This window comes from Mammaliicoccus sp. A-M4 (genome assembly GCF_022386955.1).
GTDB classification, from domain to species: Bacteria; Bacillota; Bacilli; order Staphylococcales; family Staphylococcaceae; genus Mammaliicoccus; species Mammaliicoccus lentus.
The window spans coordinates 1-57,671 of record NZ_JAJNHH010000009.1 but is presented as its reverse complement, the minus strand read 5'-3'; the positions used below and the strand labels follow the sequence as shown (position 1 = coordinate 57,671).

At 32.3% G+C, this 57,671-nt stretch carries 57 protein-coding genes and 1 other RNA gene (1 of these 58 running past the window's edge); 46 read left to right on the top strand and 12 right to left on the bottom strand.

From position 1 onward, the window contains the following. Together murB and LQ682_RS08905 are read right to left on the bottom strand one after the other, a co-directional pair. A protein-coding gene (murB, locus tag LQ682_RS08910; protein ID WP_239724120.1) for a UDP-N-acetylmuramate dehydrogenase crosses the window boundary here: on the bottom strand, positions 1-755 show its 5' portion. It extends 175 nt beyond the left edge of the window; the window shows 755 of its 930 coding nt (coding positions 1-755); its start codon is at positions 753-755; its stop codon lies off the left edge, out of view. A 70-nt stretch (positions 756-825) separates the two neighbouring features. Continuing rightward, the gene (locus LQ682_RS08905; RefSeq protein WP_064210890.1) at positions 826-1,347 is read right to left on the bottom strand and encodes a GrpB family protein; all 522 of its coding nucleotides are present in this window, start codon (positions 1,345-1,347) and stop codon (positions 826-828) included. 96 nt (positions 1,348-1,443) lie between these two features. Between LQ682_RS08905 and LQ682_RS08900 the strand changes: the two genes are divergently transcribed. After that, positions 1,444-2,331: an EMYY motif lipoprotein gene (locus LQ682_RS08900; RefSeq protein WP_135021469.1), complete on the top strand. Its 888-nt coding sequence runs from the start codon at positions 1,444-1,446 to the stop codon at positions 2,329-2,331. 50 nt (positions 2,332-2,381) lie between these two features. Here LQ682_RS08900 and LQ682_RS08895 read toward each other — a convergent pair whose 3' ends face one another. Beyond that, positions 2,382-2,621: a hypothetical protein gene (locus LQ682_RS08895; protein ID WP_369964813.1), complete on the bottom strand. Its 240-nt coding sequence runs from the start codon at positions 2,619-2,621 to the stop codon at positions 2,382-2,384. A 157-nt stretch (positions 2,622-2,778) separates the two neighbouring features. Here LQ682_RS08895 and ytxJ point away from each other — a divergent pair, with 157 nt between their 5' ends. Then, on the top strand, positions 2,779-3,099 hold the full coding sequence (ytxJ, locus tag LQ682_RS08890) for a bacillithiol system redox-active protein YtxJ (protein WP_017000356.1): 321 nt from the start codon (positions 2,779-2,781) through the stop codon (positions 3,097-3,099). A gap of 101 nt (positions 3,100-3,200) precedes the next feature. After that, positions 3,201-4,322 (top strand): glycerate kinase, encoded by a 1,122-nt coding sequence (locus tag LQ682_RS08885; RefSeq protein ID WP_135021467.1) that lies wholly within the window; start codon positions 3,201-3,203, stop codon positions 4,320-4,322. A gap of 349 nt (positions 4,323-4,671) precedes the next feature. Here LQ682_RS08885 and pepT read toward each other — a convergent pair whose 3' ends face one another. The 4 genes from pepT to gdpS all read right to left on the bottom strand — a co-directional run bounded on the left by pepT (position 4,672) and on the right by gdpS (position 8,349). Beyond that, positions 4,672-5,898 carry a peptidase T gene (pepT, locus tag LQ682_RS08880; RefSeq protein WP_070045683.1) on the bottom strand — a complete coding sequence of 409 codons (1,227 nt, stop codon included), beginning with the start codon at positions 5,896-5,898 and terminating at the stop codon, positions 4,672-4,674. Positions 5,899-5,935: 37 nt separating this feature from the next. Continuing rightward, entirely contained in the window at positions 5,936-6,400 is a 465-nt protein-coding gene (locus LQ682_RS08875; protein ID WP_135021463.1) for a threonine/serine exporter family protein, read from the bottom strand. A gap of 14 nt (positions 6,401-6,414) precedes the next feature. Further along, entirely contained in the window at positions 6,415-7,182 is a 768-nt protein-coding gene (locus LQ682_RS08870; protein WP_016998599.1) for a threonine/serine exporter family protein, read from the bottom strand. Positions 7,183-7,278: 96 nt separating this feature from the next. Next, positions 7,279-8,349 (bottom strand): GGDEF domain-containing protein GdpS, encoded by a 1,071-nt coding sequence (gene gdpS / locus LQ682_RS08865; RefSeq protein WP_239724118.1) that lies wholly within the window; start codon positions 8,347-8,349, stop codon positions 7,279-7,281. A 258-nt stretch (positions 8,350-8,607) separates the two neighbouring features. Between gdpS and LQ682_RS08860 the strand changes: the two genes are divergently transcribed. Then, a complete protein-coding gene (locus LQ682_RS08860) occupies positions 8,608-9,663 on the top strand; it encodes a glycosyltransferase family 4 protein (RefSeq protein ID WP_016998597.1) in 1,056 nt (351 codons plus the stop codon). Positions 9,664-9,665: 2 nt separating this feature from the next. On the opposite strand, the gene LQ682_RS08855 is transcribed toward LQ682_RS08860, so the two are convergent. Further along, positions 9,666-10,316, bottom strand: coding sequence for a YigZ family protein (locus LQ682_RS08855; protein WP_064210873.1), 651 nt, complete (start codon positions 10,314-10,316; stop codon positions 9,666-9,668). A gap of 81 nt (positions 10,317-10,397) precedes the next feature. Here LQ682_RS08855 and LQ682_RS08850 point away from each other — a divergent pair, with 81 nt between their 5' ends. The 23 genes from LQ682_RS08850 (at position 10,398) to whiA (ending at position 35,531) form a co-directional block, all read left to right on the top strand. Continuing rightward, positions 10,398-10,916 carry a hypothetical protein gene (locus LQ682_RS08850; RefSeq protein ID WP_103268616.1) on the top strand — a complete coding sequence of 173 codons (519 nt, stop codon included), beginning with the start codon at positions 10,398-10,400 and terminating at the stop codon, positions 10,914-10,916. Positions 10,917-10,990: 74 nt separating this feature from the next. After that, positions 10,991-11,854, top strand: coding sequence for a fatty acid kinase binding subunit FakB1 (gene fakB1, locus LQ682_RS08845; protein WP_016998594.1), 864 nt, complete (start codon positions 10,991-10,993; stop codon positions 11,852-11,854). 54 nt (positions 11,855-11,908) lie between these two features. Then, the gene (locus LQ682_RS08840; RefSeq protein WP_147641235.1) at positions 11,909-13,195 is read left to right on the top strand and encodes a DEAD/DEAH box helicase family protein; all 1,287 of its coding nucleotides are present in this window, start codon (positions 11,909-11,911) and stop codon (positions 13,193-13,195) included. A gap of 137 nt (positions 13,196-13,332) precedes the next feature. Next, positions 13,333-13,857 (top strand): ComF family protein, encoded by a 525-nt coding sequence (locus LQ682_RS08835; protein ID WP_218688215.1) that lies wholly within the window; start codon positions 13,333-13,335, stop codon positions 13,855-13,857. 66 nt (positions 13,858-13,923) lie between these two features. Then, positions 13,924-14,487 carry a ribosome hibernation-promoting factor, HPF/YfiA family gene (gene hpf, locus LQ682_RS08830; RefSeq protein ID WP_017000801.1) on the top strand — a complete coding sequence of 188 codons (564 nt, stop codon included), beginning with the start codon at positions 13,924-13,926 and terminating at the stop codon, positions 14,485-14,487. A 167-nt stretch (positions 14,488-14,654) separates the two neighbouring features. Next, positions 14,655-17,186 carry a preprotein translocase subunit SecA gene (gene secA, locus LQ682_RS08825; RefSeq protein ID WP_239706053.1) on the top strand — a complete coding sequence of 844 codons (2,532 nt, stop codon included), beginning with the start codon at positions 14,655-14,657 and terminating at the stop codon, positions 17,184-17,186. A gap of 12 nt (positions 17,187-17,198) precedes the next feature. Next, positions 17,199-18,312, top strand: a protein-coding gene (gene prfB / locus LQ682_RS08820) for a peptide chain release factor 2 (RefSeq protein WP_103268613.1) whose coding sequence is annotated in 2 segments (ribosomal slippage) — positions 17,199-17,270 and positions 17,272-18,312 — 1,113 coding nt in all. Because the reading frame shifts where the segments join, the coding sequence is not laid out codon by codon here. A 171-nt stretch (positions 18,313-18,483) separates the two neighbouring features. Continuing rightward, positions 18,484-18,807, top strand: coding sequence for a cytochrome c551 (gene cccB / locus LQ682_RS08815; RefSeq protein ID WP_070044915.1), 324 nt, complete (start codon positions 18,484-18,486; stop codon positions 18,805-18,807). Positions 18,808-19,174: 367 nt separating this feature from the next. Continuing rightward, positions 19,175-20,062, top strand: a complete 888-nt coding sequence (locus LQ682_RS08810) for a LysM peptidoglycan-binding domain-containing protein (protein WP_239724116.1) — start codon at positions 19,175-19,177, stop codon at positions 20,060-20,062. A gap of 121 nt (positions 20,063-20,183) precedes the next feature. Further along, a complete protein-coding gene (locus LQ682_RS08805) occupies positions 20,184-20,759 on the top strand; it encodes a TlpA family protein disulfide reductase (protein ID WP_064204493.1) in 576 nt (191 codons plus the stop codon). Between the two features lies 1 nt (position 20,760). Next, on the top strand, positions 20,761-21,411 hold the full coding sequence (locus tag LQ682_RS08800) for a YfbR-like 5'-deoxynucleotidase (protein WP_017000795.1): 651 nt from the start codon (positions 20,761-20,763) through the stop codon (positions 21,409-21,411). Between the two features lie 8 nt (positions 21,412-21,419). Further along, the gene (locus LQ682_RS08795; RefSeq protein WP_017000794.1) at positions 21,420-21,650 is read left to right on the top strand and encodes a CsbA family protein; all 231 of its coding nucleotides are present in this window, start codon (positions 21,420-21,422) and stop codon (positions 21,648-21,650) included. A 132-nt stretch (positions 21,651-21,782) separates the two neighbouring features. Beyond that, entirely contained in the window at positions 21,783-23,765 is a 1,983-nt protein-coding gene (gene uvrB, locus LQ682_RS08790) for an excinuclease ABC subunit UvrB (RefSeq protein ID WP_017000793.1), read from the top strand. Positions 23,766-23,770: 5 nt separating this feature from the next. After that, on the top strand, positions 23,771-26,605 hold the full coding sequence (uvrA, locus tag LQ682_RS08785; RefSeq protein WP_017000792.1) for an excinuclease ABC subunit UvrA: 2,835 nt from the start codon (positions 23,771-23,773) through the stop codon (positions 26,603-26,605). A gap of 16 nt (positions 26,606-26,621) precedes the next feature. Then, positions 26,622-26,975: a hypothetical protein gene (locus tag LQ682_RS08780; protein ID WP_064204491.1), complete on the top strand. Its 354-nt coding sequence runs from the start codon at positions 26,622-26,624 to the stop codon at positions 26,973-26,975. A gap of 357 nt (positions 26,976-27,332) precedes the next feature. Continuing rightward, positions 27,333-28,265 carry an HPr(Ser) kinase/phosphatase gene (gene hprK / locus LQ682_RS08775; RefSeq protein ID WP_017000790.1) on the top strand — a complete coding sequence of 311 codons (933 nt, stop codon included), beginning with the start codon at positions 27,333-27,335 and terminating at the stop codon, positions 28,263-28,265. Beyond that, positions 28,262-29,089, top strand: a complete 828-nt coding sequence (gene lgt, locus LQ682_RS08770; RefSeq protein WP_103268609.1) for a prolipoprotein diacylglyceryl transferase — start codon at positions 28,262-28,264, stop codon at positions 29,087-29,089. The genes hprK and lgt overlap by 4 nt, the downstream gene beginning before the upstream one ends. Positions 29,090-29,103: 14 nt before the next feature. Next, entirely contained in the window at positions 29,104-29,586 is a 483-nt protein-coding gene (locus tag LQ682_RS08765) for an acyltransferase (RefSeq protein ID WP_017000788.1), read from the top strand. 8 nt (positions 29,587-29,594) lie between these two features. Continuing rightward, positions 29,595-31,031 carry a tetratricopeptide repeat protein gene (locus tag LQ682_RS08760; protein WP_064204488.1) on the top strand — a complete coding sequence of 479 codons (1,437 nt, stop codon included), beginning with the start codon at positions 29,595-29,597 and terminating at the stop codon, positions 31,029-31,031. 63 nt (positions 31,032-31,094) lie between these two features. Then, on the top strand, positions 31,095-32,042 hold the full coding sequence (trxB, locus tag LQ682_RS08755; protein ID WP_064204487.1) for a thioredoxin-disulfide reductase: 948 nt from the start codon (positions 31,095-31,097) through the stop codon (positions 32,040-32,042). 261 nt (positions 32,043-32,303) lie between these two features. Next, positions 32,304-33,218, top strand: coding sequence for an RNase adapter RapZ (gene rapZ, locus LQ682_RS08750; protein WP_103268608.1), 915 nt, complete (start codon positions 32,304-32,306; stop codon positions 33,216-33,218). After that, complete coding sequence (locus tag LQ682_RS08745) at positions 33,205-34,191, top strand: gluconeogenesis factor YvcK family protein (protein ID WP_064204485.1); 987 nt, start codon at positions 33,205-33,207, stop codon at positions 34,189-34,191. Before rapZ ends, LQ682_RS08745 begins: the two co-directional genes overlap by 14 nt. 398 nt (positions 34,192-34,589) lie before the next feature. After that, entirely contained in the window at positions 34,590-35,531 is a 942-nt protein-coding gene (gene whiA, locus LQ682_RS08740) for a DNA-binding protein WhiA (protein ID WP_017000782.1), read from the top strand. 58 nt (positions 35,532-35,589) lie between these two features. Here the strand turns inward: whiA and clpP are convergent, their stop codons facing one another. Beyond that, the gene (clpP, locus tag LQ682_RS08735; protein ID WP_017000781.1) at positions 35,590-36,180 is read right to left on the bottom strand and encodes an ATP-dependent Clp endopeptidase proteolytic subunit ClpP; all 591 of its coding nucleotides are present in this window, start codon (positions 36,178-36,180) and stop codon (positions 35,590-35,592) included. A gap of 440 nt (positions 36,181-36,620) precedes the next feature. Here clpP and LQ682_RS08730 point away from each other — a divergent pair, with 440 nt between their 5' ends. The 13 genes from LQ682_RS08730 to ssrA all read left to right on the top strand — a co-directional run bounded on the left by LQ682_RS08730 (position 36,621) and on the right by ssrA (position 50,045). Then, a complete protein-coding gene (locus tag LQ682_RS08730) occupies positions 36,621-36,866 on the top strand; it encodes a glutaredoxin family protein (protein ID WP_064204484.1) in 246 nt (81 codons plus the stop codon). Positions 36,867-37,015: 149 nt separating this feature from the next. Beyond that, a complete protein-coding gene (locus tag LQ682_RS08725; RefSeq protein WP_017000779.1) occupies positions 37,016-38,032 on the top strand; it encodes a sugar-binding transcriptional regulator in 1,017 nt (338 codons plus the stop codon). A 48-nt stretch (positions 38,033-38,080) separates the two neighbouring features. After that, positions 38,081-39,091 carry a type I glyceraldehyde-3-phosphate dehydrogenase gene (gene gap / locus LQ682_RS08720; RefSeq protein WP_064204483.1) on the top strand — a complete coding sequence of 337 codons (1,011 nt, stop codon included), beginning with the start codon at positions 38,081-38,083 and terminating at the stop codon, positions 39,089-39,091. Between the two features lie 114 nt (positions 39,092-39,205). Then, positions 39,206-40,396, top strand: coding sequence for a phosphoglycerate kinase (locus LQ682_RS08715; RefSeq protein WP_064204482.1), 1,191 nt, complete (start codon positions 39,206-39,208; stop codon positions 40,394-40,396). Positions 40,397-40,418: 22 nt separating this feature from the next. Further along, positions 40,419-41,180, top strand: coding sequence for a triose-phosphate isomerase (gene tpiA / locus LQ682_RS08710; RefSeq protein ID WP_017000776.1), 762 nt, complete (start codon positions 40,419-40,421; stop codon positions 41,178-41,180). Continuing rightward, entirely contained in the window at positions 41,180-42,715 is a 1,536-nt protein-coding gene (gene gpmI / locus LQ682_RS08705) for a 2,3-bisphosphoglycerate-independent phosphoglycerate mutase (protein WP_064204481.1), read from the top strand. Before tpiA ends, gpmI begins: the two co-directional genes overlap by 1 nt. 29 nt (positions 42,716-42,744) lie before the next feature. Continuing rightward, the gene (gene eno / locus LQ682_RS08700) at positions 42,745-44,049 is read left to right on the top strand and encodes a phosphopyruvate hydratase (protein ID WP_017000774.1); all 1,305 of its coding nucleotides are present in this window, start codon (positions 42,745-42,747) and stop codon (positions 44,047-44,049) included. A 244-nt stretch (positions 44,050-44,293) separates the two neighbouring features. Continuing rightward, positions 44,294-45,637, top strand: a complete 1,344-nt coding sequence (gene aroA, locus LQ682_RS08695) for a 3-phosphoshikimate 1-carboxyvinyltransferase (RefSeq protein ID WP_103268604.1) — start codon at positions 44,294-44,296, stop codon at positions 45,635-45,637. Between the two features lie 69 nt (positions 45,638-45,706). Next, positions 45,707-45,940 (top strand): preprotein translocase subunit SecG, encoded by a 234-nt coding sequence (gene secG / locus LQ682_RS08690; protein ID WP_017000772.1) that lies wholly within the window; start codon positions 45,707-45,709, stop codon positions 45,938-45,940. A 90-nt stretch (positions 45,941-46,030) separates the two neighbouring features. Further along, complete coding sequence (locus LQ682_RS08685; RefSeq protein WP_017000771.1) at positions 46,031-46,771, top strand: alpha/beta hydrolase; 741 nt, start codon at positions 46,031-46,033, stop codon at positions 46,769-46,771. A gap of 33 nt (positions 46,772-46,804) precedes the next feature. Then, a complete protein-coding gene (gene rnr, locus LQ682_RS08680) occupies positions 46,805-49,132 on the top strand; it encodes a ribonuclease R (protein WP_064204479.1) in 2,328 nt (775 codons plus the stop codon). 16 nt (positions 49,133-49,148) lie between these two features. After that, a complete protein-coding gene (smpB, locus tag LQ682_RS08675) occupies positions 49,149-49,610 on the top strand; it encodes an SsrA-binding protein SmpB (protein ID WP_017000769.1) in 462 nt (153 codons plus the stop codon). Positions 49,611-49,688: 78 nt separating this feature from the next. Further along, positions 49,689-50,045: a transfer-messenger RNA gene (ssrA, locus tag LQ682_RS08670) on the top strand. An 800-nt stretch (positions 50,046-50,845) separates the two neighbouring features. Here the strand turns inward: ssrA and LQ682_RS08665 are convergent. Further along, on the bottom strand, positions 50,846-51,439 hold the full coding sequence (locus tag LQ682_RS08665) for an NUDIX hydrolase (protein ID WP_218729710.1): 594 nt from the start codon (positions 51,437-51,439) through the stop codon (positions 50,846-50,848). 219 nt (positions 51,440-51,658) lie between these two features. Between LQ682_RS08665 and LQ682_RS08660 the strand changes: the two genes are divergently transcribed. Both LQ682_RS08660 and LQ682_RS08655 read left to right on the top strand, forming a co-directional pair. After that, complete coding sequence (locus LQ682_RS08660) at positions 51,659-52,402, top strand: hypothetical protein (RefSeq protein WP_135021428.1); 744 nt, start codon at positions 51,659-51,661, stop codon at positions 52,400-52,402. A gap of 114 nt (positions 52,403-52,516) precedes the next feature. After that, the gene (locus LQ682_RS08655) at positions 52,517-52,717 is read left to right on the top strand and encodes a hypothetical protein (RefSeq protein ID WP_017000761.1); all 201 of its coding nucleotides are present in this window, start codon (positions 52,517-52,519) and stop codon (positions 52,715-52,717) included. Positions 52,718-52,773: 56 nt separating this feature from the next. On the opposite strand, the gene LQ682_RS08650 is transcribed toward LQ682_RS08655, so the two are convergent. Together LQ682_RS08650 and LQ682_RS08645 are read right to left on the bottom strand one after the other, a co-directional pair. After that, positions 52,774-54,114: an APC family permease gene (locus tag LQ682_RS08650; protein ID WP_239724114.1), complete on the bottom strand. Its 1,341-nt coding sequence runs from the start codon at positions 54,112-54,114 to the stop codon at positions 52,774-52,776. 155 nt (positions 54,115-54,269) lie between these two features. Beyond that, a complete protein-coding gene (locus tag LQ682_RS08645) occupies positions 54,270-54,890 on the bottom strand; it encodes a LysE family translocator (protein WP_017000759.1) in 621 nt (206 codons plus the stop codon). 183 nt (positions 54,891-55,073) lie between these two features. On the opposite strand from LQ682_RS08645, the gene LQ682_RS08640 reads away from it, so the two are divergent. The 4 genes from LQ682_RS08640 (at position 55,074) to LQ682_RS08625 (ending at position 57,631) form a co-directional block, all read left to right on the top strand. After that, entirely contained in the window at positions 55,074-55,226 is a 153-nt protein-coding gene (locus LQ682_RS08640; RefSeq protein WP_017000758.1) for a hypothetical protein, read from the top strand. A gap of 315 nt (positions 55,227-55,541) precedes the next feature. Then, positions 55,542-56,036 (top strand): MepB family protein, encoded by a 495-nt coding sequence (locus tag LQ682_RS08635; RefSeq protein WP_064204475.1) that lies wholly within the window; start codon positions 55,542-55,544, stop codon positions 56,034-56,036. Between the two features lie 29 nt (positions 56,037-56,065). Beyond that, positions 56,066-56,464: a VOC family protein gene (locus LQ682_RS08630; protein ID WP_064211741.1), complete on the top strand. Its 399-nt coding sequence runs from the start codon at positions 56,066-56,068 to the stop codon at positions 56,462-56,464. A gap of 210 nt (positions 56,465-56,674) precedes the next feature. Next, positions 56,675-57,631 carry a thermonuclease family protein gene (locus LQ682_RS08625; protein ID WP_103268599.1) on the top strand — a complete coding sequence of 319 codons (957 nt, stop codon included), beginning with the start codon at positions 56,675-56,677 and terminating at the stop codon, positions 57,629-57,631. Positions 57,632-57,671 lie beyond the last annotated feature (40 nt).

Genomic DNA, 57,671 nt, shown 5'->3' with positions numbered 1-57,671 from the left:
CCGCCTATTCTATGGCCTTGTAGGTCAGCATCTTGTATCAATTTACCTGCAAAGTGGTTAGGAGGTCTTTGGAAAACACTGCCACACGATGGATACTCTAAAGGCTGTTTATCTTGTCTTCTTTGCGTCAAATCATCCATTGTAGCTTGTATTGTCTTTATATCTCCCGGCTGTAATTTGAAAGTTGCTTCAAGTACAACTAAATGTTGACGTTGAACAATACTTGTTCTGTAACCAAGTTCGAGTTCATCGCTTTGTATTGTATATAGCTTGCCTGTATCATCTATAGCTTTAATGTAATCAATGCAATCTTTAACTTCGCCACCATAAGCTCCTGCGTTCATATAGACTGCACCACCGACAGAACCGGGGATGCCACATGCAAATTCCAATCCTGTTAAATGATGGTCTCTTGCACGTCTTGATACATCTATAATCGCTGCGCCGCTTCCGCATGTTATACAACCGTCACGAACGTGAATTTGATTGAATTGTAATAAACTGATTACAATACCACGTATACCCCCGTCTCTAATGATGATATTAGAACCATTCCCTAAAAACGTTAAAGGAATTTGATTAAGGTATGCATATTCTACTATTTTTTGAACTTCTGTATATGAAGTAGGGGATAAGTAAAAGTCTGCTTTTCCACCTGTTTTTGTGAAAGTATATTTTTTTAAAGGTTCATTCACCTTAATTAATGATTTAGGGAGAAATTTTGATAAATCCTCCAAAATTGTAGGGTTATTCACCGTTCGACGTCCTTTCTTTACTGTGTTCTTAAAAATATTATATCAAGATTTTCCAGTTTAAGCGAATAGCTTATGAGCAATGTTTTTCAATAAGTTGTTGAAACCATTGTTGCTTATTGTTCTCATATTCTCTTACACTTTTATTGTTATTTATAGTGTTTGTTTTAAAACTTTGAAATGAGTCTATAACTGAGTTGTCGTGATTTAAAAGTTCATCTACAGTTAAATAATCATATAACATTTGACTGTTTTGTTCAACAATATGTATACGCACAATTTGCCTTAATGTAATCATATCTTTAAATTGAGCCATCATAATTTTCTTCTTATAAGAGTGGTGTAATCTATATATGTTGTGATAGTTTAATCTCTTCTCATCTAAGCTAGTAATATCATGTAATGAACGCACGGTAACAAGTACATCTAAGATAGGTTCAGTTGTATAAAGGGTTTGTTTCGTGCCACCTATATGATAAACATCTTGTATAGGTGTATTTAATAGGCTAAACAATAGTTGTTGAATTTTTATATATTTTGCTTTAAAATTTTTTGTTGATTGTAATTGAATGAACGGTTGAGGTCTTTTTAACATAATAACACTTCCATTAATCAATAATAAGAATATAATATATAACATTTTAATTATCCATGATATTATGTATAATACAAGTGAAACAGAGGTGCAATGATGAAAATTAAATTACTCTACTTAATGTTATTTGTACTTGTATTAATTATTGCAGCTTGTAGTAATGAGGTAAATTCAGATCTTAAAAAATATAAAAGAGATATGAAACCTATTTATAAAAAAGAAGACACAATTCTTGATAATATTAATCAATTAAATTTAGATAAATTAGATCAACTAGTAGGCACTGAAGTAACAGCTGAAAAACATAAAGAATTGAATAAGCTTCATAAAGAACTTGATAAAGAAGTCTTACCTGAAGTTAAGAGTCTTAAAAAACAAGCTGAGAATATCGAGCCGAGTACACAAGAAGTAAAAGATGCACATAATATTTACGTTAGCAATGTTAAAAAGAGAGAAGACTCTATTTCAGAGCTAAATGAATATATATCGCTATTCGAAAAATCTATCAGATCTAATGAGAAAATATTAGAATATACAGAGGTATTTGAGAAAAATAAAGCAGTAGCTGAAAAAAATGCTAGTAAAGCTAAAGATAGCTCTGAAGATAAAGATGATTATGAAGCGTTAGTATCAGTAATAGATAAAAATAGTGACGATTTAAATAATAAAGCTAAGTATTTAAATGAAGCGCATAGTGTGAAAGAGAAATCACAGTATATCCATGATAAAATCATTCCGAGTATATCTAAGTATGTAAAAGCTCTTAATCAAACAAATATTAAATCCAATAGAGTGAATCAAATGAGGCAATCTCAGATTGAAATGTATTACACTTTAAGTGATTATTATAAGGAACGAAAAAAAGGTAGTATTATTGAAGAAAAACTTCAAAAAATAAAAGCCCCTGATGACTTTAACAGTAAAGTTGCGTACTTAGGAAAAGATGAGAAGTATGATAAAGCTATTGATAGATTAGAAAAATAAAACACACCGTATATTAGAATAAAAGTTTATTCTGTATCGGTGTGTTTCTTTTATTCTTCTTTTTTAACGGTGGATTCTTTCTTCTTAGTTTGTGATAAGTATATATTTTTACCTACTAAAGAGATAACCCAAATCGAAAATGCGATAATTAAGATATATGATAATGCAGGTTGGTTTTTAAAATCGAATAAAAACAGAATAGAAATAATAAGTAAACATGCATTAATCGTATCAATCATTCCCCATCTCTTAATGAGGGTAGGTGTTACATTTTTGGTCAAATAAAGCACCTCCTTATTGTAATTATAGTATATCAAAATTAACTAATGGTTAATATCAAAGAATGCGGGTAAACATAATTAAGATAAAAATAGAATTTGCCATATAAAACGAATGATGTTATAGTGTTCAATTGTATTGGTTAAATTATGATAGAGGTGAATTAAAATGGTCGTGAAATTAACTTCCATCGATCAATTTGAAAAAGTACTCAATGATAACCCAAACGTATTTGTAATGAAACACAGCAGTACTTGTCCTATTTCGGCAAGTGCGTATGATCAATTTAATAAATTCTTATATGAAAGAGACATGGACGGTTATTATTTAATTGTTCAAGAAGAAAGAGAATTATCTGATTATATAGCTGACAAAACTGGCGTCAAACATGAATCACCACAGGCTTTTTATTTTATAAACGGGAATGCCGAGTGGGATGCAAGTCATGATAATATCACAGTAGCAAGTTTATCGAAAGCAGAAGAGTAATAATGATATAAGACAAACAGTCATATTGACTGTTTGTTTTTTTGTTAAATAGAGAAAAAAACAGTATAATGAATTATGATAAAAAGCATGAGGTGAAAAATATGAGAGTATTAGTTGCGATGGATGAATTTGATGGTATTTTATCAAGTTATCATGCAAATAGATTTGTAGAAGAAGCGATAAAGTCTCAATTTAATGAAGCGGATATAGTGCAAGTACCTTTATTTAATGGTCAAAGAGAAGTTATTGATTCAATATTATTATGGCAATCAGGCACGAAATATTCGGTAGATCATCATGATGCATATATGAACCCTAAGACATCAGTTTATGCAGTTACTGGTAATAACATAACGGTTATAGAAGCGGGTGAAGTGTTAACTTCAAATGAAGAAACAATTAGACCAAGTGAAACCACTTCTTACGGTTTAGGTGAAATGCTTAATGAAGCGCTTAAAGAAAATACTAATGAAATGATTATATCAGTAGGTAACGTTGCAAGTTATGATGGTGGTCTAGGCATGATTCAAGCACTTGGTGCAAAGTTTTATGACGCTGAAGGTGCTTTAGTAGATTTAAGCAAGGGCGCTAAATGGATTAAATATATTAGAACAATAGACTTATATGATTTAGATAAACGTTTGAAAGATAAAAAAATTAAAGTCATTACAGATTTTGAATCTAAATATTATGGTAAAAGTAGTCGAGTTATGAAAGAACGTGAATTAAATCATATCTCGTTAGAAGAGGCTACAGATATAGATAATGCTTTATGGTATATAAGTGAACTGTTTAAGAGTCAGCATAAAACATTATTAGGTAAAGAAGAAAGAGGCGGATCTGGTAGCGGTATAGCTGCTATGTTAAATTGTCTATGGGATGGCGAACTTGTAACTGGTGGAGATGTTGTTAACGAACTGACATACTTAGACCAATTAATTGAGCAAGCTGATTTTGTTGTGTTTGGGGAAGGTTTAAAACCGAACCAACAATTACTCGAGACGACTTCAGTAAGAATTGCAGAATTATGTTATAAACACAATAAAGTTAATATCGCAGTTTGTGCAACAGATGAAAAATTCGATAAATATATTGAACAAGAAGTTACAGCAATGTTTAAAGTACTAAACAAAGATCAATATACGATGACCGAATTAGAAATGGGCATAGCCTTAAGACATTTAACGACACAAGCATTAAGATTATTGAAAAGCAATTTATAATTAAGAGTTCGGAACATAACAAATGTTTCGGATTTTTGTTATGTAAGCGCGAGTACCTCATTATTTATAATGAATAATAAGAGAGTGGGGCCTCTAACGTGCAAGAAATTTGAGACAAGCTCGTTACATTTTCTAACGAGTTAGTGCGTGTAAACAAGCCCGTTAGCGCAATATTTTCTACGATTTTGTAAAGTGCTGACGCCTGAGGGAATCGTATGAGTGAGAGACTACAGGCTCGAACTATAACCTAGGAAACCTTGCACGAACAAAATCGTAGATCTTATAAAAAATAAGCATATCACTTTCAAACTGAAATAATCAGTTAAGTGATATGCTTATTTATTTTGAATTAAGATTGTTTTTCAAATTCAGATAGGATACCTACAATTGTTTGCACTGCTTTTTCCATAACATCAATAGACGCATATTCAAATGGTCCATGGAAATTAGCGCCACCAGTAAATAAATTTGGTGTAGGTAAGCCCATATAAGAAAGTTGAGAACCATCAGTACCACCACGAATCGGCTCTATTACAGGTGTAATACCTAAAGATTTAATCACTTTCTCAGGTATATCGATTAGCTCAGGATGAGGTTTGATTTTTTCACCCATATTATAATATTGATCATCGATTTGAACTTTAATCAGTTCTTCATCATAATGGTGGTTTAAATTTTTGGCGATATCTAACAAATGGTTTTTTCTACGCTCAAATTGTGCTTTGTCATGGTCACGAATAATATATTGTAATGTTGCTTTTTCAACGTTACCTTCCATTTGCATTAAATGGTAAAAGCCTTCATATCCTTCAGTATGTTCAGGTACTTCATCAGCTGGTAACTGTTCATTAAAAGTCATTGCTAACGTGTTAGCATTGACCATAACATCTTTAGCTGAACCAGGATGAACATTGACACCATTAACTTCTACAACAGCCATAGCTGCATTAAAACTTTCGTATTGTAGTTCGCCTTCTAAACTGCCATCCATTGTATAAGCAAAGTCAGCATTGAAACGTTCTACATCAAAGTTGTGTGGCCCTTTACCAATTTCTTCGTCAGGCGTAAAGCTAAATCGAATGTCACCGTGTTTGATTTCTGGATGATCAATTAAGTAAATAATAGCTTCCATAATTTCTACGACACCAGCTTTATCGTCTGCACCTAGCAATGATGTGCCATCAGTTGTCATTAGTGTATGCCCGATAACATCTTTTAATTGTGGGAAAGTATTTGGGCTAAGCACTTTTTCTGTCTGACCTAACTGAATATCTTCCCCGTTATAATTTTCTACAATTACTGGATTAACGTTTGTAGCATTATAATCAGGTGATGTATCAATATGTGCTAATAAACCAACAGTAGGAACCTTTTTATCGGTATTAGATGGTAATGTAGCCATTAAATACCCTTTGTCATCTACTGTTACTTCAAGGTTAAGTGCTTTAATTTCTTCTTCAAGAAGTTTAATTAAATCCCATTGCTTTTCAGTAGAAGGTGTTGTTGTACTATTTGGATCCGCTTGTGTGTCTATCTTTACATATCTTTCTAATCGATCAATTAGACGTTGTTTCACATTATTCTCTCCCTTTTACTTCTATTTACTTTACTTATTATACGCTTTTTTGTTTCTTAGAAGCAAAAAATTGCTTAGTACGAATGTAAATTTGGAAGACAATTTCAGAACTTAAAATACCAAACGCAATAGATCCAGATATTAGTGTAGCTTGTAATGACGTATTGATAGCTACATCATAATTATTAATAACTAAGTTTTTAGTGGCATCATAAGCTAAACCACCGGGAACTAAAGGAATAATACCAGCTACTATAAAAATAATCATAGGACGTTTATAGTAGCGGCTCATGATATGACTCATGATAGCTAAAGTGAAACTCCCGTAGAACGAAGCTTGAACTTTATCAATACCGAAGTCTAAAGAAACAGTATAAATCATCCAAGCTATGGCTCCAACAACACCACAAGCAATTAGAAGTCTTCTAGGTGCATTAAAAATGACAGAGAAGAATAATGTTGCAGTAAAACTTAATAGTATTTGATAAATATAATCTAACATTCATAGCACCTTCCTTAACTTAGTAATAATACAATTGCTACGCCAGCACCGATTGCAAATGCTGTTAAAGCCGCTTCTACACCTTTAGAAATACCAGCTAATAATTGACCAGCCATCAAATCTCTTATTGCATTTGTAATAAGAACACCTGGTACAAGTGGCATAACAGAGGCAATGGTAATTAAACTTAAATTATCTCCGTAAAAGAAATTGACACTTATTGTAGCTATTGTAGCTATAATTAATGAACTAATAAATTCAGTAAAAAATTTAATGCGTATCGTATTATGTACAATTGCCATTGTTAAATACCCAGTACCACCAGCTATAAATGAAGGGATAACATCAGGTTGTTTACCGCCAAACATAGGTAAGAAACATGCTGATGCAATAGCTGCTGCCAAAACTTTTAACCAAAAAGGAAATTGTAATGCAGCATGATGTAAATGTATCAATTCAGATTTAGCTTCATCTATCGATAATTCGTTATTTGCAATCTTTCTGGAAATTTGATTCGTCAGAGATATTTTCTCTAAATCTGTCGATCTTTCATCTATTCTTATCAATCTAGTATTAGTTCTATCATTTAATGAGAAAATAATTGCTGTGGAAGTTACAAAGCTATGTGTATTTTCTAAACCATAACTCGTTGCGATTCTAGCCATTGTGTCTTCAACTCTATATGTTTCAGCACCGCTTTCCAAAAGGATGCGTCCTGCTGTCATAACGACATCGATTATTTTATTCTCATCTATTATCGTGAAGTCCTTTAATTCTTCCATAATAACCTCCATGTTCGCAATGAATAAAATATAATCCTTATATAACAACAATTCAACAAAAAACATAGAATTGCAATAGGCAATTCTATGTTTAGTTTATAATTTAATAATTGGATTGAACATTACTTTGTTTTGACCTTGTAATTTCGCTTCATGTAACATATCATCCGCGTCTTTAAATACACGTCTTTTAGATTTATTATCCTCTTCTGTTAAATAGCCGACCCCTATGGAGACAGAAAGTTTTATTGTGTCTTTGTTAGGTAAATGGAACGTTGATTGTTGCACACTATCTCTAATACTTTCGGCTAACTTAATCGCACTATCTAATGATTCATCAATCAATATAATAGAAAATTCTTCTCCTCCGTTACGGAATGCTTTTACGTCTTTAGGCAAGTAATTAATGAGTAATTGGGACATCTGTTTGAGTACTGCATCACCAGCCGTATGAGAATATTCATCATTTACATCTTTAAATCCATCTATATCAATTAACAACAATGCCATAGATTGTTGTTGTTCAGTAACGAGTTCAGTTGTTCTATTTAAATATCTATCGAATTCTTTTACGTTTCCTAATCCAGTTAAATAATCGACTGATTCTTCATTTTTATAACGGGAAATAAGATTTTTAAGAATCCATATATCGCGATAAACACTCGCACTAATAATACTAAGGATAAAGGAAATTGGTACAAGAAACAACCATTCATTCAACCATGAATCAGGGTTTAAGAATATCAAAGTAATAACAATAATAAGGATACTGATTAAATATAATAATTGTATGCTAACAAAATCACTTTGTTTAAGAAATGGACCAATCATACCTACTACTACTGCTATTATGAGTAGATGTAAGTCATCTAAAAATGGTGTGTTGAATATAAACATATCTACTAGCAAAATGATGACTGCACTGAATGAGGTATAAAATAAATTTGTAAATCTACCTAAGAACAATAACGGGATAAAGCTTAACGTGATAACATAATCATGATATTGAATAGGGTTGGATATTAACAATATCGAAACACCAGTCATTAGAATGGTGATATAATTTTGTGAAAATTTTACGGTTCTAGTTTCACTATATTGGATGCGATGGTATAGATAAAAAGACGCAATAGTTACAGAAATATTAAATATAATTGCTTGTATCATATAGCACCATCCTTCATTTTATAAGCCATATGATATTGTAATCTATTAGATGACGTTTGTCACGATATAACAAGTATTTTCGGAAAAAAAGTTTCATTTTTCACAGCTTCTAGGAATTAAAAGCGGAATATTTACTACTGAAACAATTGGGAATATATGGGATGCAGTGGTTTTTATAGCATGTGAGCTGAAATTTTGATATTCTTAAAGAAATGTTTTATTAACATTATTCTTCAATTATAAGATGAAGGTGAATCCATGTTTACTTTGCAATTAATATTATTAACGATGATTGTGAGCTTAATACTTACACCTTTAGTAATTGTACTTTCTAAAAAAATAGGTGCTGTTGATATGCCTAATGTAAGAAAAGTACATACTAAACCAGTTTCAGTATTGGGCGGAACAGTTATTTTGCTATCTTTTCTTATCGGGTTATGGTGGGGCAAACCAGTTGAACATGAAATAATACCTATTATATTAGGCGCAATTGTTATTTATTTAATTGGTTTAGTCGATGATTTATACGATATGAAACCACTGGTGAAACTTGCAGGACAAATAGCAGTTTCACTTATAGTTGTATTAAATGGTGTTACATTAGACTTTATAACATTACCTTTTGGAATTGTTATAGAATTCGGCATATTTAGTATACCTATGACTATATTTTGGGTAGTCGCAGTTATGAATGCAATTAATTTAATAGATGGATTAGATGGTCTAGCTTCAGGTATTTCGTGTATTGCGCTTGTAACGATTGGATTTATTGCCATATTACAACAAAATATTTTCATAATGATGATATGTAGCGTGTTAATTGGTTCGTTATTAGGATTTTTAGTTTTCAATTCGCATCCAGCAAAAATATTCCTTGGAGATAGTGGTGCATTGTTGTTAGGTTATATTATTGGTGTTTTATCACTATTAGGTTTTAAAAACATTACATTAATATCACTATTTTTCCCGATGGTTATTTTAGCAGTACCATTTATAGACATGTTGTTTGCTATAATTCGAAGATTACATAATAAGCAATCCATAGTACAGGCAGATAAATCACATTTACATCATAAGTTATTGGATTTAGGCTATACACATAGACAGACAGTAGTATTAATCTATATGATTGCTATATTGTTTAGCATATCTAGTGTCATACTATACTTATCACCGCCATACGGTGTATTGATGATGTTTATTATGATTTTAATTACAATTGAATTAATCGTAGAATTTACAGGTTTAATACATCCTAATTACAGACCTATACTCAATTTATTAACACGGTCTAAATATAAAGAAGAACGCTAAATTTAGCGTTCTTCTTCTTTGTTATATGGAAACGGTAAGGCAATAGTTTCTTCTCTATTTAATTCGTATTTTCCTTGATTAATTTCATCTAAGAAATTCATAAAGTTTTCTTCTTCTGAGGCAATCACGTGTATCGTATATTTCACTTTATCAGTGTAGGCTGTATCAACAAGCATATATTCTGTTTGTTGTAATTCATATTCAAAACGACCCGTTTGATCATAATCTAAAGTGACTTCAAACGGTATAGCTTCAAGTAAAATGATACGACCGATTTCATTAATCACTTGGCTTACTGCACTTCCGTAAGCTCTGATAAGTCCTCCGGCACCAAGTTTTATGCCACCAAAGTAACGGGTAACCACAACAACTACATTATGTAATTGTTGCTTTTTTAATACTTCGAGCATTGGTACACCAGCAGTTCCAGAAGGCTCTCCGTCATCATTGGCTTTTTGTGTGAGCATAGTTGGTCCGATGACGTAACTTGAGCAGTTATGAGTCGCTGAATGATGTTCTTTTTTCTTTTGCTGTATGAATGCTTTAGCTTCTTCTTCTGTTTCGGCCGGGTGAATACTCGCTATAAATCTAGATTTATTTATTATTATTTCAGTTTCATGTGGTGCTTTTATAGTAATTAGTCCTTCAGCCATGTTAAAACTTCTCCCTTTACATCGTTATCTGTTACGATATATTATATACTATTGAAATTAGACGGGAAAGGATTGTATCAATTGAAGAAGAATAAATTAATATTTTTATGCATAGCTTTGACTTTAATATTAGCGGCGTGTGGTTCTAAAGATGAACCTAAACAAGAAACGAAGGATAAAGACGATAGCCAAGGTGTATTATTAGATGATAAAGGCAATCCGAAAGAAACAATTGAGGTAGATAAAGATACAGAGAAAGCTGTTAAAGATGCGATTGAGAAAAATAGGGAATCTTTAAACGAAGGTAATGTAGATAAGTATATTGATACGATAGATCATGATTCAAAACAGTTAGATGTTAAAGAAGAAAAGTCAGTTTTACAAGATACGCTTAAAGATTATAAGTTTGATAAAAAAATTTCTAATATTAAATTTTTAGAAAAAGATAAAGATAAGGTTGTTGTGTTTTATAATGTAGATACTACAGCTCACCCGAAAAGTGGTGGAGATGATGAAAAAAAATCATTTAATGAAGTCGTAACACTTGTTAAGAAAGATAACACTTATAAGTATTCTAAAATGGCACAAGCAGCAATTTAATAGATAAAGTACTTTTCAAATATCTGTTTATTAGATATGATGTTTATGGAAGAGAATCTAGGAGGAAAAATTTTATGAAAATTGCTGTAATAACGGATTCGACAGCATATTTAGATCAGGCTTATATTGATGAATATCAAATTAAAATAATCCCTTTAAATGTGATTTTTAAAGATGAAACATACAGAGAATTAATAGATTTAAATACGGAAGATTTTTATAAAAGAATGAGAAATGAAACACAATTACCAACTACTTCTCAACCTACAATTGGAGACTATGTAGCGTTATTAGAAGAATTGGAAAGAGAAGGATATACAGATGTGATTGCAATTCATCTATCCAGTGGTATTAGCGGTGCTTACCAAGGTGCTATTACTGCAAACTCTATGGTTGAAGGTATAAAAGTACATCCATTTGACTCAGAAATATCTTGTATGGTTCAAGGCTTTTACACGTTGAAAGCTAGTCAACTTATTCGAGAGAATGTGCCGCTTGAAAGCATTTTAAAGCAATTAGAAGAAATGAAGCAAGCAGCAAATGCATACTTTATAGTTGATGATTTAAACAACCTTAAAAAGGGCGGACGTCTTAATGGCGCTCAAGCTTTAGTAGGCACAATGTTACAGGTGAAACCTATACTTCATTTTGTTGATACTAAAATTGTCCCTTATGAGAAGGTTAGAACGAAAAAAAGAGCAATGAAACGAATCGAAGAACAAATTGCTAAAGAAATAGACCAGTCTTCGGAAGTTTCAATCTGTGTTATACATGCCAATGATGAAGAAGGCGCACTTGCTTGGAAGAAACAACTAGAAGAAAAGTTTCCAAAAGCAAATGTAATTATTAGTTACTTTGGTCCTGTCATCGGAACACATTTAGGAGAAGGCTCTTTAGGTGTAGGCTATACAACAACACCAATCGATTTAACAAAATAATATAATGTCAGCACAAAAAGCATATGCTTTTTGTGCTTTTTTATTGGAGGTAATATGAAATATTATGGCCGTATTTGTCATGATTTAAGTGACATTACTGATGAAAAAATTTTAAAAACTTTACCAGGGGTTACAATCGTTAATGATAAGTATAAATGTAATCAATGTACAAATACTGATCAAAGGATGTTCTATCATTATTATTGTTACCACTGTAATAAAGAAACTATTTATTGTAGAAGTTGTATTCAACTTGGTGAAGTTCAAAGTTGTAAAAATATATACGTGATAGAAAGTCACAGAGAAGAGACATCCGGATACTTTAAACTAGATTTTAAATTAAGTCCTCAACAAGAACTAGCTTCTCAAAAGGTTAGTGAAGCTATCTTGTCACATTCCCCATTGCTATTGCACGCAGTTACAGGTGCAGGAAAGACAGAAATGATTTTTGAAGGTATTTCTAAAGCAAGACGTAAAGGTTATAACGTGGCTGTTGTCTCTCCAAGAGTAGATGTTGTTAAAGAAGTATATTTAAGGTTGAAACAGGCTTTTGTTGATGAACAACTAGATTTATTATATGAAGGACAGTTTGCTAAATTTGACAGTACCTTTATTGTATCTACAGTTCATCAGTTGATGAGATATTATCAACATTTTGATGTGGTAATCGTTGACGAGGTTGATGCATTTCCTTTAGAAATGGACAATCAGTTAATGACAACGATAAGTAAAGCAACTCGTATACAATCTAGTCATATTTATTTAACTGCTACTCCTAACAAACAACTGCGTTCACTTTTCAAAGAACATCAAATAATAACTTTACCTGCACGCTATCACGGACACCCTCTACCTGTACCAGAATTTCATTATAATATTGTTAAGACAACAAAAATAAATCATAAATTACTAAAATTTTTAAAAAGACAAGTTAATGAAAATAGAAAAATATTTGTATTTTTCCACGATATTAATTATATGGAATCTGTATTCAAACTATATACGCAGTACTTTTCAAAGATTGAATGTGTATCGAGTCAAGATCCAGAAAGACATGAGAAAGTTAGTCGTTTAAGAAATAACGAAGTTGATATCATGTTTACAACGACTATTTTAGAGAGAGGTGTTACGTTACCAGCATTGGATGTTGTAATTATTCGAACAGATATGTTTACTTCAAGTGCTATTATTCAAATTGCAGGAAGAGTCGGTAGAAAGACTTCTAATCCGACAGGAAACGTAATATGTTACAACAAAGGGATAACTAAAGAAATGGACTTAGCAAGAAAAGAAATTATGAGCATGAATAAACTTGCTAAAGAAAGAGGATGGTTAAAGTGAAAAAATGCTTAATCTGTCAAAATTCAATAAATGAATCGATAAATTTATTGAATTTATTTAATCAATCTCAAAACATATGCCAATCTTGCCGGTTAAATTTGACGTTCAATCATAATGTACGAAGATGTACAAAATGTTTGAAAATATTATCAGAAGATGAACATGAATGTTTAGATTGTATGTGGTTATCTCAAAGTTATAAATTAATTAATCAACTACATACACTTTATGATTATCAAACTTTCATTAAAACATTGATGCATCAATATAAATTTTCTGGAGATTTAGCTTTGTACGAAATATTTCAAATACCTAGAAAGATAATTAAAAATTATGATTTAATCGTGCCAGCACCTATTAATGATAATAAACTAAGAAATAGAACTTTCGATCATGTTGCGTACGTATTAGATAAACAAAACATACCTTATACACAACTATTTCAAACAGAAGAACGAAAAAAACAAGCTTGCTTGTCGAAAAAAGAAAGGTCAGAACAAAATAATCCATTTAAATTAATCGACGAAATAAACTTAGAAAATAAAAAAATATTACTAGTAGATGATATCTATACGACGGGTCTAACATTACATCAAATGGCCGAGCATTTATTTGTTAGAAAAATCAGAAAACTAGATACCTTAACATTTGCAAGAGGATAAAATAATGGTAAAATAATAGTAGGAAGAAACACAAAGAGAATAGCGCATTAAAGGAGTCGGTGCTTTATGATCAGATTTGAAATTCATGGTGAAAACATCACAGTGACTGATCCGATAAGAAATTATATTGAGGACAAAGTAGGTAAATTAGAACGTTACTTTACAAATGTCCCAGAAGCGATAGCTCATGTTAAAATTAAAACTTATCAGGATTCAAGTAGTAAAGTTGAAGTAACAATTCCGTTGAAAGAAGTTACTTTAAGAGCTGAAGAAAAACATGATGATTTATATGCTGGAATCGACTTAATAACTAACAAATTAGAAAGACAAGTGCGTAAGTACAAAACAAAAGTAAACAGAAAGTATCGTGATAAAGGACGAGAAAAAGACATATTCGCTACTACTGAACCTGGTTATCCGGAGGAAAACGAAGAAAGCGATAGTGAAATAGAAATTATTCGTTCTAAACAGTTCGCATTGAAACCTATGGATTCTGAAGAAGCTGTTTTACAAATGAATCTACTAGGTCATGATTTCTACATCTTCACAGATGCAGAAACAGATGGAACAAGTATAGTTTACAAACGTAAAGACGGTAAATATGGTTTAATTGAAACATCAATACAATAAATGAATAAACCGAAAACTGATGCAGAACTTCTGTGTCAGTTTTCTTTGTGTAATAATAGCTTTTCGTTAAAAGAGGTGGTAATCTTAAATAGTATAAAAATAAAAATAAAAGTGTTATGATATATTGTTGTAAGATTACTAGTTTCCTAGTTGAAGGAGAGAACAAAATGGGTTTTTTATCAAAATTAGCTGATGGTAATAAGCGAGTTGTAAAATCACTTGCAAAATTAGCAGATCAAGTCATCGGTTTTGAAGACGAAATTGCAAAACTAACAGATGACCAATTAAGAGAAAAGACAGTACAATACCAAAAAGAATTAGCAGAGATAGAAGATTATAAAAAACAAGAAAAGTATTTAGATAAAATACTTCCAGAAGCATATGCAATCGTAAGAGAAGCTTCTACACGTGTATTTAGCATGACACCATTTAAAGTACAAGTTATGGGTGGTATTGCAATTCATCGTGGTAATATATCAGAAATGAAAACTGGTGAAGGTAAAACGTTAACAGCAACAATGCCTGTATATTTAAATGCTCTGAGTGGCAGAGGGGTACATGTTGTTACAGTAAACGAATATTTATCTAGTTTCCAAAGTGAAGAAATGGCAAAACTATACAACTTCTTAGGTTTATCTGTAGGCTTGAATTTAAATTCTTTAAGTACAGAAGAAAAAAGAGCGGCATATGCTGCAGATATTACGTATAGTACGAATAATGAATTAGGCTTTGACTATTTAAGAGATAACATGGTCACATACAAAGATGACCGCGTAATGAGACCATTAAACTTTGCGATTATCGATGAAGTCGACTCTATTTTAATTGACGAAGCGAGAACACCGTTAATCATATCTGGTGAAGCAGAAAAATCTACGACACTTTATACTCAAGCAAATGTTTTCGTTAAAATGTTAAAAGATGAAGATGACTTTACGTATGATGAAAAGACAAAAGCGATTACGTTAACTGAACAAGGTATTGATAAAGCAGAACGCATGTTTAAAATAGATAACTTGTTCGATGTTAAAAATGTAAACTTAATGCATCATATCAACATTGCATTAAAAGCAAATCGTACGATGTTTAAAGACAAGGACTATGTTGTTGAAGACGGTGAAATAATGATTGTTGACCAATTTACTGGTCGTACAATGCCGGGCCGTCGTTTCTCAGATGGATTGCATCAAGCTATTGAAGCTAAGGAAGGATTAGAAATTCAAAATGAGTCTAAAACAATGGCTTCTATTACATTCCAAAACTTCTTTAGAATGTACAATAAATTATCTGGTATGACAGGTACTGCTAAGACGGAAGAAGAAGAATTTAGAAACATTTATAATATGACTGTAACTCAAATTCCTACTAATAGACCTATTCAACGTAAAGATGAAGCAGATATGATATTTGCGTCTCAAAAAGGTAAGTTTGATGCTGTAGTTAGAGATGTCATCGAATTATACAAAAAAGGTCAACCAGTACTATTAGGTACAGTAGCGGTTGAAACGAGTGAATATATCTCGAACTTACTGAAGAAAAAAGGCGTAAGACATGATGTTTTAAACGCGAAAAACCATGAACGTGAAGCGGAAATTATTCAAAGCGCTGGTGAAAAAGGCGCTGTTACAATCGCGACAAACATGGCTGGTCGTGGTACAGACATTAAACTAGGCGAAGGCGTTATAGAATTAGGTGGACTAGCAGTTATCGGTACAGAAAGACATGAATCTAGACGTATTGATGACCAATTAAGAGGTCGTTCTGGACGTCAAGGTGACGTTGGTAAAAGTAGATTCTATTTATCGTTACAAGATGAATTAATGGTGAGATTCGGCTCTGAACGCATGCAATCATTGATGGGCAGACTAGGTATGAATGATGATACACCTATTGAATCAAAAATGGTTTCAAGAGCGGTAGAGTCTGCTCAAAAACGTGTTGAAGGTAATAACTTTGATGCTCGTAAACGTCTATTAGAATATGATGATGTCTTAAGACAACAACGTGAAATTATATACGGTGAACGTAATGATATTATTGAAAATGATAATGTCGAAAATATCGTTAAAGGTATGATTAAATCTTCTCTTGAACGTGGTATAAACTATCATTTATCTGCTAATGAAGATGATATTGATTATGAAGCACTTGTTCAATATATCGAAGATTCTTATCTACAACCTGGTGTAATTAAAGCAGATGATATACGTGGAAGAGACTATGAAGATATCCAAGAAATTGTACTTGAGAAAATTAAAGACCAATATAAACATCAACAAGAAGAATTCGGAGATCAAATGTCTGAATTTGAACGTATGATTGTATTAAGAACGATAGACCGTAAATGGACAGATCATATCGATACGATGGATCAATTACGTACAGGTATTCACTTGAGATCTTATGGTCAAATAAATCCATTGCGTGAATATCAAAATGAAGGTTTAGAATTATTTGAAACAATGTTAAGTGACATTGAAGACGAAGTAAGTAAGTATATTTTAAAAGCTACAATTGACCGCGGTGAACAAGTAGAACGTCAACAAGTTGAAATTGGTGAAGCTAAACACGTTGGAGCAAACGACGGTAAAGAAAAAGTAAAACCTAAACCGATTGTTAAAGATGAACAAGTAGGTCGAAATGACCCTTGTCCTTGTGGAAGCGGCAAAAAATATAAAAATTGTCACGGTAAAGCGTAAAGGAGTTAAATTATGGAATTAACGGAAATTAAACAGATTTTAAATAAGCATAATGAAAAATTATTAAACATCAGGGGGTCTCTTTGACTTAGAAAATAAAGAGACAAACATACAAGAATATGAAGAAATGATGGTTGATCCTTCTTTTTGGGATGATCAGAATAAAGCACAAGAAATTATTAATAAAAATAATGCACTCAAGTCAGTTGTAAATGATTTTTATAATTTAGAAAATCAAATTGAAGATTTGTATACAACGATTGAATTACTACAAGAAGAATATAACGAAGATATGCATAAAGCTTTAGAGTCTGACTTAAAAACAATTAATAAAGATATAGAACAATTTGAATTGAATCTATTATTAAATGGAGAGCATGACGAGAATAATGCGATATTAGAATTACATCCTGGTGCTGGCGGAACAGAATCTCAAGATTGGGGTTCTATGTTACTCAGAATGTATCAACGATTCGCTGAACATAAAGGCTTTAAAGTTGAGACATTAGATTACCAAAATGGTGATGAAGCAGGAATTAAAAGTGTAACTTTATTAATTAAAGGGCACAATGCTTATGGCTATTTAAGAGCTGAAAAAGGTGTTCATAGATTAGTACGTATTTCTCCATTTGATTCTTCGGGAAGAAGACATACATCATTTGTTTCTTGTGAAGTTACACCAGAATTTAATAATGAAAAAATTGAAATCGAAGTTAATTCTGAAGATATATCAGTAGACACTTATAGAGCATCCGGTGCAGGTGGACAGCACGTTAATACTACTGATTCAGCGGTGCGTATTACACACCAACCAACAGGCATCGTTGTTACTTGTCAAAATGAGCGTTCTCAAATTAAAAACAGAGAGCAAGCAATGAAAATGTTAAAAGCTAAACTTTATCAAAGAGAATTAGAAGAACAAGCTGCTGCTTTAAATGAAATAAGAGGTGAGCAGAAAGAAATTGGGTGGGGAAGTCAAATACGTTCTTACGTATTCCATCCATATGCGATGGTTAAAGATCATAGAACCAATGAAGAAACAGGAAATACAAGTGCAGTAATGGACGGAGAAATTGATCCGTTTATAGATGCATATTTACGTAGTCAATTAAACGAGCAATCATAAAATAAAGTAAACAAAAATCAGGTGAAATTCTTAAATAACAAGAAATTCACCTGATTTTTTTGATGAACATAATAGTTAAGGTTTTGTGAAAAGATACACAATATCGTTTTAAAATAAACACAATCATGGTAAAATATTAATGTGATTATATATTAATATGGGGTGTAAAACATGAGATTTAAAATGGGCATTATTTCAATCGTTGCGGCTTCTTCATTAGTGTTTGCTGGATGTGGAAATTCTTCATCGGACGAAAGTAAATCTGAAGAATATAGCTCTCAGGGGGAAAAGATTTTTAAAAATAATTCTTGTGTCGGCTGTCACGGTAAAGACTTAGAAGGTGCTTCTGGTCCATCATTGAAAAATGTAGGTTCTAAACTATCAGAACAAGATATAGAGAAAATTATCAATGAAGGTAAAGGTAGTATGCCGAGTAAAGTAGTTGATGAAAAAGAAGCTAAAGAAGTAGCAAAATGGTTAGCAGAACAAAAATAAAATACAGAGTTATAAGTTACGAAAACTTATAACTCTGTATTTTTCTTTTTTTTATAATTGTTACATTGTATTTTAATGAAATAAGAATTGGTAAATGGTTTTTGGATAAATTCTCCATCGACAATGATTTTTTCTGACGATATTATATTATGAATATTATTTAATACTAGCTATTAAGACTGTCATAATAAACTTTATAGATATTTTTAATTTAAATTATAGAAAGGTAACGTTTATATTACGAATATGTAACAAAGGAATTTGTGCGATGATTTTATGATATTATATTTCCAGTAATAGTTGAGGGAAACTCAAATTAATATAAATATAAATAAAAACATATAAATCTCAGGAGGATTTAACCATCATGAAGAAGACATTAGTTACGTTTGCATCTGTTACAGCTTTAACATCTTTAGTACAAACAACAGCTTTTGCTGCAGAGCATGAAGTTAAAGAAGGTGAAACATTAGCAACTATCGCACAAGAATATGGGACTTCTATTTCAAATCTTAAAGAATTAAATAAAATTTCTACTGAAGTTTCAGTAGGACAAAATATAAAAGTATTAAAAGATGACGTTTATGTTATACAAGAAGGCGATACACTCAATAAAATCTCTAAAAAATTTGACGTAACTGTATCAGAATTAAAAGAATGGAATAACTTGTCATCAGATATTATTTTAGTTGGTAAACCATTATTAGTATCAGCAGACGCTCAATTATCTGGCGATGAAGCTACTGCAGAACCAACTACTGTTTCAATTAACGCACCTGAAGCATCAGCTCAAGAAGAAAGCTTATTAAGATATGTATTTGAGCAAACTTCAACTGGTAGTGAGTATAATACTGAAGACTACCAAGCATACGCTTTACCAACGTTTAATAATGAATCGCCAACTAATGCAGTATCGTATAGCAGACCATCATCAGGTGGCGGGGCTAATTTATATACTTCAGGTCAATGTACTTACTATGCATTTAGTAAACGACCTGATATTGGAAGCACTTGGGGAAATGCTAACAACTGGGCTAATGCAGCTGCACAATCTGGTTATACAGTTAACAATACTCCTTCAGCAGGCGCTATATTACAATCTACAGCTGGTGGCTACGGTCATGTAGCATACGTTGAAAATGTTAACTCTGATGGTTCTCTACAAGTATCAGAGATGAACTATCAAGGTGTAGGAGTTGTTTCTTCACGAACAATTTCAGCTTCTGCAGCTAAAGCATACAACTATATACATTAGTCATTTTAGTTAAACATGTACAAGCAAGTAGTTAATTCAATTATGAATTTAAACTATTTGCTTTTTTTTATAACTTTAGTTGATATAATAAATGTAAATTAAGCTGAAGAGGTTTGAAGTAATGAAAAAATGGTTAAAAATCATACTAGTATTAATTTTAATGAGTATTATAGGAATAAGTATATATAAAGTGATAGACGTAAATAAGTTTCAAAATAAAGAACAATTTCAAGAACAACAGGGCGAACAAACTTTTCAAAATAGTCATCCTGCAACTGGTTTAAATGTTAATGATGAAAAAGTGAGAACTTTTGATAAACTTGAACCAACTGAATTAAAAAAAGTAACTTCTAAAAATGAAATTACAGTTATTAATTTATTTGCTTCATGGTGCGATCCTTGTAAGAGAGAAATGCCCGAGCTTGTTAAATACGCTAAGCATTCCAATAAAGATGTGGAACTGATAGGTTTAAATGTTAAAGATAAAAGAAAACCAGCACAACAACTTATTGATGACGTTCATGTAAATTATGATATATATGTAGCAGAAGAAGACTTTTTGAAAAAGTTTAAATCTTATAATATACCAACAACACTTTTCGTGAATAAAGAAGGGAAAGTAGAAAAAGTATATTTAGGAGAATTGTCCGAAAAAACACTAAATAACTTAGTCTTACAATTAAAGGAGGAACATTAATTTGGGGGTACACCAATATTTTAAAAGTTTAACAGATTTAGAGAAATTAGTAAGATGTCCTGGAAAATTCAAATTTCAAGACCATAATGTGGCAGCACATTCTTTTAAAGTAACTAAAATAGCACAATATTTAGCTACAGTTGAAGAAGCAAATGGCCAAGAAATTAATTGGAAGCTTGTATATGAGAAAGCATTAAACCACGATTATCCCGAAATATTCACTGGTGATATTAAAACACCTGTAAAATATGCTTCGTATGAATTGAAAAAATTATTTTCTCAAGTTGAAGAAGAAATGATAGAAAAGTTTATAACAGAAGAATTTCCTGAAGAATATCAAAGTATATATAGACATAGACTACAAGAGGGTAAAGATGATAGTATAGAAGGACAAATACTCAGTGTTGCTGATAAAATTGACTTGCTTTATGAATCTTTTGGAGAAATTCAAAAACGAAACCCTGAACCTTTGTTTTTTGAAATTTACGAAAGCTCATTAGAAACAATTATGCAATTCGATCATTTATCATCAGTACAAGATTTTATTCAAAATATTATACCGGAAATGTTACAAGAAAAATTTATTCCACGTTCTGAATTAAAAGAAACGACAATGACAATTCTTGAAAAACGTGAAACAAAAAGGAGTTAACGAATTGAATGATTTGGCCAATTCTAGCATTGTTCCTCCCTTGTTTACTGGTTATAGTTTTGACACAAATCACTCAAAATAAATGGATTGGATTACTGATTGCAACAGTTATTATCGGTGCATCAGTTTACAAAGGGTTCTTTCATGATGAGTTGATTATTGTGTTAGATGTTATCAGTCTAGTCGCTGGTTATTATATCGTGGACGCACTTAAAATAGATAAAATTGAATCAAGATAGATAAGAGGATAAATCAATGTGATTTTTCCTCTTATTTGTATTTTTATAAACTTAGAACGAACAAATGTTTGGTTATTTTTACAAAAATTTGTTAAAATATATTTATATATTTGAGAAAATTAGGAGGTTACTATGCAACATATTCCTTTTGAAATACATTCTGAATACTCTCCGCAAGGCGATCAACCTGAAGCAATTAAATCTCTTGTAAAGGGTATTAAAGACGGTAAAAGACACCAAACATTATTAGGTGCTACTGGTACTGGTAAGACATTTACGATGAGTAATGTAATTAAAGAAGTTGGTAAACCGACATTGATTATTGCTCATAATAAAACGTTAGCCGGGCAATTATATAGTGAATTTAAAGAGTTTTTCCCTGAAAATCGTGTTGAATACTTTGTAAGTTATTATGACTATTATCAACCTGAAGCATATGTGCCTCAAACAGATACTTTCATAGAAAAAGATGCATCTATCAATGATGAAATAGATAAATTGCGCCATTCAGCTACAAGTTCATTGTTTGAACGTAATGACGTTATTGTTATTGCGAGTGTGAGTTGTATTTACGGTTTAGGAAATCCAGAAGAATATAAGGATTTAGTAGTGAGTGTACGTAAGGGCATGGAAATGGAAAGAAATGAATTATTAAGAAAATTAGTAGATAACCAATATGCTAGAAATGATATCGATTTTAGACGTGGTACATTTAGAGTTAGAGGGGATGTTGTTGAAATATTCCCAGCATCTCGTGATGAGCTATGTGTAAGAGTCGAATTTTTTGGTGATGAAATAGATAGAATTAGAGAAGTGAATTATTTAACTGGAGAAGTTATAGCAGAAAGAGAACATTTCCTATTTTATCCAGCTTCCCACTTCGTAACACGTGAAGAAAAAATGAAAGTTGCAATTGAACGAATTGAACAAGAATTAAAAGAACGTTTAGAAGAATTGCGTAAAGAAAATAAATTATTAGAAGCACAACGTTTAGAACAAAGAACAAACTATGATTTAGAAATGATGAGAGAAATGGGATTTTGTTCAGGGATTGAGAACTACTCAGTTCACTTAACGTTACGTCCTAAAGGCTCTACTCCATATACATTATTAGATTATTTTGGTGATGATTGGTTAGTTATGGTTGATGAATCTCATGTTACATTACCACAAATTAGAGGTATGTATAATGGTGACCAAGCTAGAAAGAATGTACTTGTTGAACATGGCTTTAGACTGCCAAGTGCTTTAGATAATAGGCCTCTTAAATTTGAAGAATTTGAAGAGAAAACGAAACAACTTGTGTATGTTTCAGCTACGCCTGGTCCATTTGAAATTGAGCATACAGATGAAATGGTTGAACAAATTATACGACCAACTGGTTTGTTAGATCCAATCATAGAAGTAAGACCTAGTAAAAATCAAATCGATGATTTAATGTCAGAAATAAACGAACGTGTTGAACAAAATGAGCGTGTTCTTATCACAACGCTTACGAAAAAAATGAGTGAAGATTTAACAACTTATTTAAAAGAAGCAGGAGTCAAAGTAAACTACTTACATTCTGAAATTAAAACACTCGAAAGAATTGAAATTATTAGAGACTTAAGAATGGGTGTTTATGATGTGTTAGTGGGTATTAACTTACTAAGAGAAGGTTTAGATATCCCTGAAGTGTCGCTTGTTACAATTTTAGATGCTGATAAAGAAGGTTTCTTAAGATCAGAACGGTCACTCATCCAAACAGCAGGTCGTGCTGCACGTAACGATAAAGGTAAAGTCATTATGTATGCTGACAAAATTACTGATTCTATGAGAACAGCTATTGATGAAACAAATAGACGTAGAGAAACACAAGAAGCATATAACGAAAAATATAATATTACGCCACAAACAATTAATAAGAAAATACGCGATGTCATATCTGCTACAGTTGAAACAGATGAAGTTAACGAACAAGACAAGAAAAAAGCACCTAAGAAACTCACGAAGAAAGAAAGAGAGAAAACAATTGAGCGCGTAGAGAACGAAATGAAAGATGCTGCGAAAGATTTAGACTTCGAACGTGCATCTGAATTAAGAGACATATTGTTTGAATTAAAAGCAGAAAGGTGACTGAGATGAAAAATAAATCCATCATCGTAAAGGGTGCGAGAGCACATAACTTGAAAAATGTAGATATTGAAATACCTAAAGATCAATTAATAGTGATGACAGGTTTATCTGGGTCAGGTAAATCTTCATTAGCTTTTGATACTATTTATGCTGAAGGACAAAGAAGATATGTAGAATCTTTAAGTGCTTACGCAAGACAATTTTTAGGACAAATGGATAAGCCGGACGTTGATTTAATTGAAGGGCTGTCACCAGCTATTTCGATTGACCAAAAAACAACGAGTAAAAATCCGCGTTCTACTGTTGCAACGGTAACTGAAATTTATGATTATTTAAGATTACTATATGCAAGAGTAGGAAGACCGATATGTCCAAACCATGGTATAGAAATAAAATCTCAAACCGTGCAGCAAATGGTCGATCAAGTAATGGAGTTAGAAGAAAGAACTAAAATTCAAATTCTATCTCCAATAATTTCTGGAAGAAAAGGTTCACATAAGAAATTAATCGACGATATTGCTAAAAAAGGTTATGCAAGATTGAAAGTTGACGGCCAAATTTTAGACGTGGACGATGTACCAGAATTAAATAAAAATCAAAATCATACAATTCATGTCGTAATAGACCGCTTAGTCGTTAAAGATGGCATAGAAGCACGTCTAGCTGATTCATTAGAGACTGCTTTAGAATTAGCTGATGGTACTGCAATTGCTGACGTTATTGATGGTGATGAAATTAAGTTTTCAGAGCACCATGCATGTCCAATTTGCGGATTCTCTGTTGATCATTTAGAACCTAGAATGTTCTCATTTAACAGTCCATTTGGTGCTTGTCCATCGTGTGATGGTTTAGGCAGTAAATTAACAGTTGATATAGATTTAGTTGTTCCAGACAAAACTTTAAGCCTTAAAGATGGCGCTATATTACCATGGCAACCTATTAGTTCTAATTATTATCCAACGTTATTAGAACAAACATGTGAGCATTTTAAAATAGATATGGATAAACCATTTAAAGATTTAACTAAAAAAGAAAAAAATATCATTTTACGTGGTCATGATGATGAAATTAAATTTGAATTTAATCAAGATTATGGTACAAAAGCAAAACGTACAAGAACGATGGCTTTTGAAGGTGTGTTGAATAACATCGAAAGAAGATACCATGATTCGCCATCTGAATATGTAAGAGAAGTTATGCAAAAATACATGGTCGAAAAAACATGTGAAACATGTAATGGTTATCGATTAAATGAAAAAGCTTTATGTGTTAAAGTAGACGGTCAACATATAGGTGAAGTTGTAAGATATTCTATAAGTGATTCGTTAAAACACTTCGATAATTTAACGCTTGATGAAACTGAACGTCAAATTGCTAAGCTAATTTTGAAAGAAATACACGAAAGACTAACATTCTTAAATGATGTTGGTTTAGAATATTTAACATTAAACAGATCATCAGGTACTTTATCTGGTGGTGAAGCGCAACGTATAAGATTAGCAACGCAAATTGGTTCAAGGTTATCAGGTGTACTTTATGTTCTTGATGAGCCTTCTATAGGACTACACCAACGTGATAATGACCGATTAATTAATACTTTGAAATCTATGAGAGATATGGGCAACACTTTAATTGTTGTGGAACATGACGAAGATACGATGAAAGCAGCAGATTACCTAGTAGATATAGGGCCTAAAGCTGGTGTTCATGGCGGTGAAATAGTTGCGAGTGGTACACCAGAAGAAGTCATGGCTAATGAAGATTCTTTAACTGGTCAATATTTAAGTGGTAAAGAAAAAGTTGTCGTGCCGGCTAAGAGAAGAAAAATAACGAAACGCAAAATTTCTGTAAAAGGTGCAACGAGTAACAATTTGAAGAATGTAGATGTAGATTTTCCATTATCAGTATTGACTTGTGTAACGGGTGTTTCTGGTTCCGGCAAAAGTTCATTAGTTAACGAAGTATTATACAAAGGACTTCAAAAACAACTTTATAATACAAAAACAAGACCTGGTGCACACAAATCTATTAAAGGTGTTAATGAAATAGAAAAAATTATTGATATAGATCAATCACCAATAGGTAGAACACCAAGATCTAACCCGGCGACATATACAGGTGTATTCGATGATATTCGCGATGTATTTAGTCAAACGAATGAAGCTAAAGTAAGAGGTTATCAAAAAGGTAGATTTAGTTTTAACGTTAAAGGTGGCCGTTGTGAAGCATGTAAAGGCGATGGAATTATCAAAATTGAAATGCATTTCTTACCTGATGTATACGTACCATGTGAAGTTTGTGATGGAAAAAGGTATAATAGAGAAACGTTAGAAGTAACATATAAAGGAAAAAATATTTCTGACGTATTAGAAATGACTGTAGAAGATGCGTATCATTTCTTTGAAAGCTTGCCAAAGATAAATAGAAAGCTTAAAACACTTGTTGATGTTGGCCTAGGTTATATTAAACTCGGTCAACCTGCTACAACTTTATCCGGTGGTGAAGCTCAACGTGTGAAGCTGGCATCTGAACTGCACAGACGTTCTAACGGTAAGTCGTTATATATTCTTGACGAACCAACAACTGGTTTACACGTTGATGATATAAAACGCTTGCTAAGTGTATTAAACAGACTTGTAGAAAATGGTGACTCTGTCATTATTATAGAACATAATTTAGATGTCATTAAAACAGCAGACTATATCGTTGATTTAGGTCCAGAAGGTGGAGATGGCGGTGGAGAAATCATCGCAACAGGAACACCAGAAGATATAGTAGAAGTAGATGCATCATATACTGGTAAATATTTAAAGCCGATCTTAGAAAGAGATCGAGCATAAAACGGGAGGCGAAAGTATGAACGAAGTACAGTTAAAGATTTTAGAATTAATCGAGAAAGACCATATTAATGTAGATGAAGCGGTGAAACTATTAGAAGCTACTTCAAATAATGGTCAAAAATCAACAGCATTCACAAGTAAATCTAGAGAAAATGTAGAAACATTATTTGAAGATTTATTTGAAAAAGTAAAATCAACAGCTAAAAACGGTAAAACTGAATTTGATAAACAATTTCAAAATAGAGAAAACAGCGATGTGGATCCAGTACAACAATTAGACGAATCATTAAGAACAATTATCCGTTCATTTAACAAAGGGAACAACGAGAATAACGATAATAATAACAACGATCAAAATAATAATTTATAAGTAGCTTAGAAAGTTACGTTTGGGAGCGGGACAGAAATCTCAGTTTAATAAAAAGATTTCGTAGTCCCACCTAGTCAGCTACTGCCTTTATAATGAGAGACTGAGACATGTATTTATGTCCTAGTCTCTTTTTTATTAGAAATAATATAAATTCTGGTCATATAGAAATTTACGAGTCTCTAAAGTTGCTAGAGAAGTGTCACGTGCAACATTTCTATATTTAAAGTCAAATAATTTAAAATAACGAACTTTAATCTTCTAGTTTTTGCTTTATTGTCACTTTTCGTATATTTATAATGATTGCAGTTATCACTAAAGTTCATTAGAATTAACATATATTAACCTAGAGGTGAACCTATGATTACGAGTAGTAAATTAATAGAACAATTTAACATGGAAGTCATTGCTGGTAAGGCTGGACTCCATCGCAAAGTAACTGAAACTGATTTATCAAGACCTGGGCTCGAGATGGCAGGGTATTTTTCACATTATTCTTCAGACAGAATTCAAGTATTAGGTACGACAGAATTATCATTTTATAATTTGTTGCCGGATGAAGAAAAAGAAGGACGCATGGCTAAATTATGTAGACCGGAAACACCAGCTATTATTATAACGCGTGGACTAGAAGCGCCTGAAGAATTAAAAGAAAGCTGTAATAGAGAGAATACGCCACTACTTATCAGCGAATCATCAACTACAAAATTGATGGGACAAGTGACAAGCTATTTAGAAAGAGAATTAGCGCCTGAAACTTCGTTGCACGGTGTACTTGTTGACGTTTATGGTGTTGGTGTTCTTATTACTGGCGATAGTGGTGTTGGTAAGAGTGAAACAGCATTAGAACTTGTAAAAAGAGGTCATCGTCTTGTAGCGGATGATAACGTAGAGATAAAAGAAATTAATAAGAATGAATTAATCGGTAAAGCACCGAAAATCATTGAACATTTATTAGAAATAAGAGGTTTAGGTATCATTAACGTAATGACATTATTTGGAGCCGGTTCGATTTTGATGGAAAAACGTATTAAATTAAATATCAATTTAGAGACATGGCACAAAGAAAAAATTTATGATCGTGTAGGATTAAATGAAGAAACATTAAAAATACTCGATTCTAAAATTACTAAGAAAACAATACCTGTTCGACCTGGTAGAAACTTAGCTGTCATTATTGAAGTGGCAGCGATGAACTATCGTCTAAACAATATGGGTATTAATACGGCAGAAGAATTTAATAATCGTCTAAATGCTGAAATATTAAAAAACGCTAGTAAGGAGAAAGAATGATGGAAGTGCTAGGGATAGATCCAGTCGCAATTCAATTAGGACCACTTTCAATTAGGTGGTATGGAATCATAATCGCATCTGGTATATTAATTGGTTATCTTATGGCACAAAGCACGGCTAAAAAGGTAGGAATTAAAGAAGAAACGTTAATTGATTTAATCATTTGGTGTGTGGTTATGGCCATCATTTGTGCGAGAATATATTATGTTGCATTTGAATGGGAATATTATAGTCAACACTTAGCAGAGATACCTTTAATTATGAACGGTGGAATTGCTATACACGGTGGATTAATTGGTGCATTTTTAACTGGGGCAATATTATGTCGAGTGAAAAACTTATCCTTCTTCCAAATGGTCGATATTGTGGCGCCAGGTATTATTTTAGCGCAAGCCATTGGGAGATGGGGTAATTTTATCAATCAAGAAGCACACGGTGGACCTGTTTCAAGAAGCTTCTTGGAAAACATACATATACCTGATTTTATCATTAACCAAATGCAAATTGACGGTGTATTTTATCAACCGACATTCCTGTATGAATCGATATGGAATATCATTGGATTTATTATTTTATTATTAATAAGACCACATTTAAAAATTGGCGAAACATTCTTTGCATATTTAATTTATTACTCTATTGGTCGATACTTTATAGAAGGATTAAGAACAGATAGTTTAATGCTTACTGAATATTTAAGAATTGCTCAAGTAATATCTATTGTCATTATTATTGCATCAATCATCTTTATATTATATAGAAGGATACGTTATGATTTACCTAAATTCAGAGAAGTTAAAGGTTATTACCATAACTCGAATTGAAAGAAGTGTTAATTTTGAGAGCATTAAAAATAAAGAAAGTTTCTGGTGCGAATCCATTATGGAAAATGTATCAAACAATACGTTTTATAAAAGTATGTAAAAATGTTATTATCATTGAAATTAGTAGATATTTACCAAGTCTTAAATGGAAACATTGGTTATATCGAAAAGCTTTAAAAATGAAAGTAGGAAGGGAAACTGCTTTTGCATTTAAAGCAACGCCAGATATTTTATACCCGGAACTTATTACACTAGGTAGTAACTGTGTAATAGGATATAATGCGACAATATTATGCCACGAGTATTTAGTAGAAGAATATAGGGTTGGTCGCGTTAACATTGGAGATAATGTGTTAATCGGAGCAAATGCGACGATTTTAGCTGGCGTTAACATTGGAAATAATGCTATTGTAGCTAGCGGAACTATCGTTTCGAAAGATGTTCCTGAGGATATGATGGCATTTGGCAATCCAATGCAACTTAAGAAGAGGCGGTGAATAAATCATTGGGAGACAATTCGAATATTATACATGTTAGGTTTGATAAAGACTTCTATTACCATAAGGCTATGGAAAAAATGAGAGAACAAGATTATATATATGCTGAGTCTTTATTTAAAAAAGCACTTGAACTATCGCCTGATGATTTTGTTATTATTCCGCCATACGCTGAATGTCTTGTAGAGCTTAATCAAAATACAAAAGCTGAAGAACTAATGTATGATCAAATAGCTAAGGGCAATTTTGTAACAGATTATTATTTTTATTTAAGTCAGATGTTCATAAAATCAAATGAACCGAACAAGGCATTTTTATTCGGTTTAAGGTATGTAACAGAGGAAGATGACCAAGATTATTTTGATGAAATGATACAAATGTTCGAAGTGAAATATGATGATCAAACAGTAGTTGAAGAAGAAGCAGAAAGATTTGTAATTCAGCATATCTTTCAATATTTATTTGGTAATGGTCGTTTAGATGAAGCATATCACTACCTTGAACGACAGCGTTTAACTATGCAAGAAGATGTGCATATCATGAATTTAAAAGCGATGGCGTTGCTGTATAACAGTAAATATGAAGAAGCAGAAGCATTATTACAAACAATCTTAGATGAGGACCCCTCAGATATTTATGCACTTTGCCATATGACATTACTCTTATATAACACTGAACAAATGGATAGATTTAACCATTATTTAAAACAATTAAGTAAGCTACATCCTATTAATGACGAAGAGTCATTTAAATTGGGTGTAGTGTTAAGTTATTTAGGTAAGCATAAATCTTCAAACCAATTGTTAGTGCCACTTTTAAAGAAACCTCAGGCGAGTACACCACAATTACATCATGCCTTAAGTTATAATTTTTATCATTTAGGTTATTTGGAAGAGGCTAAACGTCATTGGCTAAAGTTTGAAGGTAGTGTACAATACCATAGTCAATTACCTCCATGGAAAATTGACGACCTTAAAGATATGCTAGATAAGCAAGTGTTACCTTTATTAAAAGATGAAGATTATAGATATCGTTTATATGGAATATTCTTATTGGGGCATATGAAGAATAAAGAATTAGTCATGTCCCATGAAACTTGGGAAGTTTTAGAGAATTTACCTGATTATGAACGACTATATATTACGTATATCTTTCAAGATTTACATCTTAATAAACTAGGTTTTATTGATGAAGGTATGAGATTAATAGAACAATCTGAATATCAACATTATGGTAAAGAATTATTCGTGTCATGGATAGAACATGCTGAAATGTTGATTGCAGAACATGAAAATATTGAAGAAGCAACACACTATGTTGCCGCGTCGATTTATATTTATTTAAAGACATTAAATAAAAAAATAACTAAAAAAGAGATACAAAATTCATTTAACATAACAGCTTATCGCTTAAATAAAGCGATAAAAGCATTAGTGAGCATATAAGTTTGCTTATGTGAATGATTGTTGTACAATTCTACTGAATTAATAAGAGGAGGCAGTTTATAAATGACTACACAAGTAGATTATGATGTAATTATTGTTGGGGCAGGTCCAGCTGGTATGACAGCAGCAGTATATGCTTCAAGAGCTAATTTATCAACTGTGATGATAGAACGTGGTATGCCAGGTGGACAAATGGCAAATACAGAAGATGTAGAGAACTTCCCTGGTTTTGATTTAATAACTGGACCAGATTTATCAACTAAAATGTTTACACACGCGCAAAAATTTGGTGCTAAATATGAATATGGTGATATAAAAGATATAGAAGATAAAGGTCATTATAAAGTTGTTAACATGGGAGATAAAACACTAACTGCACATGCAATTATCATTGCGACAGGTGCAGAATATAAGAAAATTGGTGTGCCTGGTGAACAAGAATTAGGTGGCCGTGGTGTAAGTTACTGTGCAGTTTGTGATGGTGCATTCTTTAAAGGTAAAAATATTTACGTTATTGGTGGAGGAGATTCTGCTGTAGAAGAAGGCATGTTCTTAACTAAATTTGCAGACAAAGTAACAGTTGTACACAGAAGAGATGAATTAAGAGCTCAAAAAATCATTCAAAATCGTGCATTTAAAAATGAAAAAATGGACTTCATTTGGAATTCAACATTGAAATCTATTAATGAAAAAGATGGAAAAGTTGGTTCAGTAACATTAGTATCAACTGAAGACGGTTCTGAAGTAGAACATGAAGCTGATGGTGTATTTATTTACATCGGTATGAAACCATTAACTAAACCATTTGAATCATTAGGTATTTTAAATGAAAATGGCTATATTGAAACAAATGATGATATGGAAACGAACGTACCTGGTGTATACGCTGCAGGAGATGTACGTGAAAAAACATTACGTCAAATCGTTACAGCAACAGGTGATGGTAGTATAGCAGCTCAAAATGCTCAAGCTTATATTGAAACACTAGAAGACGAAGAACAATTAATTTAATGAAATTTATAAACAGTCCGGGACATATATAAATGTCTCGGACTGTTTCATTACATAGGGAGTAGCTGACTGGACTGAAAATGAGCTTAGAACAATTTTTTATCATAGTAATCCTAGTTGGGACGGGACTACAAAATTTTTAAAAAAATATAATTTCTGTTCCGCTCTTTTAATAAATATCGATAGCTTCATATATTTAATGTATTTTATGATGTTATGATGTAATATAAAGGTATATTTGATAGTCAAAGGAGAATAGTTATGAAACTTGTCGACAAGAGCAATGTGAAGAATGAATTAATAGTCGTTACAGGTATGTCTGGTGCAGGTAAATCAGTAGCATTACAGGCGTTAGAAGATTTAGGATATTTTTGCGTAGATAACTTACCACCAATCCTATTACAAAAATTCGTAGATTTGATGGATCAAGGTAATCCTTCCTTATCAAAAGTAGCAATCGGAATTGATTTAAGAGGAAGAGATTTTTTTAATAACTTAAGAGAAGAATTAGATTATATACAAAGTGAAAAAAAGGTTATTGTGGATATACTATTTTTAGAAGCTAACGATAAAAGGTTAATTTCAAGATATAAAGAAACGAGAAGAACACATCCACTTAGTGAAAAAGGAAGCTTGTTAGCAGCTATTGAGCAAGAAAGAGTGTTGCTAAGTGACATTAAAGGTATTAGTAATTTTGTGATTGATACTACAGAAATGAAACCAAAATCATTAAAACAAGAATTAATTGAAACTTTCGAAAAAGATCCTTCTTCAACATTCGAAGTAAGGGTGTTGAGCTTTGGTTTTAAACATGGTATGCCTATAGATGCAGATATTGTATTTGATGTAAGATTTTTACCTAATCCATATTATGTAGACGAATTAAGGCCATTAACTGGGTTAGACGATGAAGTATACCAATATGTAATGAAATGGAAAGAGACTTCGACTTTTTATAAGAAGTTTAGTGATTTAATGATGTTTATGTTACCAGGATATAAAAAAGAAGGTAAATCACAATTAACAATTGCAATTGGTTGTACAGGTGGTCAACACCGCTCTGTAGCACTTGCTAAAAGACTAGGTGAAGATATTAAAGATAATTTTGATTATGTTGTGTATACGTCACATCGCGATGCACATATCGAAAGTAGAATAAAAAATGAAAAAAATTAAAGTTGTCCTAATTGGAGGCGGAACAGGTCTTTCAGTATTAGCAAGAGGACTGAAAGATTATCCAATTGATATAACTGCCATTGTTACAGTTGCTGATGACGGTGGTAGTACAGGTAAAATCCGTGATGTGATGGATATACCTGCACCTGGTGATATTAGAAATGTGTTAGCAGCATTAAGTGATACAGAACCAATGCTTGAAAAATTATTCCAATATCGTTTTGAAGAGGAAAAATTGGGTGGTCATTCAATAGGAAATCTATTATTAGCAGCAATGACTAACATAACGGATGATTTCGGACATGCCGTAAAAGAATTAAGTAAAATTTTAAATATTAAAGGACAAGTTATACCATCTACAACTAAAAGTATTGTGCTTAATGCGGTTATGTCTGATGGAGAAGTTGTTGTCGGTGAATCGAATATACCTAAAAAATCTAAAAAGATAGAAGAAGTATATTTAACACCTGAAGACATTGAACCAATGCCTGAAGCAATACAAGCAATAGAAGAAGCAGACTTAATTGTTATGGGACCTGGTTCGTTGTATACCAGCATTTTACCAAATTTAATATTAAACAAGATGAGAGACGCGATTATTAATACGGAAGCTGAAAGATTATATGTATGTAATCTTATGACACAAAAAGGTGAAACAACTGGATATAGCGTGAGTGATCATGTTAAAGCAATTCACGATCACGTAGGAGCGTCGTTTATAGATTTTGTAATTTGTCAGAATGAACGTTTTAATAAAGAAATTTTATTGAGATATGAAGAAGAAGATGCAAAACAAGTAGATTTTGATCATGACAAATTAAAAGAGATGGGCGTTCAATGTATTCATGATAAAAACCTTGTGAGTATTACACCACATCAATATATTAGGCATAATAATAAAGTGCTTGCACGTATTATATATGAAGTTGTTCTTCAAGAAATTAGTACGATTCAATACAAAAAAGATAAATAAATTAGAGAAGCATAGTAATAATATTTATAATGTTATTACTATGCTTCTTTTAAAAATTGAAGTAGAATAAAAGTGTATTTGTAAGGGGTTACAAAATGGGGTGGTAGTTATGAAACGAGTACAAATTTTGATGGTACTTATTGGATGTATTTTATTGGATGTATTTTATTGTTAACAGGGTTAGTTGTTCATCAATCTTTAGGGGTTATCTTTTTAATTATAGGCGTGACTATGATTTTGTTTGGTATTATCAAAGAAACAGCAAAAAAATAAAACTTAAGATGAATAACTTGATACGCCCGGCTGTTCCATGTAATATATAGTAGAAATGAAACGTATGATATGTCTTTCGGCATATCATTATTTTTATGTGTATAAATAAGAAAGGGTGATCTGCTGTGAGCTTTGCTTCAGAAATGAAAAATGAATTAACGCGAATAGAAGTTGACGATGATTGTGCAAAAGCAGAACTTTCAGCTTTGATTAGAATGAATGGAAACTTAAGCATTTCTAATCAACAATTTGTTATAAATGTTCAAACAGAAAACGCAGCCATAGCACGACGTATATTTTCACTAATAAAAAAATGCTTCGGTGTAGAAGTTGAATTATTAGTAAGAAAGAAAATGAAACTCAAGAAAAACAATATATATATTAGTAGAATTAAAGTTAAAGCAAAAGAAATACTAGATGAACTTGGTATACTGCAAGACGGTATGTTTAAACAAGAAATTGATAAAAGTATTTTAAAAAATGATATTTGTAAAAGAAGCTATTTGCGAGGTGCATTTTTAGCGGGCGGGTCAGTAAACAACCCGGAAACTTCATCATATCATTTAGAAATATTTTCATTATATGAGGAGCATTCAGCAGATTTAACAGCTTTAATGAATCAGTATGAATTAAATTCTAAACAGTTAGAGCGTAAAAAAGGTTACATTAGTTATTTAAAAGAAGCAGAAAAAATCTCGGATTTCTTAAGTTTAATAGGCGGGTATCAAGCGTTGCTTAAATTTGAAGATGTTCGAATTATTAGAGATATGCGTAATTCAGTGAATAGACTTGTAAATTGTGAAACAGCAAATTTAAATAAAACCGTAAGTGCAGCGATGAAACAAGTAGAGAGTATTCAATTAATCGATAAAGAGATTGGAATAGACAATTTACCGGATCGTTTAAGAGAAGTGGCAAGATTAAGGATTGATAACCAAGATGTTTCTATTAAAGAACTTGGAGAAATGGTAAGTACAGGTAAAATTTCTAAATCAGGTATTAATCATAGGTTACGTAAATTAAATGAAATGGCAGATAAAATAAGAAGCGGCGAAACAATTAATTAAGTATATAATAAAAACGCCTTTCCAAAATAAATTGGAAAGGCGTTTTTTTATTAAAAAATTATTTTATATCTTCAGGATGCATAACATCGTCGATTAAACCATAATCTTTAGCTTCATCAGCTGTTAAGAAGTTATCACGGTCAGTATCTCTTTCAATTTTATCAATTGGTTGACCTGTTCTTTCAGATAAGATGTTGTTTAATTTTTCACGTGTGCGTAAGATATGACGAGCAGCGATTTCAATTTCAGTTGCTTGTCCTTGTGCACCACCAAGTGGTTGGTGAATCATTACTTCACTGTTAGGTAGAGCAAAACGTTTACCTTTTGCACCAGCTGCTAATAGGAATGATCCCATTGAAGCTGCCATACCTATACAAATAGTTTGTACGTCTGGTTTGATGTGTTGGATTGTATCATAGATAGCAAAGCCAGCTGTTACACTACCACCAGGTGAGTTAATGTAAAGATATATGTCTTTTTCAGAGTCTTGAGCTTGTAAGAATAATAATTGTGATACGATTGAGTTCGCTACGTTATCGTCGATAGCAGAACCTAACATAATAATGCGGTCTTTCAATAAACGTGAGTAAATATCATAAGCGCGTTCACCGCGGTTTGTTGTTTCTATAACTGTTGGTATTAAATTCATCAGTTAATCCTCCTTTGAATATGTTAATGACCATATCATACAACACAAAGTCAAACATGGTCAAAATATATGACCTACTGATGAATATTATAACTTAAATAGCTGATTTATACACAGGAAATTTGCGACAATTATTGTCAATGGTTGCATAAATGATATAATAGTTTCCGTAATCAATAAGCTGAGTGCAATGTATAAGCGTGACATCCATATTAAAATATTCGCATCTTTTTTTAATAATGTTTTCTGCTTGGCTGTAAGTCATTATAATCACTCCCTATAATTGATAACTTTATTATATAATGAAGATGTTAAGGCATTATAAATAAACAATTAAGAATTAACTCTCCGTAGTGTAATGGATAACACGCAAGATTCCGGTTCTTGAAATGGGCGTTCAATTCGTCCCGGGGAGGCTATTTTAACTAAAGGATGAGAACATGAACATTAAATTTTACATCGGACGAAATTGTGGTTTGTGTGAAGATGCGAAATATCAACTAGAATTTTTCAAAGAAACTTTTGAAAAGCCTGTTAATATTGAAACAATACATATAGAAGATAATGATTATTTATTGAATGAATACATGCTTAGAATTCCAATTGTCATGTATCAAGATAAAATACTTCAAGAAGGAAATATTGATTTCGTAACATTATTAGAAGAAGTAGAAAATTTAAGCTAAATCAAATTGCTTTTACTTGCAATCAGTTTGCAGTGGGTGTATTATAATAACTGTAAACAGATATTATTTTTTTGACCCACATGGGACGAAAAATGTCTAACCCAGGTTAGAAATTGCCCATCTGTTAATTTGTGAGGAGGGACATGTTTATGGAAGATTTGTTAAAGATACAACATAGACTTGTGCCTGACCTAATTGACAAGATGTATCGACGTTTTAATATTTTATCAACGATTGAGAAGAAGCAACCTATTGGCAGAAGAACATTAAGTGATGTTATGAATATTACTGAACGGGTATTGAGAACAGAGATAGAAATTTTAAAACAGCAAGATTTAATCCGCGTTCAATCTACAGGTATGAAACTAACTGAGACTGGCGAGCACACGTTAGCATCGTTATCTCATTACCTCACATTATATTCAAGTTTCAATCACTTAGAAGATGAGATTTTCAATCAATATGGCGTTAAAGTTCATATCGTAAGAGGAAACTCTGATAAAGATGAAACAGTTAAGGCGGAGATGGGAAATGTAACGGGAGAATTACTTGAACAGTCTTTATATGATAAAGCATCTGTTTCAGTAACTGGTGGATCGACGATGGCTAAAGTTAGTGAGTCATTACATCCATTAGATAAAGACATTTTGTTCACACCAGCTCGTGGCGGCTTGGGAGAAAATGTAGTATTTCAAGCTAATACGATTTGTGCAAGCATGGCAAATAGAACTGGTGGGTCGTATAAGGTCTTGTATGTTCCAGACCAAGTAAGCGAAAGTTCATATGAGACTTTGCTGAAAGAACCAGCTGTTATAGAGGTTCTGGATGCAATTCGTCGCTCGGATTTTATTATTCACGGGATTGGTGATGCGCTGAAAATGGCTGAAAGAAGAAAGTCTTCAGATGAAGTCTTAAGTCAATTGAAACATCATCATGCAGTCGGAGAAGCTTTTGGTTATTATTTTAATGCCAAAGGCGAGGTCGTACATCGTGTCAAAACGATTGGCTTGCAACTAGAAGATTTAGCGACAAAAACAAATATTTTTGCAGTAGCGGGCGGTGCATCGAAAGCAGATGCGATTAAAGCATATCTTGAAATTGCACCGAAGAATACCATTTTGGTAACTGATGAAAGTGCTGCAAAAGCAATAATCAATGCGGAATAAAAGGTTAATAGCCTTTTTCAAATAACAAATTTAAAGGAGGCCATCATAATGGCAACTAAAGTAGCAATTAATGGATTTGGTAGAATAGGTCGTTTAGCATTTAGAAGATTACAAGAAGTAGAAAATATCGAAGTAGTAGCAATCAACGATTTAACAGATGACGCTATGTTAGCTCATTTATTAAAATACGATTCTACACAAGGTCGTTTCAAAGATGAAGTAGAAGTAATTGAAGGCGGATTCCGTGTAAACGGTAAAGAAATCAAAACTTTCGAAAATCCTAACCCTAAAGAATTACCTTGGGGAGACTTAGACATCGATGTAGTATTAGAATGTACTGGTTTCTTCGCTGATAAAGAAAAAGCTCATGCTCACATCGACGCAGGTGCTAAAAAAGTATTAATTTCAGCTCCAGCTTCAGGCGACTTGAAAACAATCGTATACAATGTTAACCATGATGAATTAGACGGTTCAGAAGAAATCGTATCTGGTGCATCTTGTACTACTAACTGTTTAGCTCCAATGGCTAAAGTATTAAATGATGAATTCGGTATCGTTGAAGGATTAATGATGACAATTCATGCTTATACTGGTGACCAAAATACACTAGATGCTCCACATGCTAAAGGTGACTTCCGTCGTGCTCGTGCAGCAGCTGAAAACATCGTACCTAACTCAACTGGTGCAGCTAAAGCAATTGGCTTAGTTATCCCAGAATTAAAAGGTAAATTAGATGGATCAGCTCAACGTGTTCCAGTAGCAACTGGTTCAGTAACTGAATTAACAGCAGTATTAGATAAAGAAGTATCTATAGAAGAAATCAACGAAGCAATGAAAAATGCTACAAATGATTCATTCGGATACACTGAAGACGAAATCGTTTCTTCTGATGTTATTGGCATCACTTACGGTTCATTATTCGACGCAACTCAAACTCGTGTAATGACAGTTGGAGACCGTCAATTAGTTAAAACTGTTGCTTGGTATGACAACGAAATGTCTTACACTTCACAATTAGTTCGTACTTTAGAATATTTAGCTGCAGAAGCTAACAAATAATTTAATTAAATGAACTAAATAGGTTATGCTTATGAGTAAGCGGGGAGCACAACGCTTCTCCGCTTATTTTTAATCGTTAAGCATTTTCTATTATTCAGAGGAGGAAGACTAGTCATGGCAAAAAAGAATGTTAAAGATATTGACTTAAAAGGTAAAAAGGTACTTGTAAGAGCAGATTTTAATGTACCAATGAAAGACGGAGCAATTACAAATGACAACAGAATCGTTCAAGCGCTTCCTACTATAAAATATATTGCCGAACAAGGCGGTAAAGTTATTTTATTCTCACATTTAGGTAAAGTGAAAACAGAAGAAGATAAAAAAGAATTATCACTTAAACCAGTAGCAGAACGCTTAAGCGAATTATTAAATGAAAAAGTAACATTTGTTCCTGAAACTCGTGGCGAAAAACTAGAAAATGCTATCAATGATTTATCTGAAGGCGGCGTGTTATTATTTGAAAACACACGTTTCGAAGATGTAGATGGCAAGAAAGAATCTAAAAATGATCCTGAATTAGGTAAGTACTGGGCTTCTTTAGGTGATGTATTTATTAATGATGCATTTGGTACAGCACACCGTGAACATGCATCTAACGTTGGCATCGCATCTAATGTTGAAACAGCATCAGGATTCTTAATGGATAAAGAAATTAAATTTATCGGTGGCGTTGTAAATAACCCAGAACGTCCTTTAGTAGCTATTTTAGGTGGTGCTAAAGTTTCAGATAAGATTGGCGTAATTGAAAACTTATTAAATATCGCTGATAAAGTTATTATCGGTGGTGGAATGGCATATACATTCTTTAAAGCACAAGGTAAAGAAATTGGATTATCATTATTAGAAGAAGATAAAATTGATTTTGCTAAAGAATTACTAAATCGTGCAGGAGATAAAATTATCCTTCCAGTAGATTGTAAAGTAGCAAAAGAATTTTCAAATGATGCAAAAATCACTGAAGTTTCTATAGATGAAATCCCATCTGATCAAGAAGCAATGGATATTGGTCCTAAGACAGTAGAATTATTTACTGAAGCTCTAGAAGGGGCTAACACTGTTGTTTGGAACGGTCCAATGGGCGTATTTGAATTCAATAACTTTGCTAAAGGTACAATCGGTGTATGTGAAGCTATCGCAAACTTAAAAGATGCAACTACTATTATCGGTGGCGGAGATTCTGCTGCAGCGGCAATGGACTTAGGATTTGCTGATGACTTTTCACACATTTCAACTGGTGGCGGTGCTTCACTAGAATATCTAGAAGGCAAAGAATTACCAGGTATCGAAGCTATTTCAGAAAAATAATTATAAAAGGAGTTAATATATCATGAGAAAACCAATTATCGCAGGTAACTGGAAAATGAACAAAACAGTTCAAGAAGCAAAAGACTTTGTTAATGAACTTCCAGCTTTACCTGATACAAACGAAGTTGATTCAGTAATTTGTGCACCAACTTTACAATTAGATGCACTTGTTAATTTAACAAAAGAAGGCGTAGCAGAAGGATTACAAATCGGTGCTCAAAATGCTCACTTTGAAGACAGTGGTGCGTTCACTGGTGAAACTTCTCCAGCAGCATTAGAAGATTTAGGCGTAAAATATGTTGTCCTTGGACACTCTGAACGTCGTGAATACTTTGGTGAAACAGATGAAGATGTTAACAAAAAAGCATTAGCTGTATTTTCTCATAATATGACACCAATTATTTGTGTAGGTGAAACTTTAGATGAAAGAGAAGCAGACAAAGCTGAATCAGTAGTAGGCGACCAAGTTGAAGCTGCTCTTAAAGGATTCACTGAAGAACAAGTTAAATCAACAGTTATAGCTTATGAACCTATCTGGGCTATTGGTACTGGTAAATCTTCAACTTCAGAAGATGCTAACCAAATGTGTGCACATGTTCGTAAAGTTGTAGCAAATGCATACTCACAAGAAGCAGCAGATGCACTTCGTGTTCAATATGGTGGTAGTGTTAAACCTGAAAACATTAAAGAATATATGGCTCAATCAGATATCGATGGCGCATTAGTTGGCGGCGCTTCATTAAAAGTTGATTCATTTGTAGCACTATTAGAAGGTGCAAAGTAATGGCTAAACAACCAACAGCACTTATCATACTTGATGGATTTGCAAACCGTGAAGAAGAACATGGTAATGCGGTTAAACAAGCCAACAAACCAAACTTTGATAGATATTACAATAAATATCCACATAACGAATTATCAGCTTGTGGTCTAGATGTTGGACTACCAGAAGGTCAAATGGGTAACTCTGAAGTAGGTCACTTAAATATTGGTGCCGGCAGAGTTGTTTACCAGAGTTTAACTCGTATTAATAAGTCTATAGAAGACGGCGATTTCTTTGAAATTGAAGCATTAAAAGAAGCAATGCAACATGTCGTAAAAAATGATTCAACATTACATTTAATGGGATTATTATCAGACGGTGGTGTTCACAGTCACTACAAACATCTATTTGCTTTACTAGAATTAGCTAAAAAGCAAGGTGTTAAAAAAGTTTATGTTCATGGATTCTTAGACGGTCGTGATGTTGATCAAAAATCAGCTATCAGATATATCGAAGAAACTGAAAATAAATTCGAAGAAATAGGCATTGGACAATTTGCTTCTATTTCTGGTCGTTACTATGCAATGGACAGAGATAATCGTTGGGATCGTGAAGAAAAAGCATATAATGCAATGTCTAATGGTGAAGGTCCTGTTTACCCAACAGCTGTTGAAGGTGTTGAGGCAAACTATAAAGATGGACTTACAGACGAATTTGTTGTGCCATTTATCGTGAAAGATGAAGAAAAAGGCGTTGAAAATAATGGCGTTAACAGTCATGACGCAATGATATTCTTCAACTTCCGTCCCGATAGAGCAGCACAATTAAGCCAAGTTTACACTAACGAGAAATTCGAAGGTTTCGAAATCAAACGTAAACTAGAAGATTTATATTTCGTAACGTTCACAAATTATAGTGATGATGTGTTTGCTGAAGTAGCTTTCAAACCAGTTGATATTAAAAATACAATCGGTGAAGTTGCTGAGAAGAACAATTTAAATCAATTACGAATTGCTGAAACTGAAAAATTCCCACATGTAACTTACTTTATGAGTGGTGGTTCACATGCTGAATTTAACGGTGAACGTCGTGTGCTAATTGACTCACCAAAAGTAGCAACATATGATTTAAAACCTGAAATGAGTGCTTACGAAGTTAAAGATGCTTTAATCGGTGAATTAGATAAAGGTGATTTAGATTTAATCATTTTAAACTTTGCTAACCCGGATATGGTTGGTCATAGTGGAATGCTTGAGCCAACTATTAAAGCTATCGAAGCAGTAGATGAATGTCTAGGTGAAGTAGTAGATAAAATATTATCTATGAATGGTACGGCAATTATAACAGCTGACCATGGTAACTCTGATGAAGTATTAACAGATACTGAATCACCAATGACTACACATACAACAAACCCTGTTCCTGTTATTGTAACTAAAGAAGGGGTAGAAGTAAGAAGTGATGGCAGACTAGCAGATTTAGCACCAACACTTATTGACTTACTAGGAGTAGAACAACCAGAAGATATGACTGGTGAATCATTAATTAAAAAATAATTAACTATTATGAAAAAGGAGTTTTAAATATGCCAATTATTACAGATATTTATGCACGCGAAGTATTAGATTCACGTGGTAACCCAACAGTAGAGGTAGAAGTATTAACAGAAAGTGGTGCTTTTGGTAGAGCATTAGTACCTTCAGGCGCTTCAACTGGTGAATATGAAGCAGTTGAATTACGTGACGGAGACAAAGATCGTTACTTAGGTAAAGGTGTACTTAAAGCAGTAGAAAATGTTAACGAAATTATTGCACCAGAAATTATCGAAGGTGAAATTTCAGTTTTAGAACAAGTATCAATCGATAAATTAATGATCGCTTTAGATGGTACGCCAAACAAAGGTAAATTAGGCGCAAATGCTATCCTTGGTGTTTCAATCGCAGTAGCTCATGCAGCTGCAGATTTCTTAGGACAACCTTTATACAAATATCTTGGTGGATTCAACGGTGTTCAATTACCAGTTCCAATGATGAACATTGTAAACGGTGGTTCACACTCTGACGCACCAATTGCTTTCCAAGAGTTCATGATTTTACCGGTAGGTGCAGAATCATTCAAAGAAGCATTACGTTGGGGAGCTGAAATCTTCCATAACTTAGCTAAAATCTTGAAATCTCGTGGTTTAAACACAGCAGTAGGCGACGAAGGTGGATTCGCTCCTGAATTCGAAGGTACTGAAGATGGCGTTGAAACTATCTTAGAAGCTATTAAAGCAGTTGGCTTAGAGCCAGGTAAAGATGTAGTTTTAGGATTTGACTGTGCAGCTTCAGAATTCTTCGAAAACGGCGTATATGACTATGCTAAATTCGAAGGTGAACACGGTGTTAAACGTTCAAGCGAAGAACAAGTTGATTTCTTAGAAGAGTTAGTTAACAAATATCCTATCATCACTATTGAAGACGGTATGGACGAAAACGACTGGGACGGATGGAAAATCCTTACTGACCGTATCGGAGACCGTGTTCAATTAGTAGGTGACGACTTATTCGTTACAAATACTGAAAAATTATCAGAAGGTATCGAAAAAGGTATCGGTAACTCAATCTTAATCAAAGTTAACCAAATCGGTACATTAACTGAAACATTCGAAGCTATCGAAATGGCTCAAAAAGCTGGTTACACTGCAGTTATTTCTCACCGTTCAGGAGAAACTGAAGATACTACAATTTCAGATATCGCAGTTGCTACTAATGCTGGTCAAATTAAAACTGGTTCATTATCTAGAACAGATCGTATTGCTAAATACAATCAATTATTACGTATCGAAGATGAATTATATGAAACTGGTAAATTTGAAGGTATAAAAGCTTTCTATAACTTATCTAAATAATTGTGCATTTAATATAAAATGATTCACAAAATATGAGACTAGTTTGAATATATCTATTCTCAAAATTAAACCATCGATTTGTTGGATTTCACATTATCTAACAGATTGGTGGTTTTTTTATATTAAAACAAACTGTTTTTACAGTAACGCTTTAACGCTTTAAATTAAATGTGTCATTATCATTCCATTACGTGTTAAAATGGGCTATAATATAGAGAATTATGTTTATAGGAGGATTTCACAGATGACGATTAATTTAAAAAGTGCAAAATCACCTTGGTCTAGTTTAGATGGTGTAGAAAAATTAAGTTTGCATCCAACAGATCAAGTATTTAATAAAGAAATTATTATACCAGGGAGTAAAAGTGTAACGAATCGTGCTTTTATTTTAGCAGGGTTTAGTAAAGGTACTTCAAAGTTATCTGGTTATCTTAAAAGTGATGATACTTATTGGTGCATGGAAACATTAAAGAAATTAGGAGCAACTTTCGAGTTTGAAGGAGATTCAATCAATATTACTGGTGTAGATACGGAAAGTCTTCCAGAAGAACAAACAGTATTCATTGGTTCAGCAGGCACGACTGCTCGATTTTTACCTGGCATTTTAGGGACACAAGATAAAAGTGAAATTACTATCACTTCTACGGAACAATTAGCTGGTAGACCACATAAAACTTTACATGATGCACTTATCCAATTAGGGGTAGAAGTCTCTTATATTGAAGAAGAAGGCCAACTTCCAGTCAAAATTAAAGGGACACCTGAAACTGGTGGTAAAGTCATGATAGCAGGCGATAAATCTAGTCAGTTTATTAGTGGATTATTACTTGCTGCACCATTGTTTAATCAACCAACAGAAATTGAATTAACAACAGAGATAGTACAAAGTGCATACGTAGATATCACGATAGAATTAATGGAACAATTTGGGATAAGCGTAGAAGTCTCAGATGACTATAAACATATGAAGGTTGAAAAAGGTTCTTATCAAGCGACTAATTTACCTTTAGAAGCCGATTTATCAACTGCTTGTTATTTTATGGCTCTAGCAGCTCTGAAAAAATCGACAATTAAGATTAATCATTTGAACCTAAAAACCCATCAACCTGATTTAGAAGTTGTAGACATTTTAGAAAAAATGGGTGCTACTGTTAAAAAAGGTGAAGATTATGTCGTTATCACTGGTCCAGAACAGCTCAAAGGTAATTTAACAATCGATATGAATGCATGTTCAGACCAAGCACTTACAATCGGTACATTAGCAGCGTTTGCGGATGGTCCAATTACAATTACTGGTGTTGAACATATACGTAATCATGAGTGTAATAGAGTTGAAGCTTTAACTGAAAGCTTAACTAAGCTAGGGATTAACATACAAGAACATCAAGATGGATGGACGATTCAGCCAGGAGAGATTCAAAGTGCTACATTGGATACATTTGATGACCACCGAGTAGCTATGTCTCTTAGTTTAGTAGGCACAAAAGTAGATGGTATAACACTGCTTGACCCAGCATGTGTATCAAAGACTTGTCCAACGTACTTTGAAATGTTAAAATCTTTAGGCATGTCAATAGATTATGACTAATGAAAACTTGAGTGCATTTTGTAAATGTGCTATAATGCTACTGTTATAATAGACAGGAGGACCGAGTCCATGCATACATTTTTAATCGTCTTATTAATCATAGATTGTATTGCATTGATTACCGTTGTATTACTTCAAGAAGGTAAAAGTACCGGTTTATCAGGTGCAATTAGTGGTGGAGCAGAACAATTATTTGGTAAACAAAAGCAACGTGGAATAGATTTAGTTTTACACAGAACAACAATCATTCTAGCGATTTTATTTTTCTTAATTATGTTAGCAATAACTTACTTTAAAATGTAGTGGTCCGACGGGTAATGTCGGACTTTTTTATTTGTTTGCAAGTGAAAAAAAGATACAATAGAGTTAAATAGAGTAAAAGGATGGTCGATCATGAGAATTCAATTACCTAAACCTTTCTTCTTTGAAGAAGGTAAACGCGCAGTATTACTTTTGCATGGATTTACAGGTAATTCATCAGACGTTAGACAATTAGGACGTTTCTTACAGAAAAAAGGATATACATCATATGCTCCGCATTATGAAGGTCATGGAAGACCACCAGAAGAAATATTAGAATCAAGCCCATATGTATGGTTTAAAGATTGCTTAGATGCATATGATTTTCTTGTGGAAAAAGGGTATACTGAAATAGCAGTAGCTGGACTATCATTGGGTGGCGTTTTTAGCTTGAAATTAAGTTTAAATCGTGATGTGAAAGGTATAGTAACTATGTGTTCTCCTATGTACATTAAGACAGAAGGTACTATGTTTGAAGGTGTACTAGATTATGCAAGAGAATTTAAAAAATATGAAGGTAAATCAAGTGAACAAATTGAAGAAGAAATGAAACATTTTCATCCGACAGACACTTTAACTGAATTGCAAAATACTATTCAAGCAGTTAGAGATCAAGTTGATGAAGTATTTGATCCTTTATTTGTAGTACAAGGCAAGCTTGATCAAATGATAAATCCTGATTCTGCTAATATTATTTATAATTCATCTTCATCTGATGATAAATATATTAAGTGGTATGAAGAATCTGGTCATGTTATAACAATCGGACAAGAAAAAGAGAAAGTATTTGAAGACGTATATCAATTCTTAGAATCATTAGATTGGTCCGAATAAGACACAATATAAAAACAAGAAAGGAGGCCCGCTATGAATCTAAGAGAAGAAGTTGAACAAATCATAAATGAGAAAGACTACACGCCCATGACGGTAAGTGAATTTCAAGACGTAATGGGATTAAGTAACGCTGATTCATTTAAAGAATTAATAAAAGTTCTAGTTGATTTAGAACAAACGGGTCAACTAGAAAGAACAAAGACGGATAGATATAAAAAGAAAAGAGATAAATCAGATTTAGTTAAAGGGAAGCTTAGCCAACATAAAAAAGGTTTTGCATTCTTAAGACCTGAAGATGATACAATCGAAGATATTTTTATACCACCAAATCAAATTAATAAAGCGATGGACGGCGATGAAGTATTAGTAGAAGTCGTTCCATCACGTGGAGACCACAAAGGTAAAATTGAAGGAAGAGTTAAGGCTATTACGACACGTAATATTACGCAAGTAGTTGGTACTTATACTGAAGCTAAACACTTTGGTTTCGTATTGCCAGATGATAAACGTATTACACAAGACATTTTTATCCCAAAAGGTAAAAATTTAGGCGCTGTTGAAGGGCATAAAGTACTTGTAGAAATTACGGAATATGCAGATGGTACTCATAATCCTGAAGGTCACGTTAAAGCAATTTTAGGGCATAAAAATGACCCTGGTGTTGATATTCTATCTATTATTTACCAACATGGAATCAATATAGAGTTTCCGGATAGTGTAATAGAAGAAACTAAAAAAGTACCAGACAAAATTAAGCCAGAAGAAACTAAAAATAGACGTGATTTAAGAGATGAATTAACAATCACTATTGATGGTGCGGATGCTAAAGACTTAGATGACGCTGTATCTGTAAAAGCATTAGATAATGGATTAACAGAGTTAACAGTAAGTATCGCGGATGTAAGTTATTATGTAACTGAAAATAGTGAGTTAGATAAAGAAGCATATGATCGAGGCACTAGTGTGTATCTTGTAGATAGAGTTATTCCAATGATACCTCACAGACTAAGTAATGGTATTTGTTCATTAAATCCAAATGAAGACCGTCTTACTTTAAGCTGTAGAATGGAAATTGATCAACAAGGCGAAGTTGTTCGCCATGAGATTTTTGAAAGTGTCATTCATTCAGATTATAGAATGACTTACACTGATGTAAATAGCATCATTGAGAACAAAGACCCTGAAATTAGAGAGAAATTTGCTGAAATCACACCTATGCTTGATTTAGCTAACCAATTATCACAACAATTAATTGCTAAACGTAAAAAACGTGGTGAAATTGATTTTGATATTAAAGAAGCTCAAGTATTAGTTGATGAAGACGGTATTCCAACAGATATTCAAGTTAGAGAAAGAAATGACGCTGAAAGATTAATCGAAAGCTTTATGTTATCAGCTAACGAAACAATTGCAGAACATTTCAGTAAATTAGAATTACCATTCATTTATCGTGTACACGAAAATCCAAAAGAAGAACGTTTAAATCAATTCTTTGAATTTATTACGAACTTTGGTATTACAGTTAAAGGTACAAGCGAAGATATTCATCCATCTACACTACAAAAAATTGTGCAAGAAGTAGCTGGTGAAAAAGAAGAAATGGTAATTGCTACTTTAATGTTAAGAAGTATGCAACAAGCAAGATATAGTGAAGAAAACTTAGGTCACTTCGGTTTATCAGCTGATTATTATACACATTTCACTTCACCAATTAGAAGATACCCAGATTTAATAGTGCATAGACTCATTCGTAAATATTTAATCGATAAATCAATGAATGATAAACAAATTAGACATTGGGAAGAAGTATTACCTGAAATTGCAGATCATACATCTACACGTGAAAGAAGAGCGATAGATGCAGAACGTGATACAGATGATCTGAAGAAATCAGAGTATATGATTCAACATGTTGGAGAAGTTTATACTGGTATAATCAGTTCAGTAGCTAACTTCGGTATGTTTGTAGAATTAGAGAACACTATCGAAGGTATGGTACACATTTCTAACTTAACAGATGATTATTATAATTTTGATGAACGCAGTATGGCTATTATTGGTGAAAGACAAGCTAAAGTCTTTAGAATCGGTGATAAAGTAGAAGTCAAAGTTATAAATGTTAATGTTGATGAAAGAATGATTGATTTCCAAATCGTAGGTATGCCAATAGCTGAAAAGAATCGTGAAAAACTCGCAAGAGAAAAGACAATAAAAGCTAAAAAACGTGGACCATCAAAGGAAAACGATAAAAATAATAAGCATAAAAAAGGCAGAGCAAAAGGTAAACAAGGCGATAAAAACAATAAACCTTTTTATAAAGCAAAAGCCGTTAAAAAGAATGCAAGACGTAAGAAAAAATAGAAAGTAGGTGATGGATGTGCCAAAAGTACACAACAAACCTTTAGCACAAAATCGTAAAGCAAGCCATGATTATACAATAGAAGATACGGTTGAAGCGGGAATTGTATTACAAGGTACAGAAATCAAATCCATTCGCCGAGGTAGTGCAAACTTAAAAGATTCATATGCACGTGTATACAACGGAGAAATGTACGTTTACAATATGCATATTGCACCGTATGAAGAAGGTAACCGTTATAATCATGATCCATTAAGAAATCGAAAACTGCTCTTAAAAAGAAAAGAAATCGATAAATTATATGGTATCTCAAAAGAAAAAGGGTATTCATTAATACCGCTTAAACTATATATTAAACACGGTTACTGTAAAGTTCTTTTAGGGATAGCAAGAGGTAAACGAGATTATGATAAACGTCATGCGCTGAAAGAAAAAGAAGCAAAACGTGATGTAGAAAGAGCAATGAAGCATCGATATTAAGCAATTATATTGATTAATCAATAAAAAATTGTTATTATTAAATATACTTCTGCTAAAAGGAAGTATATTTCTTATTCAGGGGACGTTACGGATTCGACAGGGGTCCCCGAGCTTATGAAGCGTGTCGGAGGGTTGTCTCCGTCATCAACACAACAGTTATAATAACTGGCAAACAACAAAACTTAGCAGTAGCTGCGTAATAGCACTCTGCATCACCTAACAGCATCGCCTATGTGCTGTTAACGTGATTCAACTTAAGTAGGATACGCTCGTCACTGCCGTTTGAAGTCTGACGAGAAGAGATTAATCAAACTAGCGTTGTAATAGGGTGTCAGTCCCCTGATACAACGCGAAACAATAAAGACTAGACTACGCACGTAGAAACATTTGTATCAGGATCTCTGGACGCGGGTTCAACTCCCGCCGTCTCCACTACATAGCTCTCAACCATTGTGGTTGAGGGTTTTTATTTTGCATTAGTATAGTAAAGAAATATGGTAAAACTATTAGTATATTAAACCTTTAAAAGTAATCATTGGTTTAATATTAATTAGTAAAAAAGACCATAAAAAATAACCATCTCTAGCTTTGGTCGGCAAGATGGTTATATAAATTCAATTCCGGCTACCGTCTTTTTAACGGGCTCATAAGGGGCGATGCATGCATGTATGTGTATCGTCCTTTTTCTATATTTAAATTACCACAATTTACATATATTGTCTATTAAAATAATAGATGGGTTTCATAATGAAAGTATATTAGGGTCTAATGACTGGTACTTCAGTTGAAATAAAAAATTTAAAATTTGTGTAGATTCAAACTAATATATGCGTTTTTTGTAAATAGACAAATTTTGGTAATGAAGATAAAATATTAATGTGAGCAAGTTGGATAGATGGTGGCTAATCTCTTTAAATAAGGGGTGATGCCTATGAAATATGGTTCGACTCCTAGAAAGGTGTAACATTGACTGATTATGAATTACTGATGATTGTCATGTCAATCATTGGTTTAGTATTAATTAGTAAAAAGGACCATAAAAAATAACCATCTCTAACTTTGACCGGTTTTGATGGTTATTCAATAATTTATTAAAACGAGGCCACCGTCTTTTTAACGGGCTCACAAGGGCGATGCATATATGTGCATCGTCCTTTTTCTATATTTAAATTACCACATTTTACATATATTGTCTATATATTTTGTTACTTATTAGCCTAGTGATAACTATCAACTTATTCAATAATTGTCTTACTATCACGATTATTAAAACATTCTCTTATTTGTTTTTCGGTAATTCTCTTAGTTGATAGTTTTGGTAATTGATCAATATCAAAATATTGTACCGAACTTGTTTCTATACTTGTTGTTAGGTTTCCACTTAATCTTTTACAATAATAAACTAACTTATAATAGTGTGCTAATGAATTTTCTGGATTAGACTTATTAGTATCATATACTGCAATAAGATTGGATACAGAAACTGATAAACCAGTCTCTTCTATCACTTCTTTCACTACATTTTCTACTGGTGAAGTTCCTACGTCAGCAAAACCTCCAGGTAACGACCAAGATTTTGTTTTAGGATCTTCTACTAATAAAACTTTATTGTCTTTATCTAAAATTAAAGCTCTTACATCAATTTTAGGTGTAGGGTAACCAGCTTCCTTTTCTAATGTTAAGTTCTTGTTATTGCTCTGAGAATTTATGAATTCTTGAGTTATATCAAAAATTTCATTGAACCTCTCTACGTCATATGGGTCCTTAGAATAATTAATACCAGAGTTTGAAATAGCTAATAACTTTTGGAAAAATTGTTTACTATCCATAATTACACCTCAATTCCTTTAAGTATATATTATCTTAAATAGAAATTATGGACTAATCATAAGTCTATAAAAAGAAAGTTGGTAAATAACTAGTGTGTAATTAATAGTTGAAATATTTATAATTAATAACAATAAAAAATTAAATAATTTAATTACACCTATTAATTTACTGATAAAACATATATTGTTGAAGGTAATATATGTAAGGGGGAATATGTAATGAAAAAATTATTTATTTTATTATTTGCAAGTTTATTAGTATTAGGGGCATGTGGACAAAAAGAAGAAACCTCATCTAAATCAGAAACCACAAAACAATCAGGTGATAAAGAAAATAAAAAGCAAGATGAGAAAAAAGATAAAGATAAGGAAAAGGATAATAAACAAGATACTTCTAATGAATCAGAAGCAGATACAGAAGAAGAACAGTCTGCTGAAGAAAATGAAAATACAGAAGGCCAAGAAGAAATTGAGAATAGTGAACAAACAAATAACGAAAATGAATCAGAAAATAGAGCATTAACTAAAGAAGAAATATCAAAACAAATAAAAAGCGGGGTTAATGTAGATGGTATGGTAGACGCAGATGGGGACACATGGTATCAGGCACCTGGTAACGGTGATGTTGTGGGGTATGTAAAGCCTGATGGGACACAATGTACAGTTGGCGGATGTGTAAGTCCTGAGCAACAAGAGAAAATGGACGAAGAAGAAGATTTAGATATGCAAGATGATGAACCTGATGATGTTAACGCCGAAATCAATGCAGCTGAGACTGAAGATGAGTATATAGACGCTTTACGTAAAAAATATAATGGTGGTTTATCTTCTGCTGAAATACAAACTAAAACAGCAATTGAACAAGGTTATTATGAAGGTGACGATGCCGAAGATGTTTACAAAGAAATAGAGGAGAGAGAATCTGAAATTGAATCAGGTAAATATGATCACTATAATAAATAAAGTTAATATGAGTTTAAATATCAACTAAAGTAAAACCTAATGTGACAATAATGTTCGTTTAAAAACATCAAGGTGTTTGGTAGCATTAATATAAACCTTTAAGGAGGGAATATTATGTTTCTAGATGTGTTCGGATACTTATTGGGTTCTGGTTTTTTAATACTTGGTATTTGTGCTTTGTATTTTATGTCTTATGAGATGTATGAAGTTTTTACAAAAGGTGAGAAAACTGTAAGTTTCAAGGGAACTACTTACTTTGCATTAGGTTCTGTATTTTGTGGAGTGGTTTTGATTATTATGGCAAACGTTCTTTGAATTTATTAAAATATACGTAAAACACTCCAAAAGTTTAACTTTTGGAGTGTTTATTTTTATATATCATCCTCTAATATATTCGTATTCTTTATAGAGAATCCTGTGATTTTATCGGAAAATGCTGCAAATAGTGCTGCTAAAATTACATAGGCGATTGATCCGATTATATAATGTGTTTCTAAATCAGTGATTAATAGGTATGTTTCTGCAAGTAGTAACACAACAGAAATACCGATTAAAGTTTTGAGTAATGCTGGTGGCAGTTTGATAGGTGCATTAGCGTATGCTTCTGGGTATAGCTTAGGTAATCGTCCTGCTGCAACTACTGGGAACATAAATACGATTAATGAAAGGCTTGTTCCAAGTTGTGCTACTACGTTTAGCGATACGTTTGTTAAAATTGGTACTGCTCCAATGATATAGAAAATAGTGAGTAACCAATGTGGTGTTCCAAATTTTTCGTTTACTGCTCCTAATTTCTTAGGTAAGACGCCATCTTGTGTGGCTACATATAAACTTTTTGTTACCCAAGTGAATGTTGCGTTTAATGTTGTTGCTAGAGCAAACATGGCACCACCTACAATGAAGATAACAAATACAGGTTTTGGTAATACTTCATTAGCTACTGCTGTTAAAGGCTGACCTGCAACTTGTTCAATAGGTAAGACACCTACTGCAACTGCAGCAATTAAAGCATAGAAGAACCCGATTAGTACTGTAGATCCTATAATGACGATAGGTAAATCTCGTCGAGGATTCTTCATTTCTCCACCTAATTCCGCAACGAATTGTGCACCTCCAGTTGCAAAACCTACCAATCCAATTGCAGTAAAGAAGCCTGTGAACCCTGCTGGAAACATTGTTTCTGGTTGGAAAACTGTATAATCTACTTTAGGTAATCCAAAAACAACGAAACAACTTAATGAAAGGATTAAAATAATAACCATCCATTTATTAATGATAGAAGCTGTTTTTACACCAACTAAATTCACAATAAATAGTAATGTTAATAAACTAAAAGCAATTGGTGTGATAGGTGCTTCCGGTAAAACGCCTTGTAAATATTGTGCAAAGGAAATAGCATACATTGCTAATGTAATTTGCATCAATGTAAACATGCATAGCCAAAACACACCAATTTTTGGTGATAACAACCGACTGGTATATTTATATAAACCTCCTGTAGTAGGGAGTGTTCCTCCTAAAATAGCAATTGGTGACATCGCAATAATACCAAGTAATGAAGAAATTATATAAGCTAAAGTCACACCGCTACCAGACATTTGAATACCTATGCCAGTCATGGTCAAAATCCCTGAACCGATAACTTGTCCTAGTGCGATACCCATGACATCACCTAGGCCTAAATTCTTCTTTAAATGAGTTGATTCAGACATAAGCGCCTCCGTGTATATGTATAATTAATAATTCATACTTCTAAACTAAGATAAAAGTACCACAAGTTATTATAGTCCAATTGAGAGAAATTATCAATTGGAACTTTGGCTTTTATATAAGTATAGTTATTTTTGAATTCCATGGGTTTTATTATTTACTTTTCTAACCTAAATATACTTATTGCTAGACCAATTAAGACTGTACCAATAGCGTAATCTAGCATACTTTTGATTTTTACATTATTAAAAATTTGTCTAATATAGTTAAATAAAAAGCTACATAAGAAGAACCAAATAAAAACAGTTAATATGAATAAAGAGGAAAGTACTAGAATCTGCATTGATCCATCTTCTTTAGTTATAAATTGAGGTAAAATGCTGACATAAAATAAAATTGCTTTTGGATTAAAAATAGTACTTATAAAACCTTGTTTATAAGACAATCTAAGTTTCATATCTGTTTTTACATCTTTATCAGTACTAATATTAAAGGCTTTTTTCGCATTTAAAATTGTTTTAATGCCTAGATATGCAATATATATTGAACCTAAAATCTTTATAACTGTAAAAACATAATAAGATGTCGTTAAAATAAATATTAATCCAAATGCTGCAAGTGCTGAATAAAAAACATGTGCACTTGAGATACCCAAACCAGCCATAATACCGTTTTTCGCATTACCTTTTAATGTGTTATTCAATACAATGAAAAAGTCAGGGCCTGGTATTATGATGATCATTAAAGATATTACGATGAAGCTTAACCAATTATCCATATATTTACACCTCTCTGTTGATTAATGTTTCTCACAAATATATCAAAAACTAGTTTGAATAACTATATTATTTATAAAATAACTATATTTATTTTATAATTTGGTTTAAGTAAGTATAGTAGTTATAATCATCATAGATGAATAAGAGATTATATATGAATACAATTAGAAATGAGGATTAATATGAAAATAGGTAAATATTCGATTGATTCAGTATGGCTAAGTATTATTTTAGGTTTTATATTTGTAGCTTTAGTATCCCCGTTTATGTGGGTTTCAGTTTTAGTATTAATAATCTTTGCGATAAAGAAAGATAAAATTAAAGAAGAAGAATGAAGTAAGTCTTTAGATTATTTTGCTTTGAGAAAGTATTGTACTATAAAACTCAAAATGTTAATGCTGACTGTATTTAGTAATTTTGTACCTATACCATGATTTTCCTGAAAGCTATTTAATGAAATGATTTCAATATTATTATTATGTTCTATATATGTGATAATGCAGTATATGGTGTTATGGCAAGCATTAAATATCCTTCAAGTTCATATAGTGTTTCATTAATACTAGATTATAGTGTTATATAAAAGTATTATAGAAATGTAGATAATAGTTTGTAAAGATTATATCCCTTTAAGAAAGAGGTATTTTAAAATGGAACCTTATGTTTCTAAAGATATATTAGATATGGTTAGTACTGAATTTAATTTTTCTATAAACCAATTTGAGTTGGAAGTTTGGAATCATGAATATGAGGCTTTTAATTTCAATATTAATAATAATAGTTTTAAAAGTAGATTAGCTAAAAAAACACCTAAAAAAGCTGGATATTTTGTTACGTTATGGCTGAAAAATGAATTAGAAAAAAATAGGCCGTACAATTATGATGAAATGAAAGACAAGTTGATTATTAATGTTTTAGATGGAGACAATAAAGGTCAATTTATTTTTCCAAAAGAACTTTTAGCTGATAAAGGAGTTTTAAGAATAGGTAAAGAGAAAGGCAAAATGGCATTTCGAATTTATCCAAGTTGGGAAACAAATTTAAATAAAGCAGCAATTAAAACACAAAAATGGCAAGCACCTTATTTTTTGGATTTATCAAAGGAGTATAATAATACGGAAGCTTACGAATTATATTTAAAGTAAGCTATCAAAGAAAGTATGTGAATAATCTAATGAATGGTTCATTACATCATATTGAAATATATGTAGAAGATATACAGAAATCTAGAGCATTTTATGAATGGTTGTTAAATAAATTAGGATATAAACTTTACCAAGAATGGGATTTAGGATTTAGTTTTAAATTAGGTGAAACTTATATAGTATTTGTTGAGGTAGAAGAGAAATATAAAGATTATGGGTATCACCGAAAAAGAATTGGATTGAATCATTTAGCATTTAATGTTGAAACAAAAGCTATGGTAGATGAAATCACTAATGATTTAATTAATCAGGATATTGGAATTTTATATGTGGATAGACATCCATTCGCAGGTGGAAATGATCATTATGCAGTTTATTTTGAAGACCCGGATAGGATTAAACTCGAAATCGTTAGTAATGGAAACTAGTACATCTAAACCATAACAAAGGTAAATAAAATTATTTCAAAGACTGTGGTTAAATCCACTGTCTTTTTATATACATATTCTACAAATAATGATTTTGATAGGTTTATATAAAAATAATCATTAAATTTAAAGAAAATTAAAAAAATAGTTATTAATTAGTGTAAAATCTGTTATTATTACTTTAATGAATATATTTTAGGAGAGTAAGTTATGAAAAAAGGATGTTTATGGTTTTGTTTTGTAATCTTCATGCTTTTTATTTTAATAGGAGCTTGTAGTGATGATGATGTGAATAAAGATGATAAGAGTCAAGTAAGCGAAGAGAATAAGAAGCAAAATGATGACAAACAAAAGAAAGATGAAAAAGCTCATAAAGAAAAATCTGAGAAAAAAGAAACAGATAAAAAAGAGAAAACTAATTATACTAAGAAAGATTCAAAGGATGAAAAGAAAGAAGTAGAGAATGCTACGCAAGATTCAAATAAAGAAGAAAAAAAGACATTCACACCTGGTACGACTGATAGAATACCTGTGGAACTTTCATCAACAGTAGACGGGGATACTGCTAAGTTTATATATAATGGTAAAGAAGGATCGTTTAGATTTTTATTAATAGATACGCCTGAAACGAAGCACCCTAGAATTGGGAAACAGCCGTTTGGTCAAGAAGCTTCTGATAGAACGAAATCGTTACTCATGAACGCTAACAAAATCGAAGTTGAGTTTGATGTAGGTGAGAAACAAGACAAGTATCAAAGATATTTAGCTTATATATATATTGATGGTGAAATGGTAAACGAAATATTAGTTAGAGAAGGTTTGGCGAAAGTAGCCTATGTTTATCCTCCTAACACACGTTATCTAGATCGATTGGAAAGTGCGCAGGCTGTAGCTAAAGAACAGAAATTAGGTATTTGGAGTTTAGATAGTGCTTTTGAAGAAGCTAATAATACAGAAGCAAATACAAATTCAAATACTTCTAATAACAATACAACGACAAATGTTCCTGCCTCTCAACCAGAGACTCAACAATCACAAAGTAAAGAATTTTATAAAAACTGTACTGAACTAAGAAAAGTATATCCAAACGGTGTACCAAGTACTCACCCAGCATATTTACCAAAACTTGATAGAGACAAAGATAACTTTGCATGTGAAGCAAATTAAAATAAAACTATAAAAAATAAAAGAAAACCTATTAAAGTTA

Bases quoted from the DNA above. Each gene is read 5' to 3' on its own strand.
- LQ682_RS08905 (WP_064210890.1), bottom strand. From the start codon at position 1,347: ATGTTAAAAAGACCTCAACCGTTCATTCAATTACAATCAACAAAAAAT.
- gap (WP_064204483.1), top strand. From the start codon at position 38,081: ATGGCAACTAAAGTAGCAATTAATGGATTTGGTAGAATAGGTCGTTTA.
- LQ682_RS08840 (WP_147641235.1), top strand. From the start codon at position 11,909: ATGAAATATTATGGCCGTATTTGTCATGATTTAAGTGACATTACTGAT.
- secG (WP_017000772.1), top strand. From the start codon at position 45,707: ATGCATACATTTTTAATCGTCTTATTAATCATAGATTGTATTGCATTG.
- rnr (WP_064204479.1), top strand. From the start codon at position 46,805: ATGAATCTAAGAGAAGAAGTTGAACAAATCATAAATGAGAAAGACTAC.
- uvrA (WP_017000792.1), top strand. From the start codon at position 23,771: ATGAAAAATAAATCCATCATCGTAAAGGGTGCGAGAGCACATAACTTG.
- fakB1 (WP_016998594.1), top strand. From the start codon at position 10,991: ATGAAAATTGCTGTAATAACGGATTCGACAGCATATTTAGATCAGGCT.
- hpf (WP_017000801.1), top strand. From the start codon at position 13,924: ATGATCAGATTTGAAATTCATGGTGAAAACATCACAGTGACTGATCCG.
- LQ682_RS08725 (WP_017000779.1), top strand. From the start codon at position 37,016: ATGGAAGATTTGTTAAAGATACAACATAGACTTGTGCCTGACCTAATT.
- LQ682_RS08715 (WP_064204482.1), top strand. From the start codon at position 39,206: ATGGCAAAAAAGAATGTTAAAGATATTGACTTAAAAGGTAAAAAGGTA.
- LQ682_RS08640 (WP_017000758.1), top strand. From the start codon at position 55,074: ATGAAAATAGGTAAATATTCGATTGATTCAGTATGGCTAAGTATTATT.
- rapZ (WP_103268608.1), top strand. From the start codon at position 32,304: ATGAAACTTGTCGACAAGAGCAATGTGAAGAATGAATTAATAGTCGTT.
- uvrB (WP_017000793.1), top strand. From the start codon at position 21,783: ATGCAACATATTCCTTTTGAAATACATTCTGAATACTCTCCGCAAGGC.
- trxB (WP_064204487.1), top strand. From the start codon at position 31,095: ATGACTACACAAGTAGATTATGATGTAATTATTGTTGGGGCAGGTCCA.
- LQ682_RS08780 (WP_064204491.1), top strand. From the start codon at position 26,622: ATGAACGAAGTACAGTTAAAGATTTTAGAATTAATCGAGAAAGACCAT.
- LQ682_RS08665 (WP_218729710.1), bottom strand. From the start codon at position 51,439: ATGGATAGTAAACAATTTTTCCAAAAGTTATTAGCTATTTCAAACTCT.
- LQ682_RS08685 (WP_017000771.1), top strand. From the start codon at position 46,031: ATGAGAATTCAATTACCTAAACCTTTCTTCTTTGAAGAAGGTAAACGC.
- ytxJ (WP_017000356.1), top strand. From the start codon at position 2,779: ATGGTCGTGAAATTAACTTCCATCGATCAATTTGAAAAAGTACTCAAT.
- LQ682_RS08870 (WP_016998599.1), bottom strand. From the start codon at position 7,182: ATGGAAGAATTAAAGGACTTCACGATAATAGATGAGAATAAAATAATC.
- LQ682_RS08625 (WP_103268599.1), top strand. From the start codon at position 56,675: ATGAAAAAAGGATGTTTATGGTTTTGTTTTGTAATCTTCATGCTTTTT.
- LQ682_RS08795 (WP_017000794.1), top strand. From the start codon at position 21,420: ATGATTTGGCCAATTCTAGCATTGTTCCTCCCTTGTTTACTGGTTATA.
- eno (WP_017000774.1), top strand. From the start codon at position 42,745: ATGCCAATTATTACAGATATTTATGCACGCGAAGTATTAGATTCACGT.
- LQ682_RS08645 (WP_017000759.1), bottom strand. From the start codon at position 54,890: ATGGATAATTGGTTAAGCTTCATCGTAATATCTTTAATGATCATCATA.
- LQ682_RS08630 (WP_064211741.1), top strand. From the start codon at position 56,066: ATGAATGGTTCATTACATCATATTGAAATATATGTAGAAGATATACAG.
- lgt (WP_103268609.1), top strand. From the start codon at position 28,262: ATGATGGAAGTGCTAGGGATAGATCCAGTCGCAATTCAATTAGGACCA.
- LQ682_RS08660 (WP_135021428.1), top strand. From the start codon at position 51,659: ATGAAAAAATTATTTATTTTATTATTTGCAAGTTTATTAGTATTAGGG.
- LQ682_RS08810 (WP_239724116.1), top strand. From the start codon at position 19,175: ATGAAGAAGACATTAGTTACGTTTGCATCTGTTACAGCTTTAACATCT.
- LQ682_RS08650 (WP_239724114.1), bottom strand. From the start codon at position 54,114: ATGTCTGAATCAACTCATTTAAAGAAGAATTTAGGCCTAGGTGATGTC.
- clpP (WP_017000781.1), bottom strand. From the start codon at position 36,180: ATGAATTTAATACCAACAGTTATAGAAACAACAAACCGCGGTGAACGC.
- cccB (WP_070044915.1), top strand. From the start codon at position 18,484: ATGAGATTTAAAATGGGCATTATTTCAATCGTTGCGGCTTCTTCATTA.
- LQ682_RS08875 (WP_135021463.1), bottom strand. From the start codon at position 6,400: ATGTTAGATTATATTTATCAAATACTATTAAGTTTTACTGCAACATTA.
- LQ682_RS08805 (WP_064204493.1), top strand. From the start codon at position 20,184: ATGAAAAAATGGTTAAAAATCATACTAGTATTAATTTTAATGAGTATT.
- gpmI (WP_064204481.1), top strand. From the start codon at position 41,180: ATGGCTAAACAACCAACAGCACTTATCATACTTGATGGATTTGCAAAC.
- hprK (WP_017000790.1), top strand. From the start codon at position 27,333: ATGATTACGAGTAGTAAATTAATAGAACAATTTAACATGGAAGTCATT.
- secA (WP_239706053.1), top strand. From the start codon at position 14,655: ATGGGTTTTTTATCAAAATTAGCTGATGGTAATAAGCGAGTTGTAAAA.
- LQ682_RS08730 (WP_064204484.1), top strand. From the start codon at position 36,621: ATGAACATTAAATTTTACATCGGACGAAATTGTGGTTTGTGTGAAGAT.
- LQ682_RS08745 (WP_064204485.1), top strand. From the start codon at position 33,205: ATGAAAAAAATTAAAGTTGTCCTAATTGGAGGCGGAACAGGTCTTTCA.
- LQ682_RS08855 (WP_064210873.1), bottom strand. From the start codon at position 10,316: ATGGCTGAAGGACTAATTACTATAAAAGCACCACATGAAACTGAAATA.
- LQ682_RS08635 (WP_064204475.1), top strand. From the start codon at position 55,542: ATGGAACCTTATGTTTCTAAAGATATATTAGATATGGTTAGTACTGAA.
- LQ682_RS08900 (WP_135021469.1), top strand. From the start codon at position 1,444: ATGAAAATTAAATTACTCTACTTAATGTTATTTGTACTTGTATTAATT.
- aroA (WP_103268604.1), top strand. From the start codon at position 44,294: ATGACGATTAATTTAAAAAGTGCAAAATCACCTTGGTCTAGTTTAGAT.
- LQ682_RS08885 (WP_135021467.1), top strand. From the start codon at position 3,201: ATGAGAGTATTAGTTGCGATGGATGAATTTGATGGTATTTTATCAAGT.
- gdpS (WP_239724118.1), bottom strand. From the start codon at position 8,349: ATGATACAAGCAATTATATTTAATATTTCTGTAACTATTGCGTCTTTT.
- tpiA (WP_017000776.1), top strand. From the start codon at position 40,419: ATGAGAAAACCAATTATCGCAGGTAACTGGAAAATGAACAAAACAGTT.
- LQ682_RS08860 (WP_016998597.1), top strand. From the start codon at position 8,608: ATGTTTACTTTGCAATTAATATTATTAACGATGATTGTGAGCTTAATA.
- LQ682_RS08655 (WP_017000761.1), top strand. From the start codon at position 52,517: ATGTTTCTAGATGTGTTCGGATACTTATTGGGTTCTGGTTTTTTAATA.